The 57,671-nt window shown below is 47.2% G+C and carries 53 protein-coding genes and 1 rRNA gene (1 of these 54 running past the window's edge); 38 read left to right on the forward strand and 16 right to left on the reverse strand.

What is annotated here, in order from left to right; all coding sequences use genetic code 11:
- Window positions 1–88: ribosomal RNA gene (rrf, locus tag J2W69_RS20695) — 5S ribosomal RNA — on the forward strand; the annotation flags it as partial.
- Between the two features lie 322 nt (window positions 89–410).
- Window positions 411–2,438, forward strand: coding sequence for a S9 family peptidase (locus J2W69_RS12360; protein WP_310278862.1), 2,028 nt, complete (start codon window positions 411–413; stop codon window positions 2,436–2,438).
- 69 nt (window positions 2,439–2,507) lie between these two features.
- On the opposite strand, the gene fre is transcribed toward J2W69_RS12360, so the two are convergent.
- From fre to ubiD, 3 genes are read right to left on the reverse strand one after another with little or no spacing between them, the layout of a single operon-like run.
- Complete coding sequence (gene fre / locus J2W69_RS12365; protein WP_310278865.1) at window positions 2,508–3,203, reverse strand: NAD(P)H-flavin reductase; 696 nt, start codon at window positions 3,201–3,203, stop codon at window positions 2,508–2,510.
- 15 nt (window positions 3,204–3,218) lie between these two features.
- Complete coding sequence (locus tag J2W69_RS12370; protein ID WP_310278868.1) at window positions 3,219–3,497, reverse strand: 2Fe-2S iron-sulfur cluster-binding protein; 279 nt, start codon at window positions 3,495–3,497, stop codon at window positions 3,219–3,221.
- Window positions 3,494–5,005, reverse strand: coding sequence for a 4-hydroxy-3-polyprenylbenzoate decarboxylase (gene ubiD, locus J2W69_RS12375; protein ID WP_310278871.1), 1,512 nt, complete (start codon window positions 5,003–5,005; stop codon window positions 3,494–3,496). Before ubiD ends, J2W69_RS12370 begins: the two co-directional genes overlap by 4 nt.
- Before the next feature lie 215 nt (window positions 5,006–5,220).
- Between ubiD and J2W69_RS12380 the strand changes: the two genes are divergently transcribed.
- Both J2W69_RS12380 and J2W69_RS12385 read left to right on the forward strand, forming a co-directional pair.
- Complete coding sequence (locus tag J2W69_RS12380; protein WP_310278874.1) at window positions 5,221–5,991, forward strand: EAL domain-containing protein; 771 nt, start codon at window positions 5,221–5,223, stop codon at window positions 5,989–5,991.
- 51 nt (window positions 5,992–6,042) lie between these two features.
- Entirely contained in the window at window positions 6,043–7,215 is a 1,173-nt protein-coding gene (locus J2W69_RS12385) for a cystathionine beta-lyase (RefSeq protein WP_310278876.1), read from the forward strand.
- 32 nt (window positions 7,216–7,247) lie between these two features.
- Here the strand turns inward: J2W69_RS12385 and J2W69_RS12390 are convergent, their stop codons facing one another.
- Window positions 7,248–7,943, reverse strand: coding sequence for a VC0807 family protein (locus J2W69_RS12390; protein WP_310278878.1), 696 nt, complete (start codon window positions 7,941–7,943; stop codon window positions 7,248–7,250).
- A gap of 310 nt (window positions 7,944–8,253) precedes the next feature.
- On the opposite strand from J2W69_RS12390, the gene bfr (J2W69_RS12395) reads away from it, so the two are divergent.
- The 4 genes from bfr (J2W69_RS12395) (at window position 8,254) to J2W69_RS12410 (ending at window position 12,161) form a co-directional block, all read left to right on the forward strand.
- Window positions 8,254–8,730: a bacterioferritin gene (gene bfr, locus J2W69_RS12395; RefSeq protein ID WP_300930782.1), complete on the forward strand. Its 477-nt coding sequence runs from the start codon at window positions 8,254–8,256 to the stop codon at window positions 8,728–8,730.
- 2 nt (window positions 8,731–8,732) lie between these two features.
- On the forward strand, window positions 8,733–9,200 hold the full coding sequence (gene bfr / locus J2W69_RS12400; RefSeq protein ID WP_310278889.1) for a bacterioferritin: 468 nt from the start codon (window positions 8,733–8,735) through the stop codon (window positions 9,198–9,200).
- A 186-nt stretch (window positions 9,201–9,386) separates the two neighbouring features.
- Window positions 9,387–10,127, forward strand: coding sequence for a fumarylacetoacetate hydrolase family protein (locus J2W69_RS12405; protein WP_310278905.1), 741 nt, complete (start codon window positions 9,387–9,389; stop codon window positions 10,125–10,127).
- A 33-nt stretch (window positions 10,128–10,160) separates the two neighbouring features.
- Complete coding sequence (locus J2W69_RS12410; protein WP_310278911.1) at window positions 10,161–12,161, forward strand: cation:proton antiporter domain-containing protein; 2,001 nt, start codon at window positions 10,161–10,163, stop codon at window positions 12,159–12,161.
- 20 nt (window positions 12,162–12,181) lie between these two features.
- Here the strand turns inward: J2W69_RS12410 and J2W69_RS12415 are convergent, their stop codons facing one another.
- A complete protein-coding gene (locus tag J2W69_RS12415) occupies window positions 12,182–13,318 on the reverse strand; it encodes an RNA polymerase sigma factor (protein WP_310278914.1) in 1,137 nt (378 codons plus the stop codon).
- Between the two features lie 6 nt (window positions 13,319–13,324).
- Window positions 13,325–14,212, reverse strand: a complete 888-nt coding sequence (locus J2W69_RS12420) for an alpha/beta fold hydrolase (protein WP_310278917.1) — start codon at window positions 14,210–14,212, stop codon at window positions 13,325–13,327.
- A 254-nt stretch (window positions 14,213–14,466) separates the two neighbouring features.
- Between J2W69_RS12420 and ppc the strand changes: the two genes are divergently transcribed.
- Window positions 14,467–17,097 carry a phosphoenolpyruvate carboxylase gene (gene ppc, locus J2W69_RS12425; RefSeq protein ID WP_405047884.1) on the forward strand — a complete coding sequence of 877 codons (2,631 nt, stop codon included), beginning with the start codon at window positions 14,467–14,469 and terminating at the stop codon, window positions 17,095–17,097.
- Window positions 17,098–17,167: 70 nt separating this feature from the next.
- Here the strand turns inward: ppc and J2W69_RS12430 are convergent, their stop codons facing one another.
- Together J2W69_RS12430 and J2W69_RS12435 are read right to left on the reverse strand one after the other, a co-directional pair.
- Window positions 17,168–19,441, reverse strand: coding sequence for a TonB-dependent receptor (locus tag J2W69_RS12430; protein WP_310278922.1), 2,274 nt, complete (start codon window positions 19,439–19,441; stop codon window positions 17,168–17,170).
- Between the two features lie 167 nt (window positions 19,442–19,608).
- Complete coding sequence (locus J2W69_RS12435) at window positions 19,609–20,634, reverse strand: exo-alpha-sialidase (RefSeq protein WP_310278925.1); 1,026 nt, start codon at window positions 20,632–20,634, stop codon at window positions 19,609–19,611.
- A 167-nt stretch (window positions 20,635–20,801) separates the two neighbouring features.
- Between J2W69_RS12435 and J2W69_RS12440 the strand changes: the two genes are divergently transcribed.
- From J2W69_RS12440 to J2W69_RS12450, 3 genes are all read left to right on the forward strand, one after another.
- Window positions 20,802–22,061, forward strand: a complete 1,260-nt coding sequence (locus J2W69_RS12440) for an HlyD family secretion protein (protein WP_310278927.1) — start codon at window positions 20,802–20,804, stop codon at window positions 22,059–22,061.
- Window positions 22,062–22,201: 140 nt separating this feature from the next.
- Complete coding sequence (locus J2W69_RS12445; protein ID WP_310278930.1) at window positions 22,202–22,492, forward strand: hypothetical protein; 291 nt, start codon at window positions 22,202–22,204, stop codon at window positions 22,490–22,492.
- Window positions 22,493–22,506: 14 nt separating this feature from the next.
- Entirely contained in the window at window positions 22,507–24,621 is a 2,115-nt protein-coding gene (locus J2W69_RS12450; protein WP_310278933.1) for a peptidase domain-containing ABC transporter, read from the forward strand.
- 24 nt (window positions 24,622–24,645) lie between these two features.
- Here the strand turns inward: J2W69_RS12450 and mtnK are convergent, their stop codons facing one another.
- Both mtnK and J2W69_RS12460 read right to left on the reverse strand, forming a co-directional pair.
- A complete protein-coding gene (mtnK, locus tag J2W69_RS12455; protein WP_310278936.1) occupies window positions 24,646–25,818 on the reverse strand; it encodes an S-methyl-5-thioribose kinase in 1,173 nt (390 codons plus the stop codon).
- 101 nt (window positions 25,819–25,919) lie between these two features.
- Window positions 25,920–26,732: a copper resistance protein NlpE N-terminal domain-containing protein gene (locus J2W69_RS12460; RefSeq protein ID WP_310278939.1), complete on the reverse strand. Its 813-nt coding sequence runs from the start codon at window positions 26,730–26,732 to the stop codon at window positions 25,920–25,922.
- Window positions 26,733–26,938: 206 nt separating this feature from the next.
- On the opposite strand from J2W69_RS12460, the gene J2W69_RS12465 reads away from it, so the two are divergent.
- Together J2W69_RS12465 and J2W69_RS12470 are read left to right on the forward strand one after the other, a co-directional pair.
- Complete coding sequence (locus J2W69_RS12465; RefSeq protein ID WP_310278942.1) at window positions 26,939–30,022, forward strand: efflux RND transporter permease subunit; 3,084 nt, start codon at window positions 26,939–26,941, stop codon at window positions 30,020–30,022.
- Complete coding sequence (locus J2W69_RS12470) at window positions 30,012–31,079, forward strand: efflux RND transporter periplasmic adaptor subunit (protein WP_310278945.1); 1,068 nt, start codon at window positions 30,012–30,014, stop codon at window positions 31,077–31,079. The genes J2W69_RS12465 and J2W69_RS12470 overlap by 11 nt, the downstream gene beginning before the upstream one ends.
- Here the strand turns inward: J2W69_RS12470 and J2W69_RS12475 are convergent.
- The 3 genes from J2W69_RS12475 to ygfZ all read right to left on the reverse strand — a co-directional run bounded on the left by J2W69_RS12475 (window position 31,076) and on the right by ygfZ (window position 33,081).
- Window positions 31,076–31,543: a CreA family protein gene (locus J2W69_RS12475; RefSeq protein ID WP_310278947.1), complete on the reverse strand. Its 468-nt coding sequence runs from the start codon at window positions 31,541–31,543 to the stop codon at window positions 31,076–31,078. The two genes, J2W69_RS12470 and J2W69_RS12475, sit on opposite strands and share 4 nt — an antisense overlap.
- 66 nt (window positions 31,544–31,609) lie before the next feature.
- A complete protein-coding gene (locus J2W69_RS12480) occupies window positions 31,610–32,095 on the reverse strand; it encodes an FKBP-type peptidyl-prolyl cis-trans isomerase (protein ID WP_310278949.1) in 486 nt (161 codons plus the stop codon).
- An 11-nt stretch (window positions 32,096–32,106) separates the two neighbouring features.
- Window positions 32,107–33,081, reverse strand: a complete 975-nt coding sequence (gene ygfZ / locus J2W69_RS12485) for a tRNA-modifying protein YgfZ (RefSeq protein ID WP_310278952.1) — start codon at window positions 33,079–33,081, stop codon at window positions 32,107–32,109.
- A gap of 115 nt (window positions 33,082–33,196) precedes the next feature.
- Between ygfZ and J2W69_RS12490 the strand changes: the two genes are divergently transcribed.
- A complete protein-coding gene (locus J2W69_RS12490; protein ID WP_310278955.1) occupies window positions 33,197–33,448 on the forward strand; it encodes an FAD assembly factor SdhE in 252 nt (83 codons plus the stop codon).
- Window positions 33,426–33,872: a protein YgfX gene (locus tag J2W69_RS12495; protein ID WP_310278958.1), complete on the forward strand. Its 447-nt coding sequence runs from the start codon at window positions 33,426–33,428 to the stop codon at window positions 33,870–33,872. Before J2W69_RS12490 ends, J2W69_RS12495 begins: the two co-directional genes overlap by 23 nt.
- Here the strand turns inward: J2W69_RS12495 and nadB are convergent.
- Window positions 33,869–35,467, reverse strand: coding sequence for an L-aspartate oxidase (gene nadB, locus J2W69_RS12500; RefSeq protein WP_310278961.1), 1,599 nt, complete (start codon window positions 35,465–35,467; stop codon window positions 33,869–33,871). The two genes, J2W69_RS12495 and nadB, sit on opposite strands and share 4 nt — an antisense overlap.
- 212 nt (window positions 35,468–35,679) lie before the next feature.
- Here nadB and rpoE point away from each other — a divergent pair, with 212 nt between their 5' ends.
- From rpoE to J2W69_RS12575, 15 genes are all read left to right on the forward strand, one after another.
- Window positions 35,680–36,255, forward strand: coding sequence for an RNA polymerase sigma factor RpoE (gene rpoE / locus J2W69_RS12505; RefSeq protein WP_008898022.1), 576 nt, complete (start codon window positions 35,680–35,682; stop codon window positions 36,253–36,255).
- A gap of 23 nt (window positions 36,256–36,278) precedes the next feature.
- Window positions 36,279–36,914, forward strand: coding sequence for a sigma-E factor negative regulatory protein (locus J2W69_RS12510; protein ID WP_310278963.1), 636 nt, complete (start codon window positions 36,279–36,281; stop codon window positions 36,912–36,914).
- 2 nt (window positions 36,915–36,916) lie between these two features.
- A complete protein-coding gene (locus J2W69_RS12515) occupies window positions 36,917–37,840 on the forward strand; it encodes a MucB/RseB C-terminal domain-containing protein (RefSeq protein WP_310278966.1) in 924 nt (307 codons plus the stop codon).
- Entirely contained in the window at window positions 37,841–38,299 is a 459-nt protein-coding gene (locus J2W69_RS12520) for a SoxR reducing system RseC family protein (protein WP_310278970.1), read from the forward strand.
- 160 nt (window positions 38,300–38,459) lie between these two features.
- Window positions 38,460–40,259, forward strand: coding sequence for a translation elongation factor 4 (gene lepA / locus J2W69_RS12525; RefSeq protein WP_405047885.1), 1,800 nt, complete (start codon window positions 38,460–38,462; stop codon window positions 40,257–40,259).
- A gap of 14 nt (window positions 40,260–40,273) precedes the next feature.
- Entirely contained in the window at window positions 40,274–41,197 is a 924-nt protein-coding gene (gene lepB / locus J2W69_RS12530) for a signal peptidase I (protein WP_310278972.1), read from the forward strand.
- On the forward strand, window positions 41,197–41,871 hold the full coding sequence (gene rnc, locus J2W69_RS12535) for a ribonuclease III (RefSeq protein ID WP_310278975.1): 675 nt from the start codon (window positions 41,197–41,199) through the stop codon (window positions 41,869–41,871). Before lepB ends, rnc begins: the two co-directional genes overlap by 1 nt.
- On the forward strand, window positions 41,861–42,757 hold the full coding sequence (gene era, locus J2W69_RS12540) for a GTPase Era (RefSeq protein WP_008898015.1): 897 nt from the start codon (window positions 41,861–41,863) through the stop codon (window positions 42,755–42,757). The genes rnc and era overlap by 11 nt, the downstream gene beginning before the upstream one ends.
- 1 nt (window position 42,758) lies before the next feature.
- Entirely contained in the window at window positions 42,759–43,439 is a 681-nt protein-coding gene (recO, locus tag J2W69_RS12545) for a DNA repair protein RecO (protein WP_310278977.1), read from the forward strand.
- Window positions 43,440–43,441: 2 nt separating this feature from the next.
- A complete protein-coding gene (pdxJ, locus tag J2W69_RS12550) occupies window positions 43,442–44,173 on the forward strand; it encodes a pyridoxine 5'-phosphate synthase (RefSeq protein WP_310278981.1) in 732 nt (243 codons plus the stop codon).
- Window positions 44,173–44,550 carry a holo-ACP synthase gene (gene acpS, locus J2W69_RS12555; RefSeq protein ID WP_310278985.1) on the forward strand — a complete coding sequence of 126 codons (378 nt, stop codon included), beginning with the start codon at window positions 44,173–44,175 and terminating at the stop codon, window positions 44,548–44,550. Before pdxJ ends, acpS begins: the two co-directional genes overlap by 1 nt.
- 185 nt (window positions 44,551–44,735) lie before the next feature.
- A complete protein-coding gene (locus J2W69_RS12560; RefSeq protein WP_310278988.1) occupies window positions 44,736–44,972 on the forward strand; it encodes a hypothetical protein in 237 nt (78 codons plus the stop codon).
- Between the two features lie 61 nt (window positions 44,973–45,033).
- The gene (locus tag J2W69_RS12565) at window positions 45,034–45,828 is read left to right on the forward strand and encodes an SAM-dependent methyltransferase (protein ID WP_310278991.1); all 795 of its coding nucleotides are present in this window, start codon (window positions 45,034–45,036) and stop codon (window positions 45,826–45,828) included.
- The gene (locus J2W69_RS12570) at window positions 45,825–46,343 is read left to right on the forward strand and encodes a GNAT family N-acetyltransferase (RefSeq protein WP_310278995.1); all 519 of its coding nucleotides are present in this window, start codon (window positions 45,825–45,827) and stop codon (window positions 46,341–46,343) included. The genes J2W69_RS12565 and J2W69_RS12570 overlap by 4 nt, the downstream gene beginning before the upstream one ends.
- A gap of 142 nt (window positions 46,344–46,485) precedes the next feature.
- On the forward strand, window positions 46,486–46,749 hold the full coding sequence (locus tag J2W69_RS12575; protein WP_310279000.1) for a hypothetical protein: 264 nt from the start codon (window positions 46,486–46,488) through the stop codon (window positions 46,747–46,749).
- 38 nt (window positions 46,750–46,787) lie between these two features.
- Here J2W69_RS12575 and J2W69_RS12580 read toward each other — a convergent pair whose 3' ends face one another.
- On the reverse strand, window positions 46,788–47,030 hold the full coding sequence (locus tag J2W69_RS12580) for a hypothetical protein (protein ID WP_310279003.1): 243 nt from the start codon (window positions 47,028–47,030) through the stop codon (window positions 46,788–46,790).
- Window positions 47,031–47,191: 161 nt separating this feature from the next.
- Between J2W69_RS12580 and J2W69_RS12585 the strand changes: the two genes are divergently transcribed.
- Window positions 47,192–48,532, forward strand: coding sequence for a GGDEF domain-containing protein (locus J2W69_RS12585; RefSeq protein WP_310279006.1), 1,341 nt, complete (start codon window positions 47,192–47,194; stop codon window positions 48,530–48,532).
- A gap of 89 nt (window positions 48,533–48,621) precedes the next feature.
- The gene (locus J2W69_RS12590) at window positions 48,622–49,743 is read left to right on the forward strand and encodes a hypothetical protein (RefSeq protein WP_310279010.1); all 1,122 of its coding nucleotides are present in this window, start codon (window positions 48,622–48,624) and stop codon (window positions 49,741–49,743) included.
- Between the two features lie 7 nt (window positions 49,744–49,750).
- Here J2W69_RS12590 and barA read toward each other — a convergent pair whose 3' ends face one another.
- A complete protein-coding gene (gene barA, locus J2W69_RS12595) occupies window positions 49,751–52,525 on the reverse strand; it encodes a two-component sensor histidine kinase BarA (protein ID WP_310279013.1) in 2,775 nt (924 codons plus the stop codon).
- Between the two features lie 86 nt (window positions 52,526–52,611).
- On the opposite strand from barA, the gene rlmD reads away from it, so the two are divergent.
- The 5 genes from rlmD to J2W69_RS12620 all read left to right on the forward strand — a co-directional run.
- Window positions 52,612–53,952: a 23S rRNA (uracil(1939)-C(5))-methyltransferase RlmD gene (gene rlmD, locus J2W69_RS12600; RefSeq protein WP_310279015.1), complete on the forward strand. Its 1,341-nt coding sequence runs from the start codon at window positions 52,612–52,614 to the stop codon at window positions 53,950–53,952.
- Window positions 53,953–53,955: 3 nt separating this feature from the next.
- The gene (gene relA, locus J2W69_RS12605) at window positions 53,956–56,148 is read left to right on the forward strand and encodes a GTP diphosphokinase (protein ID WP_310279018.1); all 2,193 of its coding nucleotides are present in this window, start codon (window positions 53,956–53,958) and stop codon (window positions 56,146–56,148) included.
- Between the two features lie 66 nt (window positions 56,149–56,214).
- On the forward strand, window positions 56,215–57,009 hold the full coding sequence (gene mazG, locus J2W69_RS12610) for a nucleoside triphosphate pyrophosphohydrolase (protein ID WP_310279021.1): 795 nt from the start codon (window positions 56,215–56,217) through the stop codon (window positions 57,007–57,009).
- 84 nt (window positions 57,010–57,093) lie between these two features.
- Window positions 57,094–57,426, forward strand: coding sequence for a hypothetical protein (locus J2W69_RS12615; RefSeq protein ID WP_310279024.1), 333 nt, complete (start codon window positions 57,094–57,096; stop codon window positions 57,424–57,426).
- A gap of 44 nt (window positions 57,427–57,470) precedes the next feature.
- Window positions 57,471–57,671: the 5' portion of a hypothetical protein gene (locus tag J2W69_RS12620; protein ID WP_310279027.1), read on the forward strand. The gene runs 705 nt beyond the window's last position; only the first 201 of its 906 coding nucleotides appear in the window; its start codon is at window positions 57,471–57,473; the stop codon falls past the right edge of the window.

Consider the following 57,671-nt stretch of genomic DNA (forward strand, 5'->3'; position numbering starts at 1 on the left):
CCTGACTCCATTCCGAACTCAGAAGTGAAACGCAGCCGCGACGATGGTAGTGTGGCAGATGCCATGCGAGAGTAGTTCACCGCCAGGCTCCCAATAAATGGAAAAGCCCTTCGCGCAAGCGAGGGGCTTTTTTATTTACTTCGAATTTAGTGGTGGACCATTCGAGCAAGGCATCCCCCATGCGACAAATTGGCCGGGAGCCAATTTGGACCGCTTCAGCGGGTCCCGCAGGGACGAACCCCAGGGATGGGGTGAGCAAAGTAGTTCACCGCCCATGAGTTCAGAACCTATCCGCTTTTAAAATCCCCAAAACACCCCAGCAATACCCCCATTAGCCGCATCACACTGGTAATAATCCTGCAACCCAACCTAGTATCTGCTCAACCCATAATCAGAAGAACGAGGTTCAGGTGCGTTTATTTATTAAAACTGCGATTTTTGCGGCGATTTCAGGTATGTGTATGACCGCAATAGCCACACAGCAACCGCTGCAGTACGAAGATGTATTCCAGTTAGAGTTTGTGTCAGACCCTCAGATAAGCAGTGATGGTGATCAGGTCGTTTTTGTACGTAACCGTTTTGATCAGGTGCTGGACAAGCGCATTGGATCTTTATGGCTGAGTGATACTAAAACAGGCCAGTTGCGGCCTTTAGTGTCAGATCAAGCCGATATCAGCTCGCCTTTATGGTCAGAAGATGGCAAAAAACTGGCTTTTATTTCATCGGCTTCGGGTAAACCGCAGATCCATATTCGCTGGATGGATAATGGTCAGAGTGGTCAAATCAGCCATCTGCCAGCGACACCATCAGGTTTAAGCTGGTCACCTGACGGAAAATGGCTGGCTTTTTCGATGTTTACGCCGAAAAAAGCAGTTAATCCTGTGACTTTACCGGGCAAGCCTGAGAAAAACGATTGGGCCAAAGCTCCTGTTTATATAGACACTATGCAATACAGAGCTGATGGCCGGGGTTATTTACCTGCAGGCTATCGGCATATTTATCTGATGGCTGCTGATGGCGGCACCCCTATTCAACTGACCAGCGGTGATTTTGACCACGGCGGTGATATCAGTTGGCAAAAAGACAGTAAAGCTTTTTACTTTTCGGCCAATCGTCAATCGGACAAAAGAGCTCAGGCTCAGAATAGTGAAGTGTATAAGTTAACTATTGCTGATAAAAGCCTGACTCAGGTCACAGACCGTTTTGGACCAGACCACTCGCCGGCTTTATCGTCTGACGGCAAATGGTTAGCTTATCTGGGCTATGATGATAAAAAGCTGGCTCATCAGGCCAATCAGCTTTATGTCAAAAACCTGCAGTCTGGCGAGATCAAAGCTCTGACTGCAGATTTAGATCGCGCTATTGATAGCTTCAGTTGGGATGGCGACGGCGATGCGCTTTATATTCAATACGACGATCAGGCACAGGGGAAAATTGCTTTACAACTCCTGAACGGCAAACGCAAAGTACTGGTGGAGCAAGTCGGTGGTGGCTCCTACAGTCGTCCTTACACAGGCGGTAGTTTTAGCGTTTCTGATGATGGTGATATTGCCTTTACCCAAATGTCGACTCAGGCTCCGGCTGAACTGGGCTTCTGGCAGAGTGGTAAAAAGAAACAGCTGACCGAACTGAATAAAGATTTGCAGCTCTCCCGTGATATAGGTGAAGTTGAAGAGTTTTGGGTGACCTCTTCTGTTGATCAGCGCAAGTTACACAGCTGGCTGATATTGCCACCAAACTTCGATAAAACCAAAAAGTACCCGTTAATACTGGAAATCCACGGTGGCCCTCACACCGCTTATGGTCCTGTATTTGCGATGGAATTACAGCTGATGGCTGCTCAGGGTTATGTGGTGCTGTATACCAACCCTCGTGGCAGCACCAGTTATGGTATGGAGTTCGCCAATCTAATCCATCATAAATTCCCAAGTGAAGACTACAATGATTTGATGGATGTTGTAGATGCTACAGTGGCTAAAGGGTTTATCGACCCGGATCAGCTGTTTGTGACTGGTGGCAGTGGCGGCGGTTTGTTAACTAGCTGGATCGTCGGTCATACCGACAGATTTAAAGCTGCGGTGGCAGTAAACCCTGTGATTAACTGGTTTAGTTTTGTGCTGAATGCCGATATGTATAACTACTTCAGCCAGTACTGGTTCCCTGGCATGCCATGGGAAAAACCAGAGCATTACCTGAAACATTCACCGATAAGCTACGTGGGTAATGTCAAAACTCCAACCATGCTGATGACGGGCGAAGCAGATCACCGAACCCCTATTTCTGAAACCGAGCAGTTTTATCAGGCGCTGCAATTAAGGGGCATAGAAACCGCTATGGTACGGATCCCAGGCGCTTCGCATGGTATTCATATCAGACCCAGCAATATGATGGCTAAGCCTGCTTACATCACCTACTGGTTTAATAAATACAAAAAGTAGAATTCTGAACAGTGAATAAAAAAAGGGCCGTCTTAGATAAAGCGGCCCTTGGTTTTTTAGAGGGGTTACTCAGATATAAGCAAAAGCGTCTGCAAACATTTGTTCGCGTTTGGCACCTTGTTCAAGGAAAGCATCCCGCACAACACCCACCATAGGGAAAGGGCCTGCAATATAAATATCGTAAGCATTCAGAGATACAAAATCGTCCAGCACCGCCTGGTGCACTAAACCAGAACGGCCTTGCCAGTTCTCTGTTGGGCTTTGGACTACTGGCATCAAGCTGTAATCATGATGAGTGGCTGCCCACTGTTGTAATTCTGGCATATGGTACAAAGCTTCTTCGTGGCGCACTCCCCAATATAAAAACACTGGTCTTTTCACACCTGCTGCCGCTATTGCCTGCGCAATGCTGTAGATATAAGAAAAGCCTGTGCCACCAGCCAGCAATAAAATAGGGTTATGGCTATCTTCACGCCAGAATGCCTGACCTAAACCAACTTCTACCGTCACTTCATCATTACTTTGCAAATGGGCTAGCGCCTGACCTGAATATTGATCAGCTACTGCGCCACCAATATGCAGTTCAAGCTGATCCTGTACCGGAATGGAAGCGACAGAAAAAGGCCTTTTGTCTTGCTCTGTTAAGCACAGCTGCAAATATTGGCCTGGTTTAAACTCAACCTTCTGTTGGGGGGTCAGCAGTATCTGATGTACTCCTGAAGTTAAAGGTTGAATTTTATCGACGGTGCAAATCACTTTGGTCATGAATAATCCTGCGGCTTAGCCACGAATAAAAGGGTGGTGTAAGGTCAGATCTGACTCGGCATAAGCCAGACAACAATAGGTAAAGTTCTGCGCTTTATCCAGATCAGATAAAGGTTCAGGTGGCAGATAGGACACAGAGCCAGAACGCAGGCGGCAGACGCAGGAGGTACAAACCCCCTGTTTGCAACGAAACGGAAAGTCGATGCCATGGCGTAAAGCCGCTTCGAGAATAGTCTCGTTGCTTTCCACCTGAAAACTCAGGCCACTGGGTTGTATCGTCACCTGATGGCTCATTTTTGGCCCGGCACTTTTAGCGTAGGAACTGTTTGTTCTGCAGGCATTATGCCCAGTTCAGCCCAGATATCATCTACTTTGGCTTTCACTGCCGGGTCCATCACTATAGGTTCACCCCATTCACGGGTTGTTTCGCCAGGCCATTTATTGGTGGCGTCTAAGCCCATTTTTGAGCCCAGGCCCGACACTGGCGAGGCAAAATCCAGATAATCGATGGGGGTGTTTTCTATCAAAGTGGTATCCCGTGCCGGATCCATACGGGTGGTGATGGCCCAAATCACATCCTGCCAGTCACGGGCGTTGATATCATCATCACAGACAATGACAAACTTGGTGTACATAAACTGACGAAGGAAAGACCAGACGCCCATCATCACGCGTTTGGCATGACCAGGGTACTGTTTCTTCATCGTCACTACGGCCATACGGTATGAACAACCTTCAGGCGGCAGATAAAAATCGACAATTTCCGGGAATTGCTTTTGCAAAATAGGCACAAAGACTTCGTTCAGCGCCACACCTAAAATGGCAGGTTCATCTGGTGGACGGCCCGTGTAAGTGCTGTGGTAAATCGGATTTTCTCTGTGCGTGATATGAGTCACTGTAAACACAGGAAAGGAATCCACTTCGTTGTAATAGCCAGTGTGATCGCCATAAGGACCTTCAGGCGCCATTTCGCCTGGTTCTATATAACCTTCCAGTACATATTCAGCAGTGGCTGGCACTTGTAAATCGTTGCTGATACAGCGGGTGACTTCAGTATTATCACCCCGTAGTAATCCGGCAAAGGCGTATTCAGACAAGGTATCAGGCACTGGAGTGACAGCACCTAAAATAGTGGCAGGGTCTGCGCCTAAAGCAACAGCGACTGGAAAACGCTGGCCCGGATTAGCTTTTTGCCATTCCAGGAAGTCCAGAGCACCACCGCGGTGTGATAACCAACGCATAATGACTTTGTTTTTACCCAGCACTTGCTGACGGTAAATACCTAAATTCTGCCGTTCTTTATGCGGGCCTTTAGTCACTGTTAGACCCCAGGTGATCAAAGGCGCTGCATCTCCGGGCCAGCAGGTCATGACCGGGATTTTTGTTAAATCAACCTGTTCACCAGAAAGCACCACTTGCTGACAAGGCGCACGTTTGACTTCTTTGGCAGGCATATTCAGTACTTGTTTGAAGATAGAAAACTTGCTGAAGGCGTCTTTTAAACCCTTTGGTGGTTCAGGTTCTTTTAAAAACGCCAGGAGCTTGCCAACTTCACGTAAAGCGGCCACATCAGTTTGGCCCATACCTAAAGCGACACGTTCTGGTGTGCCAAATAAGTTGGCCAGCACCGGAACATCAAAACCTTTAGGGTTTTCAAATAACAAAGCAGGGCCACCGGCACGTAAAGTTCGGTCCGCGATTTCGGTCATTTCCAGATAAGGGTCGATTTCCATCGAAATTCGTTTGAGCAATCCACGTTGCTCCAGCTGACTGATAAAGTCACGCAGGTCTTTGTATTTCATAAGGCTCTGGCTCTGCTAGATATGGGGCTATTATACATGGCTGATTTAGGCAAACCAGCCTGCGCTTCCTGAGTGGCCTGGTCAATACGAAGCAAAACACGGAAAAGACCAATTTAATATCGTCAGGTGTTCTGTTCATCTGGCCGCAGCTGACTTGCGTTTTATGCACTTCGTCATCTAATGTGGTACATAACAGCGATAACGGAGAGAGGTTTATGGAGTTTCCGGAACAAATTAAACAACAAAGTTGTATGGACTGTTTAAGCGGTCAGTCACTTGGTTTTAATATTCGTATGGCATTCCAACCCATTATCGACTGGTCTGTTCAGGACATTATCGGCTATGAAGCATTGGTGCGGGGGCCTGAAGGCCAGGGCGCTGCCTGGGTGTTTGAGCAAATTAATGACAACAACAAGTACTATTTTGATCAGGCTTGCAGGGTCAAAGCCATTGAAACCGCCTCTAAATTGGGTTTGAAAAAGCTATTAAGTATCAATTTCTTACCTAATGCTGTTTATAACCCTGAAACCTGCATCCGCGCCACTATTGAAGCGGGCGATCTGTTTGGTTTTGATATCACTCAAATTATGTTTGAAGTGACTGAAGGTGAGCAGATTATCGATCAGGGCAAGCTGAAACGTATTTTCGAAAGTTATGCCAAGCGCGGTTTTATTACGGCAATAGATGACTTCGGCTCAGGTTATGCCGGCTTAGCCTGGTTAACCTCGCTACGGCCTGCGGTATTAAAGCTGGATATGAGTTTGATACGGGATATAGATCAGGACAGCGTTAAACAAGCTGTGCTGAAAGGCATTTTAACCGTCTGCTGCGAACTCGGCACTAAAGTGCTGGCCGAAGGTGTTGAGAGTAAAACCGAATTGGATTATCTGGTCGACGCTGGTATTCAATGGTATCAAGGCTACTACTTCGCCAAACCTCAATTGGAGAAACTGCTGACTCACGCAGAAATCAACGGCTGGCGCTAAGCTGAAAAAAACTGTAGATTGTCAGACATCTGGATGTCTAAGGTGTTCCTTATGAAAAAAGCGACTCAATTGATCCACGCTGGTCGTGGCAAAGAATGGACAGGCTCTGCAGTAAACCCGCCTGTGGTGCGAGCCTCCACTATAGTCTTTGATACTATGGCCGAATTAAAACATGCCACAGTGCATAGAGGCGACAGAGTGCCTTATTATGGCCGTCGTGGTACCGCCACTCATTTCGCCCTACAGGATGCCATTTGTGATTTAGAAGGCTCGGCAGGCTGCGCTTTATACCCTTGTGGCGCAGCAGCCATTAACGCTGCCTTACTGAGCTTTTTAAAGCAGGGCGATCATCTTTTGATGGTGGATACTGTCTATGAGCCAACCCGCGCTATTTGCGACAAGTTACTGGCAGGTTTAGGTATTGAAACTACTTACTACAATCCATTGATTGGGGCTGGTATCAGCGCTTTAGTCAAAACCAATACCAAAGTGATTTTTTTAGAATCTCCAGGCTCGCTGACCATGGAACTGCAGGATATTCCTGCCATAAGCACAGTAGCGAAAGCGCATAACATAGTGTTGATGCTGGATAATACCTGGGGCACCCCTTTGTTATTGGATGCCTATGGCCTCGGAGTAGACGTCTGCATTCAATCCGCAACTAAATACATAGTGGGGCACTCAGACGCCATGCTGGGCATTGCCACAGCTAACGAGCAACACTGGCCGCAGCTGCGGGAGCATAGTTATCTGATGGGCTATTGTGCTTCGGCTGACGATGCCTATTTAGCCAGCCGTGGTTTGCGGACTTTAAAAGTGCGTTTAGCCCAGCATGAAGCCAATGCGTTAAAAGTTGCCCGATGGTTACAACAACGGCCTGAAGTAGAAACCGTGCGTCATCCGGCTTTGCCTGAAAGTCCAGGGCATGACATTTTTCAGCGTGATTTTAGCGGCAGTAATGGTTTGTTTTCATTTGTGCTGAAGCAAGGGGATGCTAAAGCTGTGGCTGCTTTTATTGAAGGCATGGCGCACTTTAAAATGGGCTTTTCCTGGGGCGGTTATGAAAGCCTGATTATTCCAAACTTAAGTATTCAGAAACTCAGAACGGCCAGCAGTTGGTCGTACAGCGGGCCTTTAATTCGTTTGCATATAGGCCTGGAAGATACAGAAGATTTAATAGCGGATTTAGCTGCAGCCTTTGAGCGTTTTCATCAGGCGCTGTAACTACAGCACCTGATGTTACTTGGGTATATCCGTTATTGCCGTAAAAAAGATTCAATGCTTTCGCCTGTCACTTTGCCAATTTGGCTGAACAGATACCAAATGGCGACCATCAGCATGATGGTGCAAGGCAAGGCGATCACCGGAAAACTAAGAGCTGTCATTTTTGCCAGTTCTTCGTTAAAAGCCGCTGTGCCGGGAGCACTAACCAGTAAGTATTTGGCCAAACCATAGTTCAGAATTGACGACACCACAAAAGAGCTTGCTACCAGATAAGCACAGTTTTGCAATTTAGCGGCGAAAACTTTTTCCGCATTATTCGCCTTTAAACTGGCTTCCAGCTTGGTTAAATCCATCAGCTCGTCATTTAACAGAATCTTTTTCACCAGCGGGTATTTACTGCGTTGACTGATTAAAACGGCCAAAGCAATAAGGCCTGGAACAGCAGCTTCTTTTATCGCTATGTAGGCCGGATCCAACTGCAATAAGCTGATGCCACCCGTTAACAACACACTGACTACACCCAGTACAGATAAAAAATTAACCTTTTTGCTTTGCTGCAATTCCCACAAACCAAAACCCAAGGGGAAAGCCAAAGCGACCACTAAAGCCCAAACAGGCCCGAGCTGATGTTCTTCACTGAGTTTACTTAAAATCAGCGTAGGGATAACGATGTTAAAAAGCAGGTTTACTAAAAACCCTGATGACTTTTTCTTTTCTGTCTGACTCATAAATGCTACCGATGCTGCCTGTTTTATTGTAACCGCTGCTTACTGTTGCCCGAGTATATCTGATTTAACCGCTGTTACGCAGTATCACGCTGAACAGCGCTGCAGGCTCGATGGAAAGGCTGGCGCAGCAGACTGCATTAGCAAAAGATCTAAACTACTGATTTGCTGAACATTGTAAAAGCTTAGCAAGAACTCTGGCACTAAAACGAACCATTCTCAATGTCATCTTATTGATTTTATTGGTTTTTTATTGAGTTTGTCCGTTTTTAGACTACAATAAGCACAGTTTTTGAATTTCCAGGTACCAGCTATGAAAGGCCAACCTTTAGTGCTCGCTAAACTTAATGAGGTGCTGACCTCTGAGTTAACGTCCATTAACCAGTATTTTTTACATGCCCGCATTTATAAAAACTGGGGTTTGGCTCAGTTAAATTCGGTTTGTTATAAAAAATCGATCAAAGATATGAAACAGGCTGACGAGCTGATTGAGCGTATTTTATTCCTGGAAGGTCTGCCAAACCTGCAAGCTTTAGGCAAATTACGTATTGGTGAAGACACCGAAGAAATGCTGCAGTGTGATCTGGATTTCCAGTACGACCAACTGCCTTTATTACGTGACGCTATCAAACTATGCGAACAGCATCAGGATTACGTCAGCCGTGAATTGCTGCAGGAAATTCTGGAGCACGAAGAAGAACATGTGGACTGGATAGACACTCAACAGCAACAAATTACGCTTGTGGGTCTGGAAAATTACCTGCAAAGCCAAATGGGTTCGGGAGACTAAGAATGAAAGGTAATACACAGGTTATTGCAGCCTTAAACGAGCTGCTGTCGAATGAACTCAGCGCCATGGATCAGTATTTTATTCATTCCCGTATGTATCACGACTGGGGCTTACATAAACTGTTTGAGCGTATTGATCACGAAGTAACGGACGAAAAAGCTCATGCTGCTGCGCTGATTGAACGTATTTTATTTTTAGAAGGTACACCGGATTTATCCAAACGTGATCCATTGCAGGTTGGTACTGATGTACCTTCTATGTTGCAGAATGACTTAAATGTTGAGTATGCGGTAGGTGCTTTGCTGAAGAAAACCATAGCCCTGTGTGAATCTGTGCAGGACTACGTGACCCGCGATTTACTGATGACCTTGCTGGATGACACAGAAAATGATCATGCCCATTGGCTGGAGCAGCAGCTGCGCCTGATCAAACTGGTTGGTTTACCTAACTATATTCAGTCGCAAATCTAAGGCTGTTGTTTGTCAGCAAAAAAGCACCTTTGGGTGCTTTTTCTGTTTTAAGAAGAGAGTGTTGGAGCGGGTGGCGGGAATCGAACCCCTGGGAAGCTTTCATTCTGCCATTGAACTACAGCCGCAAGCATCTTAAAGTACAAAGCCCTGTGGATGCTTTGTATCAAAGCTTAAAGGACTTATCGCGTGACTCCAGAACAAATTCAGCAGGCTGCGGCCTGGCTGGCGGATTATCGCCGCCGTGGTGAGGCAGCGCCTTTATTACCGGCAGAGCTGCGTCCTGTGTCATTGGCTGAAGCTTTTGCTATCCAGCAATGGCTGTTTATTGAGTTGAACTTGCCTGTTGTAGGGTGGAAAGCCGGTCTGCCCGGACCGGATAAATGGGTACTGGCACCGATCGCTAACCTGCAGCAGGGCGAGTTATGTCAGTTTGAACAACAATCCGATCAGTATAGTATTGAGCCTGAACTGGCATTTTTGCTGGCGACTGATTTACCTGCCCGTAATGAAGCTTATAGTGAAGCTGAGATCAAAGCAGCCATTGCTGCCACTCATCTCGCGTTGGAGCTGATTATCCGGCCTTATAAAGCTGATGCTGGCGCAGAATTTCTAGATCAGTTAGCGGCCGGTTTATTTAATCAGGGTTTGTATATAGGCTCTGCTTTAGCTGACAAAGGTGTCCCGGAAAAAGTTGAGCTGGTGCTGGAATATTCAGGTCAGCAACAGAAGTTTGAAGCTCAGCATCCAAATCTGGACCCGTTATTGCCTTTGTATTGGCTGGTGAACCATTTAAGTCAGCAGGGTATTGGTTTGCAACAAGGCCAGTGGGTGATCACTGGCTCTTATGCAGGTGTACTGACAATTCCTGCAGAGCAACCTATTACTTTAACCTTTATGGGTTATCCTGCTTTATCCTTCAGAACCTGATTGCAGGTTTGTTAGCACAAAGAGAATGTATTGATGTTTCCTATTAAAGATCCTGTGCTGGTTTTTGCTTTGGTAGCGGCGCTGATGTTGCTGGCGCCTATTGTGATGGCGCGTTACCGTTTACCCGGCATGATTGGTTTATTGTTTGCTGGTGCTGTGCTTGGCCCTAATGCACTGAATGTGCTGGCCCGCGATCAGTCTTTTGTACTGTTTGGCACTGTGGGTTTGTTGTACATCATGTTTACCGCCGCTCTTGAAATTGATATGGCGAAGTTAAAGAAGTACAAAACCCATAGCATAGTGTTTGGCTTGCTAACTTTTGTGATACCACAAAGCGTCGGAACCGGCGTAGGTTTACTTTTTGGTTTTGATTGGCCTGCCGCTATATTGCTTGGCAGCATGTTTGCTTCTCATACATTGTTGGCTTATCCCATTGCCAGCCGGCTTGGCGTATCAAGAAATCAGGCGGTCACAGCTGCAGTCGGCGGTACTATTTTAACCGACACCTTAGCTTTACTGGTGCTGGCCGTGATAGCCGGCATGACCAGAGGCGAAATGAACGACATTTTTTGGTACAAACTTGGGGTGTCGCTGTCTTTGTATGTCGCGCTGATACTCTTTGGTTTGCCCTGGCTGGCTCGCTGGTTTTTCCGCAATGTAGGCGGCGATGGGGTTGCTGAATTTGTCTTTGTATTGGCGATGGTGTTCTTGTGTGCCAGCTTGTCTCATCTTGCCGGAGCTGAGCCTATAGTAGGTGCTTTTTTAGCTGGTCTGGCCTTAAACCGCTTAATTCCCCACAACGGCACCCTGATGAACCGTATTCAGTTTACTGGTGAGGCCATTTTTATTCCCTTTTTCCTATTGTCTGTTGGCATGCTTTTAGATTTAAGCGTGTTTCTCGGTGGTGTACGGGCCTGGCTTATTGCTTTTGCCATGGTGGTTACTGTTATTTCCACTAAATGGCTGGCGGCACAAGCCACCCGATTATTTTTAGGCTACAGCAACGATCAGGCAAAAGTCGTGTTTGGTTTAAGTGTCGCCCAGGCTGCTGCTACTTTGGCTGCCACTATAGTGGGCCATGAAATTGGTTTGTTTGATGAGACGGTAGTCAATGGCGCTATTCTGATGATTCTGGTGACTTGTTTCCTGGCACCACTGATGGTGGACCGTTACGGCAGGAAAATGGCGATAGCCAATCAGCAGGATGATGGAGATACCGATATACGGCAACAACGTATCATAGTGGCTTTAGCGGATCAGGCTCAGAGCGGGGAGTTGTTGGAACTGGCGCGTCTGTTGCGTGATCCACAGCATGCACAACCTGTTTACCCTCTGACCGTAGTACCTGATACGGACAGTTCCAAAGAGCGGGTGAAGCTGGCAACTGCGCTAGTCGAGCAGGCCGTCAAATCTCTGGCTGAATCCGCAGTGCCAGCTGTGCCTGTGACTCGTCTGGATTTAAATATCACCGACGGTATTATGCGTTCTCTCAAGGAACTGAATGGTTCAGAGTTGATTGTGGGCTGGAGTGAACACACTACAGCTCCAGAGTATTTGTTCGGTTCTATGCTGGAAAAATTGCTGGCTGATCGTCACTACACTTTATTAGTCAGCCGTACCCGACATCCATGGCAAACCTGCAACCGTTTATTCTGGTGTTTACCCAATCATGCCGAATCTGAGCATGGATTTATTGAGGCTGTAGCTTTGGTGCGTCGTCTTTGTCAGCAATTAGGCGTTAGCCTTAGTCTGGTGATACAAGATGTACAACAGGACAAAATAGCGAAAAAACTGAAACAGCTCAAAGTGACAGATGACGTTAGTTATCTGGTTGTGCCTGCAGAACAAAGCTTGCTTTCAGTACTGCAGGAGCATGGCGCATCTGATCAACTGATTGTCGGCTATGGCGTCCGGCAAGGTGGGTTGGCATGGCATTCGTCATTGCAGGAGCTGCCTGCCAACATAGCGGCTGAGTTCCCTAACGCAAATTTACTGGTCATTTATCCGGCTGAACCAGAAGAGGCGCACGAATAAAAAAGTGCTGGCGCTGGTGATCACCAGTGCCAGCGGCCACTTTGCATCAGGCCATAAATCAAGCCAAATAAACCTGCGCTAAAACCTGCAGTCATGCCCAGTACACACCAAAGTACATTTTTTCGCTTCACTCTGGCAAGTTCTGCTGCATCCGGGTATTGCCGCTGCAGGCGTGGGCCGATGATTTGCTGTAATTGCAACTGGCTATAGCTCAGTCCGGTTATCAACAGCACAAAGGCGGAGACCGGAGCCCAGGCGCCGCTGGTCAGCTCGTAAGCTGCTGTTAATAGCACCCCTGATAACAACACCCAAACAATGGTTTTGTTCCGCAACGCTTTTAATGCTGTTTTTTCATCTTCGTTGTCCGCTTTTTTCAGTACAGCTCTCATACCAAATATCACGCCAGCCACTGCAGCCAAAGCCCCTATCATGGCGCCACCCAGCAGCACTGCAACTTTCGCCAGCCAGCCACTTTGTTGTGCAGCAACAGAAACTGAAGTCGCTGCTGCTACAGGAGGTGCTACGCTTGTCAATGCTGCGGCTACCACAGTACTGAAACCTAAACCCGGTGCTGTGCTTAGTACCAGTTGACCGTACCGTTCCAGCAAACTGTCTTTTAATTGCTCCCGTACTCTGGAGAGTTTTTTCCGTACATTCGCATCACTTAACCCCAATAAATCAGCCACTTGCTGACTGGATTGTTCTTCACGGTAATAGAGTAAAACGATTTCGCGGCTGTCTTCCGGTAACTGACTGATAAAGTCCTGCATAATAATTTGCTGCTGCTCACGCTCCAGCAGCTCTTGCATAGACGCGGCCGGGTCGGCGAAATTTTCCAACAGGCTTTCAGCTTCGTCACCCAAGACTTTTTGTTTTATTTTGTTATCCCGCAAGTAGTTGTAACTGCGGTGTCTGGTCATTTGGCGTACCCAAGGTAAAAAGCTGGCAGGTTCACGTAGCGTGCCTAATTGTTGCCAGATATAAATAAACACCTCTTGTGCCACTTCTTCGCTGGCATCTAAATCTTTCACTATCGCCAAAGCTATGCCGGTGACCGTATGGCGGCACTGGCTGATCAGGCGTTCAAAGGCGTAGCGATCGCCCGCCGTGGCTGCCATCACGTCAGGTAATAATTTCTGTTCCACTGTAGTTAACATTTTTTATTATTCCTTTATAAAATCAGTAATTTGCGCCAACAGCCACTCCGGCTGATCCCACATGATAAAATGCCGCGCCTGCCAGTTAAAGTCCAGCTTCGCCTGAGGAATAGTGTTAATTTGTTGTTGATATAAAGCCTGAACCGCAGGACGCATAGCGTCCGAAGGCAAAGCACCACCAGCCCCTAACAGCAACACGGGTTGTTGAATTTTATGCACTTCGTCGCGTAAATCTGTGGTGAGTAGTTCTGCTATGACCGCACCTACTGTGGTTGGATCGGACTGCCCCGCCATTTCTGTGATTAGTGTGGCGTGTTCTGTACTGCTGACCTGAACTGCTATGCCTTGTTTGGTGCTTTCAGCCAGTTGGGCCGCCGTCATTTGCTGATAATACTGCTGCATCATCTTAGCCTGCGGCAGCATTTGCGCCACGCTGGTGTTGCTATCGCGGCTAAAAACCGGCGCCAGATAAGGCAAGCCATCTACTGCAATTACCTTACCGGTAAGTTGGGGGTAAGAGCTGGCGAGTTGAAAGGCCAAAAAAGCACCCATGCTATGGCCAATCAATACAGGTTTCTGTAACTGATGCTGCTGAATATAAGCGGCCAGTTGCTGAGTAACTTGTGTTAGTTTCAGTGGGCTGGCCAAAGCCTTAGTTCCGGCAAAACCTGCGAGGTTGATTTGATGTAACTGGTGATCCGCTTTTAGCTCTGTAACCAGTTGCTGCCATACCCGCTGATCAGACATCAGGCCCGGGATCAGAATAATAGCCTTGCCCTGGCCTTCTACCTGAACCTGAAAGCCTGGCTCAGGCCTTTCATCAGCCTTAAGGCTTTGACTTGTGACTATAAATGCTGTGGAGCACAGCAGAATAAACAGGTACTTCTTAAACATAAAGGTCACTCCTGAGGTGTAGTCAAGCTGCACATCTATGCAGCACTTCTACTAAGTACCTTGAGCTTTGCTGTATGTGACAGATTTCTGTATTAATATTTTTAGCCTTCTACACTTCTGGCTTTCTATTTTGTTGGTCGTTTTGTAATCTGTCAGGCTTGAGCACCAAACAAATACCCGTTAGGGTGGATCAGAAGACTACATAGAGAAGCAGTAGAATTAAACTGCAGGCAGTGCAACGAGGAGAGTGGGTGATGTCGCAATATGCTGCCTTGAGGGCAAATGTCGGATTGTTGGGCACCCAGCTGGGTGACACCATACGCAATCAGTTAGGTGATGCAGTTTTAGAACGTATTGAACAAATTCGAGCTTTAGCCAAAGAAGCAAGGCAGGGCACAGAGCTGCAGGATCAACAATTAAAACAGGTGCTGGCCAGTTTAACCGATCAGGAAATTCTGCCGGTAGCCCGTGCTTTTGCCCAGTTTTTAAATCTGGCCAACTTAGCTGAGCAGCACCATACCATCAGTAAAGCAGGCCGGGCTTCTATTGAAAAACCAGAACCAGTGGCCGAGTTGCTGCAACTCTTGCAGGATAAAGAGGTCAGCCAGGCGAAGATTGAACAGGCCGTTGCTGATTTATCGATTGAGCTGGTGCTGACTGCACACCCAACTGAAGTTACCCGACGTACCCTTATTCATAAACTAACGGAAATCGCCGCCTGTTTAGCGGAGCTGGAGCAGGATTTATTACCTTTACAGCAGCAAAAAACAGAAAACCGTTTGTATCAGCTGATCACTCAGGCCTGGCATACCAACGAAATTCGTGAGCAGCGGCCTACACCAGTGGATGAAGCTAAATCAGGTTTTGCGGTGATTGAAACTTCACTTTGGGACGCTGTGCCAGAATTTATCCGTGAACTTGATACGGCACTGCATCCAGTGTTGGGCCATGGTCTGGCTTTAGATGCCACACCTATTCGTTTTTCATCCTGGATGGGAGGAGACAGAGACGGTAATCCTTTTGTTACCGCTAAAGTCACTCGTCAGGTTTTGCTGTTAAGTCGTTGGAAAGCGGCAGATTTATTCAGTCGTGATTTAGATGTTTTGGCCAACGAACTGTCGATGGATCAGGTCAATGATGCTTTGCGTGCTGTGGTTGGCGACGCATCAGAGCCTTACCGTAAGTTACTGAAAGACTTCCGCCATAAGTTGTTGCACACCAGAGACTGGCTGACCGAAGCCCTAAAGCACGACAGATTGCAACGCCCTGACGATCTGATTTGGCATAATGAGCAACTGCTGGAGCCTTTGCTGCTGTGTTATCAGTCTTTACTCGATTGCAAAATGCAGGTAGTGGCAGAAGGTTTACTGAAAGACACCATCCGTCGTGCTTATGCTTTTGGCTTAACTTTGCTGAAGCTGGATGTGCGGCAGGAATCGGGTCGCCACACCGCAGTGTTCAGCGAATTTACCCGTTATCTGGGTATAGGTGACTATGCAGATTGGGATGAACCCGCCCGCCAGGCCTTTTTACTGAACGAGCTGAGTAGCAAAAGGCCCTTGTTCCCGCGTAACTGGCAACCCAGCCCACAAGTCAAAGAAGTGCTGGATACCTGCGACATCGTGGCTCGTCATGGCGCTGAAGCTTTATCCACTTATGTGATCTCAATGGCAGGCAAACCCTCAGATGTGTTGGCCGTGCAGTTGCTGCTTAAAGACGCTGGCATTAGCTTCCCTATGCCAGTGGCGCCTTTGTTTGAAACCCTGGCCGATTTAACCAACGCCCCAGAATGTATCAGCAAGCTGCTGGCGATTGACTGGTACAGAGGTTATATCAATGGCCGCCAGGAAGTAATGATCGGTTATTCGGATTCTGCCAAAGATGCCGGTGCTTTTGCTGCTGCCTGGGCTCAGTACAGTGCGCAGGAAGCTTTAGTGGCTATTTGTCAGCAAGCTAAAGTGCAGTTGACCTTATTCCACGGTCGTGGCGGTACTATAGGCCGTGGCGGCGGCCCTGCTCATGCCGCTATTTTATCTCAGCCGCCAGGGTCGCTTGCTGGTGGTTTGCGGGTGACAGAACAAGGCGAGATGATCCGCTTTAAGTTTGGTTTAACTGGCTTGGCAAAACGTAGTCTGGCCTTGTATGCCAGTGCTGTATTAGAAGGCGTGTTATTGCCACCGCCTGTGCCGGAACAAAGCTGGCGTGAACTAATGCAGCAACTGGCAACAGTTTCCTGCGAAGCTTACCGGGCTGTTGTTCGGCATCACCCTGATTTTGTGCCGTATTTCCGGGCTGCTACTCCTGAGCTTGAACTGGGACAGTTACCACTGGGCAGTCGTCCGCCAAAACGTAATCCAAAGGGTGGTGTGGAGAGCTTACGTGCCATTCCGTGGATTTTTGCCTGGTCACAAAACCGGCTGATGTTACCGGCCTGGTTAGGCGCTGGCAGCGCTTTGGCCGTCGTAGTGGAACAGGGCAAAACAGAACTGCTGGCGCAAATGCGGGCGAAGTGGCCGTTTTTCGCGACCCGCTTGTCGATGCTGGAAATGGTGTATTTAAAAGCCGATGCTGAAATTGCAGCCTACTACGATGAAAAGCTGGTGCCAGAAGCTTTATTGCCTTTAGGTCAGCAATTGCGTGATCAGCTCGCCGCAGATACAGCCTTACTGTTAAAGCTGATTCAAAGTGATACGCTGATGGCAAAAGAAGCCTGGATCCGTGAATCCATTATGCTGCGTAATACCTATGTTGATCCGCTGCATATATTGCAGGTGGAATTGTTAAATCGGGTCAGGCATGAGCCTGAAACGGTCAATGACAGCATTAAACGTGCTTTGATGGTGACTATTGCCGGTATTGCAGCCGGGATGCGTAACTCGGGTTAAGCTGGTTATCTTGCGTTCATAAAAAAGGGCTCAACCTAATGAGCCCTTTTTTTGCTTCAAAGGTTAAAACTTAGAAAAAGCTTTTCTTAAACTCAATACCAATAATACGAGGTTCGTTAACAAAACCTGTCAGGTTGTTGAAGTCTATAGCGCCTTTTAAGTTGTCTTCGTCCGTGATATTGCGGCCAAACAAAGCCACTTCGTAATCGTTCTCAAAGTTCAGATAACCAATACGTAAACCAGCTTCGAAATTACCGTTCGTGTGGTATTCCTTAGATTCGTACAGGAACAGGTTTGTTTTACCCTGACGTGCTACATCACCATAAAAATAAATCTCACCTGTGCTAACCGGAATATCATAACGGGCATTCACAGTTAAAATTGTTTCAGGAGCTTGTGGGAATGGGTTGCCATCAATAAAAACTAAGCCAGAGCCATTCGAAGGATTTGTGGGTGTGCACATGCCTGAACCACAAGGAGCAACTAATAAGTTCCGGTCTTTCAGTTCAGTATTGTTGTAGCTGAAACCACCACCCAGCACCAGACTCTTGGTGGCACGCCATTCAGTGTCTACTTCGAAACCATAACCCACACCTTTGTCGGCATTGATCAACTGGTTGCCCTGAGTTTGTCCACCAATGGCTGACAACTGAATATCGTCAATGGTGTAATAAAACAAAGCACCGTTCAGACGTAACGAATCATCCAATAAATCTGCTTTAGCACCTACTTCAAATGACGTAATAGTTTCTGAGTCAGCCACTGAAGGTGCTTTTTCGAACGCAACATCACGACCCTGAATAGACTGGGCACGGAAACCGCTGGCGATACGACCAAAGAGGCTGGTTGAATCGGTCAGACGGTAATTGCTGCTTAATTCCCAGCTGACTTTACCGTCGTCTACTTTGATAGGGTCATAAATCTGGATGCTGGCATCACCTGTCACTAAGGCAAAACCATTCACGTTTTGCTGACCTACCCAGAAGGTTTTTTCATCGTAGGTGTAACGAATACCACCAGTGATATCCCAACGATCACTCAGGTTGTAAGTGGTTTGGCCGAATACAGCCCAACTTTTGTTACCGTGATACACAGTAGTAGCGCCAAAGTAACCATCAACACTGGTCACACCAAAAGACGAATCAAAATAAAAAGCGCCTACCTGCCATTCTAAGGCTTCATTGGTATCGCTGGCTAAACGGATTTCCTGAGTCACCTGTTTCAGGTCATTGAGCTGATCTTCAGTCACTGCGCCAAAAGGAATAAAGCCAGGCCCCATCTGCTCCGGCACGTTATCGAAGTCAACATCGATACGGTAACCACCGTCTATATCCCCTTTACCTTTACCGTCAGCTTTCTCTAATGCTGAAATCATGGTCAGAGTCATGTCTTTTAAATCAAACTCAAAAGTCAAAGAGGTGCCGAAGTTATCGTACTTCTGGTAGTTGCCATCACCGTCATCATAATAGACGGTATCACGGTCATAATTTTCGTTCAGCTTGTTGCTGCCCGCAGTTAATACGTTGGCTCTGAATAAAGAGGAGGTGCCATCCAGTTTGCGGCCATGCACATTGAACAAAGCTGAGAAACTGTCAGTGTCATATAAAAACTGCAGACGACCTGCTTTTTCGTCATGACCACCGGTAAAATCTTTTTCGCCGGTAAAACCGTTGTCGACAAAGTCGTCACGATTTTGGTTCATTAATGAAATACGGGCTGATAATTCATCAGTTAAACCACCACCAGCTGCACCTTCCACATTAATAGTACCGAAACTACCTACTGTTGCTTTGGTATAAGCTTCAAAGTCCTGAGTTGGCTTTACAGAGGTAAATTTAACTATACCTGCTGTGGTGTTACGACCAAACAAGGTACCTTGTGGGCCACGGATCACTTCTGCTTGCGCTACGTCAAATAACGGGAAGCTTTTGAGGATCACGTTTTCCATCACTACGTCATCCATAATCACAGAAACTGGCTGAGATGCGGCCAGGTCAAAGTCTGTGTTGCCTAAACCACGAATATAAAAACGTGGTGCAGCGCGGCCGTTTGATGATTCAGCGTATAAACCTGGAATTTTGCCAGATAAAGCCTGGATATCCTCGCCACCTGCAAATAAAGCGTCGAATTTTTCACCGCTTAAGGTTGCAATAGAGATAGGAACTTCCTGGGTACTTTGCACACGTTTTTGCGCAGTCACCATAATGCGTTCCAATTTTGTCTCTTCAGCAGCCTGATCTTTGTCACTTTCCTGCGCTAATAAAGCAGGAGAAAGACCCATGGCTGCAGCGAGCAGACTGGCCTGAATGCTCAATGCCAGAACAGACTTTTTGCATGTTTTCATCAATTTTTTACCTTATTTTTTAGGCTGTTATATATTCTGGTGCGTCCTGCGGATCTATTATCAGAGCGAACCCTACAAACTCTGGAGTGACCACAGTGTTTGCTCTGATAACTTGTGGCTACTATAGCATTTTGCAGCTACTTTTGCCGATCTGGTGGATAAAAGAGCTAAAAATCACCATCTTGCTGAATGTTATATGAGCAATCTCTACTGAAGTGAAACTTATTCTCTCTGTCGCAGATTACTGGATCTGGGGTACCAATGCTCACCAGTGCTGTATAAATGGAGCTGCGGCCCTGGTGAGACGAGTAGTAGCTGATCAACAATTTGTTTTGCTGCATTACCATACCGGCGTAACTGCAATCTCCGCCTGAGGGCAGAACCAGTATCTCTGTCAGCTTGCCTGTGGACTGATCTATTGAAACCAGACTGGTGCGTACTTTTTGATCATAAAGCCGTACCACGGCCAGCATTTGCCCTGATGGTGTAAATAGGGCCTGTGGGCCTCCTATGCGACAGCCAATATCCAGCCAGTTCCAGTGATGGTAAGGTGCAAAGGCGTAACCTAATTGGCCATGGTCTGGATCTTTGCGCAATAAACACCATGCGGTATCTTTATGATCAAACAACAAGGCGGCTTCATTGGCATAACCTTCTGAATATATTCTGGGAGCCGCAACGTCAAACTGGCCAGCGCAGTTTTGTCGATACAAACGAATATGCCGATCGGCACCACATTTATAGGCCACAGCATAAGCCTGATCGCCTAGCCAGCTTAAACGCCATAACCAATAATCAGCTTCCCCCACAGCCCGAGGTTCAGACCAGTTTTTACCATCAGTGGAAGTCCAAAGATAAGATTGATAGGCCTGCTTTGTTTTGTCGTGAAAAGCCGCAGCAGCCAGTAGCTGTAGTTTTCCGCATGGCGTTACACTGAGCTTACCATCTCTTAAATCAGCAACAGGGTTGTGTAGTACAGCCACAGTGCGCCATTTTTTACCCTGCACTGAACTCATGATCCTCAGCAAACCATCTTTGGAGTGGTGCGTGGATGCCTGACGGAACACCAGATAATAACGTTGGCGGAAGTGACATAAGTCTGTAAAAGCATTATGTTTTCCTGCTTTCCATGCCCGCTGAACCCAAAGCAGTTCTATGGCTGTTGTGCTTTGTTCTGTCGTTAGATTGGACATAGATCTGTGCCAATTTGTGTTTTTGTTGTTAATTATTTGTGTGTTTTTATGCTTGCGCTACACTTGTTTTTACTTCAGCAACAATTTTTTAAGTGTGTCGGGTGTATGCCTGTCGGCACAAAGTGGAAAATCTTTTTGCAGTGTACAAAACTGCATGGAGTTTCACTATGACGACAGAGCAGAGTTTATTCAGACCTAAAGCACTGCAGGCACAACAACAACGCCTGGAAGGGCAGGTTAGTATTGTTCAGCCCGTCAGCAGCTCGGTGTTGTGCTTTTGTTTAGTCTTCATCCTCTTCAGTTTACTGCTGCTTTTGCATCAGGCCAGTTTTTCCCGTAAAGAAACAGTGTTGGGTTATCTGAAGCCGTCCAGCGGCGTAGTTCGTATCCATAGCCAGCGCCCGGCTGTGCTTAAACAACTTTATATTCAGGATGGCACTTTGGTTCAGGCAGGTCAAAAGCTGGCTTTACTGAGCAGTGACGAATATCTTGCTGCAGGTGAAAGTCTGACCGATCACCTGCAAAACAGCCTTGCACTGCAATTGGCATTAAATACTCAGAAACAGCATGAACTTTTACAGAGTTTTGCTCAGCAGCGTGAACAATTGTCAGCGCAAATTACTAATGTCAAACGGCAACTGGCAGAGAATCAACGCCAGCAACAGCTATTGTCTCAGCGTATTGATATACAGAATCAACGCCTGTTGTCTCAGCAAGAATTGGCACTAAAAGGCCATCTGCCAAAACTACAACTGGAGCAGCAGCAAGATCAGCACCTGATGTTGCTGCAACAGTTAGCAGAGGTGCAAACTTTGGCTCAATCCATCCTTCAGCAACAGATCCAGTGGGAAAATCAACTTCAGGCGTTACCCCTTGAACAGCAACGTCAGCTTCAGCAATTACAGGCCGAGCGGTTTAGTTTTGAGCAACAAAAAACTGAACTGCTGGCTCGTAAAGAGATTGTGCTGACAGCTCCTGTTGCGGGCAGAGTCACCAATTTAGTGGTGAGCGCAGGCCAGCATCTGCAGGGCAGCCAGGTCTTGATGCAATTGCTGCCCGAATCAGGATTTTTATACGCCCAATTATTAGTTCCGACCCGGGCTTTTGGTTTTATTCAGCCAGGTCAGACCACCTGGCTGCGTTTTGATGCTTTTCCTTACCAGCGCTTTGGCTTGTATCAGGGCGAAATCAGCCAGCTTTCAAAAGCTGTATTGATGGCGCAAGACCCCGACAGTCCAGTGCAAATTCAGGAGCCTGTGTATCAGGTGCAAGTACGGCTAAATCAGCAATTTATCGAAGCTTATGGCGAACAAATGCCGCTGCAGGCCGGCATGTTGTTAAGTGCAGACATAGTGCTGGAACAGCGTTCGGTGCTGAGCTGGTTACTGGAACCTTTAGTTAGTCTAAGAGGGCGTTTTCAGATTTGAATCAGGCTGTGTAGCAACAGAGACATTACTTTGGATGACTGCCGGGCGAGAATCGCAGCTTAGTAGTTATCACCGATGTAACTAAGATCGTTGACCATCAGGGCTTAAATTAGATAGCTATAGCTGATGAAGGAGGGCCAATGAAAAGGATTAGCGGACGGCAGGGGCTGAGCGTTTTTGTGTTTGTCGCCATGCTTGGATTTGTTCATTCAATCTTTGTTGATGATCTGTGGGGCTTACTGTCGTGGAGCGGGATGCTGCTGTTTTTTACCACCAGCTATTTTTACAGTGATTTGATGAACGCTCCGGTTTCGTCACTTAAGCAGCTGTTGCAACTCAGGTTTGAACTGGAAGTTATTCCGGCATTGTTGCTGTGGATCGGTCAACTGCTTTGGATTACCGGGCTGCTGGGTCCGGTTTATTTTGTATAAGCGGGAATGCTGTGATGCAAACTATCTACCAATCCGAAGCTGCTGAATGCGGATTAGCCTGTCTGGCTATGGTGGCTGGTGCTTATGGTTATAAAACCGATATGGCCAGTTTGCGTCAACGTTATCCTTTGTCGCTTAAAGGCTTAACTTTGCAACATCTGATGCAGCTGGCTGACAATCTGGGGCTGGCGGGCCGGGCTTTACGACTGGAGCCAGAAGAGCTGGCGCAGTTGAAATTACCCTGTATTTTGCATTGGCAAATGAGCCACTTTGTTGTGCTGGTTAAAGTGAAAGGGCAAAAAATTCAGATCCATGATCCTGCTTTTGGTAAACGAGAGCTGAGCTTTGCCGACGTTGATCAGTGTTTTACCGGTATTGCCCTTGAGCTGAGTCCTACCACTGAGTTTAAAAAACAAGATCAAAGGCAAAAGTTAAGTGTGCGGCAGTTTTGGTCTTCGGCTTCCGGTTTATGGTCGGCATTATTCAGAATACTGTTGATGTCGCTGGTGCTGCAGTTTTTCTTACTGGTGGCACCTTATTACATGCAATTAGTAGTCGATGAAGTGCTGGTGAGCAGAGACCTGGATTTATTGCATGTGCTGGCCATGGGTTTTGCCTTATTGCTGTTGTTGCAAATTCTGACCAATATTCTGCGCAGCTGGCTGGTGCTGCATTTGGGGTCGGTATTAAATCTGCAGTTGGCTACTAATCTGTTCCGGCATTTATTGCATTTGCCTATGAGTTTTTTTGAGAAACGCCATATGGGCGATATTGTGTCGCGTTTTGGTTCTTTGCAGCAATTGCGGGACTTGTTGACCAATAGCCTGATTGAAGCGCTGATCGATGGTCTTATGGCTTGTACTGTTCTGGTACTGTTATTTGTTTATCATCCGGTGTTAGCCGCCGTTGTGCTGGCGGCTGTACTGCTTTACGCGCTACTACGATATATTTTTTACTCACCATTAAAGCAATGTACTGAGCAAGGCATAGTGGCTCAGGCTAAAGAGCAATCCGGTTTTATGGAAAGTGTTCGTGCCATCCAATGTTTGCAGCTGTTCTCAAAACAAAGCCAAAGGTTAAGCCTGTGGCAAAATCAGTATTCAGATGCTGTGGATCAGCAATTCAGACTGGGGCGCTGGCACTTATCATTGCAGGCTGTGCATCAACTGTTATTTGGTATTGAGCATATAGTGGTGATTTATCTGGCGGCTTTGGCCGTAATAGATAATGCCTTTAGTGTCGGAATGTTATTTGCTTTTGCCAGTTACAAAAGCCAGTTTACCCAAAGAGCTGCTGCTTTTATTGATCACTGGATCGAATTCCGCATGCTGGAATTACACTTGCAACGTCTGGCGGATATTGCTCTGACCGATACAGAGAACTTAGGAGAGAGTCAGACTTATTTACAGCTGCAAGGTCATATTGAATTGCGAGATCTGCACTTTCGGCAGACAGCACAGGACCCCTGGCTGTTTCATCAACTGAGTTTCAGATTATCTCCCGGCGAAAGTGTGGCTATTGTAGGGCCATCAGGTTGTGGCAAAACCAGCTTGTTAAAAATTATGCTTGGACTGGCAACTGCACAACAAGGCAAAGTACTGATAGATGGTATGGAGCTGAGCAGCTTTGGTCTGCAGCATTACCGCAGTCAGATTGCCGCAGTGATGCAAAATGATCAGTTGTTATCCGGTTCTGTGATGGACAATATCAGCTTTTTTAGTCCTAAACCTGATGTGCAACATCTGATGCATTGTGCAGAGCTTGCAGCCATTCATCAGGATATTATTGCCATGCCTATGGGCTACAATACCTTAATTGGAGATATGGGATCGGCCTTGTCCGGCGGGCAAAAACAACGTTTACTGATTGCCAGGGCTTTATACCACAAGCCCAGGGTATTGCTGCTGGACGAAGCGACCAGCCATCTGGATCTGGCGCTGGAAGTCAGGGTAAATCAGGCTATCCGGCAGCTACAGATAGCGCGCATTATCGTGGCGCACAGGCCTGACAGTATTTTAACTGCAGATCGGATCCTGTTGCTGCAGCAAGGTCAACTGACTGATATCACCTGCGAGTTCCGTCAGTTGCATAGGTCAGCGAAGCCGCTCTGCCAAGGACAGGAACTTTAGGTTTTGGGTGGCCAGAGTTCCAGCTTATTTCGCAATTTTTGATAATAAATCTTGCAAAGTCATATGCTTACGTTCTGTGATTAAAGATTGACCTAGTGCCAGCATTTGCTGCTGAGCCTGTTGTTTAAAGGGGCCGTCTTTTAGCTGTGTTAATTCTTCTGCTGCTGCCCAGCCGATAGTGCGGCGGATCAGCTCACAACCTGCGTAGCCTAAGGTATCCTGCCACAATTGCTGCAGGTACCAGTGCTGGTAAGATTCATTCTGAAAGCTCTGATCTGTGGTTTGCTTTTGCATCAGGTTGCTGAAAACAGTGGAGAATTCATGCCAGAACAGCTCAATTTGGCCTAACAAGTAGTGGCGCCGGGAGCTTACTTCGGTTTGTTCCTGAGTCAGCAGGTTTAAAATAACACTGGCCAGAAAAGTTCCGGTATCAAAACCTATGGGACCATAGCAGCCGAATTCGGCGCCTATTATTTTATGCTGCTGATGATTCACTAACACATTGCCACACTGCAAATCTCCATGCAGCAAGGCCTGAGGTTTTGCCAGAAAACCAGCTTTCAGCTGGGCCACTTCGGCTTGCAGGGCTTCATTGCGCCATAAATCCCGAACTTGTGGCTGTTGCGCTAAACTCAGGCTGTTACGCTCATGGTTGCAGTAGGGGTCGGTAAATACCAAATCCTCAATCACTAAACAGAGTTCCGGATTATTAAATTGCAGCTGCCTGGATTTTTTCACTGGGCCTGTTAAGACAAAGTCACTACTGTAAAAGCTGGCATTGGCCAGATAACGGCCCAGATGCAGTCCGGTATCTTGTGGTAATAATCCTGTCCTGATAGCGCTTCGCAAACTCATGCAATCAGATAAATCTTCCAGTAATAATGCACACAACTCTGCATCATAAAATAACACTTCCACCAGATAATCAGGGCAAATTTTGGCATGGTGTTTTAATACATCAGCTTCAATCTTTGCCCTGTTTAAGCTGACAAGCCAGTGTTGGGTCAAATCTGAAGGTTCAGGTAAAGCCTGTTTAACAATAAGGCTGGTGCCTCTGTTATTTTTTACTCTGAACACCTGATTCAGGCCATCGTTTTTCAGTAGCTCAGTGCTTAATTGGCTATGATCGCCAAACAAATCGCTGTATTTGTCAGCGAATAATGCCGCTTCTTTTGGGGTTAACACTTGGTAAGGCATCAGATAAAAGATCCATAAAAAGCAAAAGGCCATCATCGCAAACCCCTTTGGGTAGCACAATGGCCTTTTGTACTGCTGAACTTCAGTTGACGGCTATGGGGTTAAGGCTGCACTTGTACTGCAGTAAAACGTGCCAAGGCTGCTGTACGGGCTTTATAAAACGCCAAACCTGAGTCACTCAGACTGTAATTGTCTATGCCCTGAATGGTGCTGAGAAATTGATCTTCTACAGAGCCATTCAGGCAGGCTTTTTGTGTGGTGGCCATGGGTTTAAACTGCAAACGTAAACCTTCAGTCTCGTAAGCACCAGTAAACTGGTTGCAGCCTGCAAAACCGCTGACTCTGTTATCTGCAGCAAACTCCAGATAAGGCGTCATATCGGGTTCTGTTGCCGGGACCGCTTGCCCCATTAATTCGGTGAGTTTCCAGCGTACTCCTGTCAGTTTGACTTGCGTTTGCTGAGCTTGCTTGTTCAGTTTGTAATTTTCCGCTAAATCACCAGTGATGACCTGGCCAGCCATATCCAGTTGAAACAGCTGATTTTCTCCCACTTTATACAAAGCCGGACCCTCCTTCTGGTTCAGCAGCTGAATCACTGAACCCTTAGCATCCCATTCAAAGGTACCTTGTTGCTGTATAGCATCGCCTTCTTTACCCAGATAAGTAGTACTGAGCAGATAGCTGTTATCCATATTCAGTGTGAGCAGGGTGTCTATACCTTCGCAATCGGCGCAAGGCACTACGCCTCTGTACGTTCCTGCCCAGTCCAGAGAATTCTGGCTGTTATGGTGATCGACCTGAGTTTCTGCTTTTGCTGGTTCAGCAGCTGTTGTTGCTGACGGTTCTGTGGGTGCAGGTCCGCACGCTGCTAATACTAACCAGGCGGTCAGACACAAGATCAGGGGTTTAGACATAAAAAATTTCCTTGTTTCTGCTCATACAGAGCATTTAATTTCACATCAGTTTATAGGTGTCAGGCTTTACCAAAACTGAATTAACCGGAAAAAAACAGCCTCAACCTATATTCACAACCACTGGTCACAGCAGGCTGGAGTGCATTTATGACACTGTTAGACTTTTAGTGAATTGTTATCTTATCCAAGAAAAGTAGAACAGCTGAATGAACTTAACCCGAGCCAGTATAAAAAATCCTGCAGCCGTTGTAGTGGTCAGCCTGATTATGGTGTTATTTGGCTTGCTTGCAGTGGCTAAATTGCCAGTTCAGCTTTTGCCCTCCATAGAGCAACCACAAATTTTTATCCAGAATGGCTGGCGTGCGGCAGCACCTGAAGAAATGGAGTCCACTATTATTGAACCGCAGGAAGCGGCGCTTCGCACTGTGCCTGGTGTTACAGAAAGCAGCAGCTTTATTGGTGCTGGTTTTGGTTTTATTACCCTGACCTTTGATGTAGGTCAGGATATGCAGCAAGCTATGCTGAACGTGATTAATGCGTTAAATCAGGCATCGCCTCGTCCGAGGGAAGCCGCCGAACCTGTAGTTTCACTCAATAGTGGTGCCGGTCCTGTTGCCAGTTTATTGATCCGCAAGTTAGATGAAAACGCGGACGCTGACTTTACTGCCTTGCAGCCAGTGATTGATGATGTGGTGTACCCCAGGTTAAAAGCCATAGCAGGTATGTCTCAGGTTGATTTATCCAGCCGTCGCGCGAAAGAACTCCATATCGTATTTGACCCCTATCGTTTGGCCGCCCTTGGTTTGTCTGTTGATCAGCTAAGTTCACGTATTGGTCGTGCCACCAATGTATCAGGGGGGTTTGCAGAGGTTGGACGACGGGAATACACAGTACGTTTTGTCGGACAGTACGACCCGGCGCAGTATGAGCAAATGGTGGTGGCTTATCAGAATGACAGACCTGTGTATCTGCATGAAGTAGCAAAAGTAGAAATTGATTACGCTGAGCGGGCAGGCTTTACCAAACGTAACGGTTACCCGGCGTTTTACATCAGTTTGCAGCGTGCAGCCGGCTCAAATACCGTAGATATTCTTGATGCACTGAACAAAGAAATTGCCGATTTAAATCAACATGAGCTGAAGAATAAAGGTATTGAAATAGTGTTGAGTTATGACGCTTCGGTACATATCAAAAGAGCAATTGAGCTGGTAAAGGGAAACCTGGTCGTAGGCATAGCTTTGGCACTTGGCATTTTGTATCTGTTTTTACGCGGCTGGCAGGCAACCTTGCTGATTGGTTTAACTATTCCGCTATCTTTAATGATGTCCGTTATGGTGCTGGATCTATTTGGCCGTTCACTGAATGTAGTGTCTTTGGCAGGTTTAGCTTTTGCTGTAGGCATGGTGCTTGATGCCGCTATCATAGTGCAGGAAAACATGGTGCGGTTGTTACAGCAGGGACAGGCGCTGCAGCAAGCTGTAAAAAAAGGCACAGCTCAGGTCAGCAGCGCACTTTGGGCTTCCACTGCAACTACAGTGGCTATTTTTGTACCAGTGCTGTTTATGCAAGGCGTCGAAGGTCAGCTGTTTTACGATTTGGCGCTTACGCTGGCGGTGGCTGTGATGGCCTCTTTGCTGGTGGCCTTAGCTGTATTGCCTGTTGCCTCATTATTCTGGCTAAAACCGCAAGCCAGCGCTGTGACTTCTGCTTTTTTCTGGCAAAAACTAGCCAGACGTTTTTGCCGTTTCACTCAGAATCGCAGGTTGGCATTAGGCTGGGTGATCTTTTTTGTGCCTGGAGCTGTGTTACTGACAGCCTTATTGCTACCTAAAGCCGACTTTTTACCCCAGGCCTCTATTGATACCGTCTTTTCAGGTTTTTCACTACCCCCTGGAGCCAATATACAGGTACTGGAACAGGAGATTGGTGATCTGCTGGTGACCCGTTTACGACCTTATTACCAACAGAAAAAATACCCGGCAATCAAAGGTTATAACCTGTCGATCAACAGGGGGTTTAACTCACTCTTTGTTTACGCTGACGACCCGGACAGCATAGAAGATATGATTAAATTACTACGCGAAGAGATTCTGGTGGGCTTACCTGACACCAGGGCCTTTAGTGTGCAAGGCTCGTTATTTAACTTTGGTTTTGGCAGTGGTCGAGAATTAAATTTAGATTTTCAGGGCCCAGATGTGCCACAACTCATGCAGCAGGCGGCTGACGCCATGCCAAAAATAGAAAAATTATTGCCAGGTGCTACAGTGCGGCCCGTGCCTGATTTAGCCTTGGCTCAGCCTGAATTACGTTTAACTCCGGATGAAAACCGTATAGCTCAAAGTGGCGTGGATCGTTTTACTGTTGCGAATATGGTGCGTGCAGTCACAGATGGTATTTACATAGGTGAATACTTTGATGGCAACGAACGGATGGACATTATTCTTAAAGGCCTGGGCTGGCAGACGCCTGAGCAATTAACTGCAACTCCGCTCTATACGCCGGGAGCTGGTGGTCAGACTCTGGGCCAGCTCAGTGAGCTGACTTACACCACAGGCCCTACCTCTTTGCAGCGGATCAATGGCCTGCGCACCATCAGTTTGCAAGTGACACCTCCTGCGACTATGGCATTGGATGAAGCAATGCAGATTCTGCAGCGCGACTTGATGACTACATTACGTGAATCAATGCCTGCTCGGAGTTCAGTACAATTCCGGGGGAATGCCGATCGCCTGTCTCATGCCATGACGGAAATGGGCAAAAACTTTGCGGTGGCAGTGTTTATTCTGTTCCTGCTGATGGCCGCTCTGTTTCGCTCGGCCAAAGACAGTTTGCTGGTGGTTCTGGCTATGCCTATGGCCATTCTGGGGGGGGTAGTAGCACTACGTTTATTAAATCTGGTGACTTTTCAGTCGCTGGATCTGCTGACCATGATTGGTTTTGTCATTTTGCTTGGACTGGTGGTGAACAACGCTATTTTACTAGTGGACCAGTGCCGGCAAAGCCAAAGGGAAGGAAGCCCTGTGGATCAAGCCTTGTATCTGGCTATTTTAACCCGGGCCAGGCCCATTTTTATGAGCACCTTAACCAGTATATTTGGCATGTTGCCGCTGGTACTGGTTCCAGGTGTTGGCTCCGAAATTTACCGGGGTTTAGCTGCGGTTATAGTGGGCGGTATGACTTTTAGTATGTTGTTTAGTCTGGTGTTGATCCCGGCGTTGTTACGTTTGACCTCGACAGTTCAGCACACTGAACGGACGGCCCCTTCTTTGGAGATCTTTGATGCAGCTTAATACAATGGCTTTAACCGCAGTTTTGTTTTACTCCACTGCTCTTGTGGCGCAAACGCCAGCAGAAAAAGTGGTCAGTGTAGCGCAAGTGCAACAACAAGTGATGTTGCCTCATACTATGGTGACAGCTCAGGTGCAAAGCCGCTATCAGGCCGATGTAACTGCAGGGGTTGAGGGGCGTCTATTGTGGTTGGCTGAACCCGGCTCTCAAATTAAACAGGATGAAGTCATAGCCAGGCTGGATATCACCCCTTTGCAATTGCGGGTTGATGAAATGAATGCCCGTATCAGCAGGGCTGATATTCAGTGGCGGCGTTTGCAAAAAGACACAGCCCGGTTGTTGGAGCTGAGTAAAAACAATAGTGTGGCTTTAACTCAGTTGGATCAAATCAGTGCTGATCGCGATAGCGCTGAAGCTGAACTGAAATTACTGCGGGCTCAACTGGCGCAACTGCAGGATCAAATCAACCGCAGCTCAGTCAAAGCGCCTTTTGCCGGAGTGGTGGCGCAACGTTTTCATCAGCACGGAGAAGATATCAGCAGAACGGATGCTTTAGTGCGGCTGGTGAATTTAAGTGATCTGGAAGTTGTTGTGTTTGCTCCGCTGAAATACGCCGCATTTTTACAGCAAAATCAGTTGCTGCAGGTATTTCATAGCGGTGGCGAAAGTCAGTTGCCAGTACGTAATCTGATCCCTGTGTCCGATATGCGTTCGCAAACCTTTGAAGCCCGGATTAAAGTGCCGGAACAATTACTGGCGAACTTTCAGGTTGGACAACTTGTTTCTGTCGCAGTACCCACGGCTTTGGCCCGTCAGCAGTTGTTAGTGCCACGGGACGCTGTGGTGGTGAAAAGTGAAGGTCAGTTTGTGTTTGTGGTAGATAACGAACAAAAAGCTCAGCAAAAGGCGGTGTTGTTAGGACAGGGCATCGGCAAACTGATAGCTGTAGATGCAGAGCTGTCGGCCGGTGAACAAATCGTGATACGAGGTGGCGACACCTTAACTCAGGGTGACAAAGTTAAGGTGCTGACCGATCAGGAGTTCCCGGTAAAAACCTAAGGTGTTTTTACTGCAGGAGCTTGCCAGGCTGCTGTGCCCCACAGTGGCACGCTGGTCAGCGAATGTTTGTAGCTGCCCGTGCTTTCTTTGGTGGAGTAAGACAAATACAACAAGGTTTGACTGCTGCTGTCCAGAATACGGCGAATTTTTAAGTTCTTAAATAAAATGCTTTTGGATGTGCTGAAAATCACTTCGCCGTTTTTAGAACGATCGATGTCTTTCAGCATAGCGGCTGTGATTTCACCGGTTTGACGACAGGCAATAGACATATCAGAAGGGTCGGCAAAATCCAGATTGGCTTCAACATGGCTGATATGGCAAGTGACACCAGGGATTTTCGGGTCGTCAAAGGTCTGGACTTTAATGTCTTTGGTGGTAAACAGACCTAAACTGACATCTGCCACTTCTTTATCAGAACAGGCCACCAGGCCCAAAGCGGTAAAAACCAAAAGCCATTTTTTCATAGTCATATCATCCTTTTTAGCCTTGATAACAAAACGGAGCTATTTAGCTCCGTTCGTTTTTCTGCACTAGTGTCCGGCGTGGCCGTCTAAACCATGCACATGGCCATGGGCCAGTTCTTCGTCTGTCGCATCGCGGACTAAAATCACTTCCACATCAAACGTCAGATCAATACCTGACAGTGGGTGATTACCATCTACAACCACTTCGTCTTCTGTGACGTCTAAAACAATCACAGATTGCTCACGGCCGTCCGGGCCTGCAGCGCGAAAACGCATGCCAACCTGCACATCCATGCCTTCGAATAAATTACGTGGCACCGCCTGAGTTAACTCATCATGACGCTCGCCGTACGCTTCTGCCGCTGGTACTTCAGCTTTGAATTTGTCGCCGACAGTTTTACCTAATAAAGCCTGCTCTAAACCGTGAATTAAAGCGCCAGTACCAAAAATAAATACCAGCGGTTCTCCGCCAGCTGAACTATCGAGTTCGTTACCTGCTTTGTCGGCCACAGTGTAATGAATGGCGACTACTTTTTCTGCTTGTATGCTCATGCAAACCTCAGTTACGCGAGTGAATAGGGCAAAGGTGATATGACAACAACCGATGCATCCGGAGTTGCTAATCGCAGTGGATCAGCTGGGTTAATATCGTTTGGTAACACCGCCAACACCCAAAGTTGCCCCTGAATATTCACCGCATTAATGACCTGGCCAACCCGACGCCAGTTTTCCGACCATTGTACTTCAATATCTGTGCCGCTGGCCGGAGTTTCCTCAGTTTGACTTTTGAGGATGTACGCAGCTCTTTTATTTTTACCCAGATATTTCATTCGGGCCACAGTTTCCTGCCCTATATAACAACCTTTAGTAAAACTAATGGCGTCCAGAGCCTGCAAATTCAGCATTTGTGGCACATATTCGCCAATCACAGCCTGCTCTAAATAAGAAAAGCCCTGCTGAATATGTCGGGCTAACCACAAGGTTGGAGCTGCCAGATAAGCGGATTGTTCCGCTAAAAGTTGTCGGGCCTGGCCAAAATCCAGCACTAACAGGTAATGTTCGTCGGCTAAACGCATCAGTTTACCGCCGGGCACTGAACTTAACTGACCCACAGAGGCTGGCTGCGCATAGCCCAATTTATTCAGTAAAGCTGCAGTATCAGGACCACTGATACCCAAAATAGCCAGACTGTCATGACCTGCTTCAAAACTGACTTTGGAAAAGACGCCAAACTTTTTCAGCTGAGTGGACGAGGCTTGTAATTCGTCACGAAAGCCGATGTACCACAAGTTTTCGCCATCGGCACATAAATGAAACTGAGCCCACATTTTACCCTTGGCATCACAATGTGCGCCACGCAGAAAATTTTCCGCTGTCAGCGTATTCAGATCTGCGGTCACCTGACCCTGCAGGTATTTACGGCTGTCCAGCCCCGCAATAATCAGGCTTTCAAAGCCGGGTAAGGGGCTGATAAAGGCGCCTTGGACTGAAGTTGATAAAGCGGCGAGTTGATCGGCACTGATCCAGGATGCTTGCATATAGGTAAGTCTCTTAGAATACTAAGATGATCATTGGGGGATTTGGCCAAAAGCTCAACCCCTGTAAGGTTTTTTTGTTAGAATCCGGCCAGTATCATCAAAAGGAAAGCAGTATATGACTGAGTTAATGGGTAAACCCCGCCTGCGTTGGGCCTGCCGTCGTGGCATGCTGGAGCTGGATGTTTTGTTGGCGCCTTTTGTTGAAGAAGGGTATGACGCTTTAACTGAAACACAAAAATATACTTTTGAAGCTTTATTGGCCTGCGACGACCCGGATTTGTTCGCCTGGTTTATGGGGCATGGTAAGTCAACTGATCCAGAGCTGCAGGCAATGGTGAATATCATTGTTAACAGAGTACGGGTATAACCTTAGTTTTATGCCATCCCGCATGCGCCGGATTGTTTATCTGGCGCAAAGCTTATTGATCCTGCTTATTTTCCTGCTGCAACCATTTTATGCCTTATGGTGGCTGCTGCTTTGGCTCTGGTTATTTTTTTGTTTTTATCAGCTGTTACGGCAGTGGCAACAACCCGTCAAAGCGCGTTTATTGTTTTTAACTGAAAAAGGTCAGCTGAAATGGTGGCAGGATGAACTGCCAGCGGGGCAGTTGTCGGCAGGCTCTTTAGTGTCGCAACTGGGGATTTGGTTGCGCTGGCAGGATACAACACAACAACCCAGGCAATTATGGGTCTATCGGGATAATTTATCTGAAGAGCATTTTCGCAGTCTGGCACGGGTGTGTCAGACCGTAAAATGGCAGCAACAAGCCGGTTCTGCGAACCGGCGTTAGGGTTTCAATATGGTTGGCGTAGGCTCCGCCAGTTGATCCGGATAATCCAGATTATAATGCAGACCACGGCTTTCTTTGCGCTCCATAGCACTGCGGATAATCAGTTCAGCCACCATGGTTAAATTGCGCAGTTCCAGCAAATTATTGCTGACGCGGAAGTTGCGGTAATAATCCTGAATTTCACGTTGCAACAGTTCTACTCTGTGTAAAGCCCGTTCTAAGCGTTTTTCAGTACGAACTATACCGACATAATCCCACATAAAAAGCCGTAATTCGTGCCAGTTGTGAGTAATCACTACCTCTTCATCTGAATCAATGACACGACTTTCATCCCAGCAAGGCAGTTCAGTCACTAAGCGGGCTGACTCGAGCTGCTGTTTAATATGCCGGGCTGCCGATTGAGCAAAAACCACACACTCCAATAAGGAGTTGCTGGCCATACGGTTAGCGCCATGCAGCCCTGTGTAGGCCACTTCACCAATAGCATAAAGATTAGAAATATCGGTTTGGCCATTTAAATTGGTCACCACGCCACCACAAGTGTAATGCGCTGCTGGCACCACTGGAATGGGTTGTTTGGTGATGTCGATACCCACACTTAGGCATTTTGCATAAATGGTGGGGAAGTGTTCAATAATAAAGTCTTTTGGTTTGTGGCTGATGTCCAAATACACACAATGAGCACCGAGCTTTTTCATTTCATAGTCGATAGCACGGGCCACTATGTCGCGTGGTGCTAATTCGGCGCGCTCGTCAAAATCCGGCATAAAACGGCTGCCGTCCGGCCGTTTTAAATAAGCACCTTCACCCCGCATGGCCTCAGTGATCAGGTAATTCTGCGCTTCAGGGTGATACAAGCTGGTCGGGTGGAACTGATTAAATTCCATATTAGCCACGCTGCAACCTGCGCGCCACGCCATAGCTATACCGTCACCGCTGGCTACATCAGGATTACTGGTATAGAGATAAACTTTACTGGCTCCGCCTGTGGCAAGTGCAATACATTTAGCACCTATCACTTCCACATGTTCTTCTTCACGGTTCCAGACATAAGCGCCATGGCATTTTTGTTCAGCTAAGCCCAACTTACTGGAAGTGATTAAATCAATAGCGTTGTAGTTTTCCAACAATTGAATATTCGGGTGGCCTTTGACTTGCTCTACCAGCGTGATTTGCACAGCCTTGCCTGTCGCATCTGCTGCGTGCAAAATACGTCTGTGGCTATGACCGCCTTCCCGGGTCAGGTGATATTTCAATACACCGTCTTCGTCTTTGTACTGATCAAAAGGTACACCCTGCGCAATTAACCATTCCATCGCGTCTTTGGCATGTTCAGCGGTAAACTGCACTGCTGCGGCTTCACATAAGCCAGCACCTGCAATTAGAGTGTCGTCGACATGAGAGGCAATACTGTCGTTTTCATCAAATACGGCAGCTATGCCACCCTGAGCATATAAGGTAGAGCCTTCACGCAGAGGACCTTTGCTCAGCACTATGACTTTAGCCTGGTCCGCCAGATGCAAAGCCAGCGATAAACCTGCAGCGCCACTGCCTATAATTAATACGTCACAAAGATGTTTTTTTTGTTGTTGCATGGGATACACTTATTCAGTCAAAAACACATAAATGTCTGTAATTTGGGTCTTTATACGCTACTTTCCGGCAACTGGCCGCATCAGAAACGGCAAATTGTAACTTTTTTTACTTATTCACAGAACTATTCATATAGCTTCCAGTCATAAGGGTACGCTTGACGAGCGCCAGTTGCAAAAAGAAAGTAGTATTTAGCATTAGGGGAAAGGCTCGGATGAGCGAGCAAGAATTGGATTGGCAGATTGTCCAGCGGGTACAACAAGGGGATAAAGCAGCCTTTAATGTGTTGGTAAAAAAATACCAGCATCGTATTGCGAACTTAATCTCACGTTATGTCTCTAACCATGGCGATGTGGCGGATGTAGCTCAGGAAGCCTTTATTAAAGCTTACCGTGCTATTCCCGGCTTTCGTGGCGAGAGTGCATTTTACACCTGGTTGTACCGGATAGCCGTGAACAGCGCTAAAAATTACCTGGTAGCGACAGGACGCAAGCCGCCATCTACAGACGTAGATGCGGACGATGCCGAGTTTTATGACGGTAGCGATGCGTTAAAAGAGCAGGATTCTCCGGAAAAGCTTTTGTTATCCGATGAAATCCGTAACGTAGTGTTCGATACCATTGAAAAGTTGCCGGACGAATTACGCACTGCTATTACTTTGCGTGAATTGGATGGCTTAAGTTACGAAGAGATTGCGGAAGTGATGGGCTGCCCTATAGGAACAGTCAGAAGTCGGATTTTCCGTGCACGTGAAGCTATTGATGCGCAGTTAAAACCGCTCATTAGCTGAACCTCTACTAAACAGGAATCGGTATGTCGTCAGAAAAATCAGATTGGATCTCGGCCGCTAGTGATAATCAAGCAATCAGCCCGGAACAATTAGACAGATTACTGCAAGATGCTGAAGTACAGCAACGCTTTGCGCGTTATCATTTGATTGGCGCAGCCATTCGCAATGAGTTACCGGCGCAGCTTGATATGCAGTTTGCAGATAACTTTGCCAGCCTGTTGGATCAGGAACCTGCTTACCAGTTAGAAAGCAGCCCTGTAGTGCACCAAAATGCGCCAGTGTCGTTCTGGAAAAAACTGGGCGAAGCAGCCAATACTGGCTGGTTTAAAACAGGTTTTCAGGGCACAGTCGCAGCCAGCGTGGCATTAGTTGCTGTGTTGGGTGTGCAACAGTTTCAGGGCTCTGGTCAGGACGCAGATCTGAATTCACCTTTACCTGTGTTACAGACTCAGCCAGTGGCTGGTTTTGCCACTCCGGTCAGCTTAAGCCAGACTTCGGTAAGTTCCCGTTTTGAACAGGAACAACGTCAGGCTATGTTGGAACAGCAACAACGTTTGCAGCAATTGCTGCAGGCACATCGTCAGCAAATCCGGGTCATGGACACTGCACAGCAGAAAACTCCGGAAACCCCAGCTGAGAAACCAAGACAAGAGCAATAAATATGGGTTGGAAAGGCTTAAGCAGTGCCTTGATCATCTTGTGTTACTCCAGCCTGAGCTTCGCCGAAGTCTCGGGGTGGGAGTGGTTTGAGCGAAGTCAGAGTTCAGTTCGTCAATATAATTTCGAAGCCTCTTTTGTTGTCATTAAACCCAATCAGGTTGATAGCTACCGCTGGATCCATGGTGTACAGGATAATTCAGAAATAGAGCAACTGATGCCGCTGGAACAAAGTGGCGTCGAAATTTTGCGTCGTGATCAGATGGTGTATTACATTGCTCCTGAAAAAGCACCCCTGGCGACCAGCAGCAGCACGATCAAAGAATTACCTGCTTTGTTGTACCGTGATATTGAGTCGATCAAAACTTTGTACGATGCAGTGCCAGGTGGCGCGACGCAACTATCGGGTCGTTCTGCCCAATTATTGCGTTTGACACCGCTGCAAAATGGCAGACCAGGCTATTGGTTGTGGTTAGACAGCCAGACAGGTTTTCCGCTGAAAATAGATACCCTGACGGTTCAGAATGAAGTGCTGGAGCGTTGGGTCATCACCCATATTTTGCCCCACGCCACTTTACCTGAAGCATTAAGTATTGCAGCGAGCGCTGAATTGCCAGCTGCCGCAGAAACAATGCCGACTGTAGCTTTGCCTGAAACTCCGCTGCAGTTGTCCTGGTTACCCGAAGGCTATCAGGAGGTTTCTGTGACCTCTGCTATGGTGCCACAGCAGGTGTTGGAACAATGGTTGTTGTCCGATGGTTTGCATCAGGTGTCGGTTTTTGTGCAGCACAGCGCCAGTTTGCCGGCTCAGGCCTTCCGCGACGGCGCCACCACAATTTTTGTCATGCCAAACAAACAGTTTGATGTCACTGTAATAGGCCCTGTGTCTATTGAGACGGCCAGACAAATAGCTGAATCGGTGCGTTAAATGCTGGAAGAAATAGCCACTGTGATGAAAAGCCAAAGCGATGGTGTCTGGCTGAAAACTCAAAGTGTCAGCAGCTGCAATGCCTGCCAGTCGAATAACGACTGTGGTACTGGAGTAGTGGCTAAAGCTTTAACCCCACGTGAAAATCTGTTTTTTGTCAAAAGCCAGTTGCAATTGCTGGAAGGGCAAAACGTTAAAATTGCCGTGAGCGAACAACATCTGTTATCTGCTGCGGCTTTATTGTATTTATTCCCCTTGTTTTGTCTTATTGCAGTGGCTGCTTTATTAAGCCGGCTGCAGCTGGCTGAGACGGCCATAGTGTTGGGTTCTTTCACTGCTTTAGCTGCTGGTTTTGCCGTGGCGCGACTGATCAGTGGCCCATCAGCACAGCAGGAACAGATTGAGATCCTTGCGGTATTGCCTGAACTGACGGTACAACATATCCGCATTACCGATTAATCCTCTGCTGAAATCCGCTGTAACATCTGAACACATAGCAACCAATGCCGAGATCGAGTACAATTCGCGGCAAATTTATCTGAATCAACTTTGGTGTTCGCCCGGTTTGTGACCATAAGGGTCTAAGTGGGGCCACCTGATAGCAGCTTTAGCGGAAAAAATGCCAAAAATTACTCATATTCGTAACTTTTCAGTCATAGCCCACATAGACCACGGCAAATCTACACTGTCTGATCGTCTGATCCAGTTTTGTGGTGGTTTAGCCGATCGTGAAATGCAGGCGCAGGTTTTAGATTCCATGGATCTGGAACGTGAGCGTGGTATCACCATTAAAGCGCAAAGTGTCACGCTGAACTACAAAGCCAAAGATGGCGAAACTTACCAGCTGAACTTTATCGACACACCGGGCCACGTTGACTTTACCTATGAAGTCAGTCGTTCTTTAGCGGCCTGTGAAGGTGCTTTATTAGTAGTTGATGCTGGCCAGGGCGTTGAAGCTCAAACCGTAGCCAACTGCTACACAGCCTTGGAAATGAACCTCGAAGTCTTACCAATTCTGAATAAAATCGACTTACCTCAAGCCGATCCGGACCGTGTTGCCGAAGAAATTGAAGACATTATTGGTATCGAAGCCATAGGTGCAGTGCAGTGTTCTGCCAAAACAGGTTTAGGTATTGAAGATGTACTGGAGACTATAGTCGCCAATATTCCATGCCCTGAAGGTAATCCGGATGGCCCAACTCAGGCGCTGATTATCGATTCCTGGTTTGACCCTTACCAGGGCGTAGTGTCACTGGTTCGTGTAAAACACGGCAAAATTCAGTTAAAAGACAAAATCAAAGTCATGTCGACCGGCATGGTCTACGAAGTGGACAAAGTGGGTGTATTTACCCCTAAAGCCAACAACACAGGTATTTTAAATACAGGTGAAGTAGGTTTTGTGATCTGTGGTATTAAAGAAATTAAAGGCGCGCCTGTTGGCGATACTTTAACTTTATCGAAAAACTCAGCCATTGAGCCTTTACCTGGTTTTAAACGTATTAAGCCTCAGGTGTATGCCGGTGTATTCCCTGTTTCTTCAGACGACTACGAAGACTTCCGCGATGCGTTGGAAAAGCTCAGCTTAAACGACTCTTCACTGTTTTATGAACCAGAAAGCTCAGGCGCTTTAGGTTTTGGTTTCCGTATTGGTTTCCTGGGTATGTTACATATGGAAATCATTCAGGAACGTTTAGAGCGTGAATACGATCTGGACTTAATCACCACAGCACCTACCGTAGTGTATGAAGTGATCACTAAAGCTGGCGAAACAGTGATGGTGGATAACCCAAGCGCATTACCTCCAGTGGGTAATATTGATGAAATTCGTGAGCCTATAGTTGAAGCTCATATTCTGGTCCCACAAGAATACTTAGGTAACGTGATTAACCTTTGTATTGAAAAACGTGGTGTGCAGATGAATATGACCTACCACGGTCGTCAGGTGGCAGTGGTCTATGAACTGCCTATGGCTGAAGTGGTGATGGACTTCTTCGACCGCTTAAAGTCGACCAGCCGTGGTTATGCGTCGCTGGATTATGCTTTTAAACGTTTCCAGACCTCTGAAATGTCACGGGTTGATATTCTGATCAACGGTGAGCGGGTGGATGCTTTGGCTATTATCAGCCATAAAGACTTTGCTCAGGGCCGTGGTCGTGAGCTGGCTGAAAAGCTGAAAGAGCTGATCCCTCGTCAGATGTTTGATATCGCTATTCAGGCCGCTATAGGCGCACACGTGATTGCCCGTACTACGGTCAAGCAGCTACGTAAAAACGTATTAGCTAAATGTTATGGCGGCGATATCAGCCGGAAGAAAAAGCTGTTGCAGAAACAGAAAGACGGTAAAAAACGTATGAAGCAGGTAGGTAATGTGGAAGTTCCACAGGAAGCCTTCCTTGCCATTCTGAAAGTCGGTAAATAACAACAAGGGTAGTTATGGCAGGTTATTTTGCAATTTTCCTCGTAGTATTGACCTTAGTCAGTGGTTTGATCTGGCTGATTGATATACTGGTATTTGCTCCAAAACGTAAAGTTAAAGTTGCGACCGCTCAGGCGGCTGCAGCGGGTGGCCTGCCATTAAGTGCTATTGAAGAGCTGGAAAAACCTTCTTATCTGGCAGAAACCGCCAAAGAAATTTTCCCGCTGATTTTGGCCATTACCATTATCCGTTCGTTTTTATACGAGCCGTTTCAGATCCCATCAGGTTCTATGATGCCGACCTTATTGGTCGGCGACTTTATTCTGGTGGAAAAGTACTCCTACGACGTGAAGGATCCAGTCTGGCGTAAGCCGCTGATCACCACAGGCCGGCCAGAACGCGGTGATGTGATTGTATTTAAATACCCGGAACAACCTACTATTGATTTCATCAAGCGTACTGTGGGTTTACCTGGTGATCGCATTATCTACAAAAACAAGCAGCTGTTTATTCAGCCTGCCTGTACTGCAGCCGACAAAAGTACCTGCCCTGGTTTAGAGGCCGTGCCTTTAACCTTGCAGGCCGAAGGTGAGTTCATGGATGGCGAACTGCCAACCAAACGTTACTCCGAGCAATTTGGCGAGCATAAACACCACATACTGCAGCATCCGTTTAAAGCCGAAGATTTAATGCAGTATTACAAACAGCCAGGCACCGCCATCGAAGAATTTATTGTGCCTGAAGGCCACTATTTTGCGATGGGCGATAACCGCGATAACAGCCGTGACAGCCGTGCCTGGGGTTTTGTGCCTGAAGAAAATCTGGTGGGTAAAGCTGTATTTATCTGGATGAGTTTTGAATTTAGTGAAAACCCGGACAACTGGTTGCCTGCATGGGTGCCGGTCGGCGTGCGTTTTGAACGTTTAGGCAAAATTAATTAATGCAAAAACCTGTCAGCGGCCTGATGAAAAAGCTGGGTTACCAGTTTCAGCAGGTCGCGTTACTAGAACAAGCCCTGACCCACCGCAGTTGCAAAGGTGAGCACAACGAGCGGCTGGAATTTTTAGGCGACGCCATTTTAAGTATGGTGATTGCTGAAGCCCTGTATATCCATTTCCCGAAAGCCCGCGAAGGCGATTTAACCCGCATGCGTTCGTCTTTAGTGAAAGGCGTGACTCTGGCTGAAATTGCCAAAGAACTGGAGCTGGCCGAATACCTGCGCTTAGGCCCTGGTGAAATGAAAAGCGGTGGCTTACGCCGTGAATCCATTCAGGCCGACGCAGTGGAAGCCATTTTAGGTGCTATCTTTTTAGATGCTGGCATTGAAGCCTGTAAAGAGCGGATATTAAGCTGGTATGGCAGCCGTTTAACTGTGATCCAGCCAGGCGTGCATAAAGACAGTAAAACCCAGCTGCAGGAATACCTGCAGGGGCGTCGTTTGCCTTTGCCTTTGTATGAAGTGATAGATACGCAGGGCGACGATCACGATCAAATATTTACCGTGCGTTGTACTGTGCAGGGCAGAGCGCCTGTTACCGCGTCTGGTAATTCCAGACGTAAAGCTGAACAGGATTCAGCGCGGATTTTGTTGGAACAAGTAAAAAATGACCTCTGAGACTTTTGCCGGACTGGTTGCCATAGTTGGCCGTCCGAACGTGGGTAAATCCACATTATTAAACCAGCTGGTGGGTCAGAAGGTCAGTATTACTTCGCGTAAACCACAGACCACCCGCCATCGTATTGTAGGTATAGACACACAGGATAATTACCAGACTGTGTATGTCGACACGCCAGGTTTGCATATCGAAGAAAAGCGTGCCATTAACCGCCTGATGAACAAAGCGGCAGCCAGCACCATTCTGGACGTAGAGCTGATTATTTTTGTGGTGGAAGGGACGCGCTGGACGGACGACGACCAGATGGTATTAAACCGTTTGATTGCAGCAAAAAAACCAGTGCTGCTGGTGGTGAATAAAGTCGATTTATACAAAGACAAAGAAGACTTGCTGCCGCATTTACAGTGGCTTGGCAGCCAGCTTGAGTTTCAGCAAATCATACCTTTGTCAGCGGAAAAAGGCACTAATGTGCAAACCTTGCGCGAGTTGGTGCAAAAACAATTGCCGCCTTGTGAATTCTTTTTCCCTGAAGAATATGTGACTGACCGCAGCAGCCGTTTTATGGCGTCTGAAATAGTGCGTGAAAAGCTGATGCGTTTCCTTGGTGACGAATTGCCTTATGCAGTGACAGTTGAAATTGAACGCTTTAAATGGGAAGAAAAACATTACCATATCGCCGCTTTAGTATTAGTCGAGCGCGACACACAAAAGCAGATGGTGATAGGTAAAAAAGGCGAACGGATAAAAACCATAGCCACTGAAGCCCGTAAAGATATGGAAACCTTATTTGAACAGCCGGTATTTTTACAGGTCTGGGTGAAAGTGAAATCAGGTTGGGCTGATGACGAGCGTGCTTTACGCAGCTTAGGTTACGGCGAAGACTAAAATGGAACATCGCAGCTGGCCAGCTTTTATTCTGCACAGCCGCGCTTTTAAGGAACAGCAGTTGTTATTGCAGCTGCTGGTGCCTGAACTGGGCCGGGTCAGCGCTGTGATCCGTAAATCCAGCAGTAAAAAACAACAACGTTTGTCATTGCAGCCTTTTCAGTTATTACAGCTGGAACTTTTAGGTCGTTCTGAATTAAAAACTGTCAGTAAAGCTGAAGAAGCAGGCCCCGCCTTTTTGCTGCAAGGTGAAAAGCTGTTTGGTGCCATGTACTTAAACGAGCTGATTTGCCGCTTGTGGCCGGAAAACGTTGGCTCAGATGCCTTGTTTGAGTTGTATCAACACAGCTTGCAGCAACTGCTGACACAAGAGCTGGAGCCCTGTTTACGTCAGTTTGAGTTTTCTTTACTGACCGAGTTAGGGCAGCCAGTGGATTGGGATTACGATTCACAAGGTGAGTCTTTGTTGGACGGCGCTTTGTATCAGTGGTGGCCGGAGCAAGGCTGGCAGATTGCCGGTAAAGGCTGGAAAGGCGAAGTGCTCAAAGCTATAGGCCAACAGCACTGGCAGCAGCACGACGTATTAAAAACAGCCAAGCAGTTAAGCCGTTTATTATTAGCCCCTTTGCTTGGCAGCAAACCTTTAACCAGCAGAGCATTATTTCAACCGATCAGGAATTAGCTATGAGCGCCATTTATTTAGGTATCAATATCGATCACGTCGCCACTTTACGTCAGGCCCGTGGCACTTATTACCCTGAACCTGTGCATGCTGCCTTATTGGCTGAGCAATTTGGCGCTGATGGTATCACTGTGCATTTACGCGAAGACCGCCGCCATATTCAGGACCGCGATTTATTTGTATTGCGCGAAACTATTGCTACCCGCTTAAATTTTGAAATGGCTGTGACTGAAGAAATGTTAGGCATTGCTGCTCAGTTAAAACCTGAATTCTGCTGTTTAGTGCCGGAAAAACGCCAGGAACTGACCACAGAAGGTGGTTTAGAAGTGGCAGGCCAGTTCGATAAAATTCAGGATGCTGTTTTGCGTCTGCAACAAGATAATATTTTAGTCTCGTTGTTTATCGATGCCGATGAAAAACAAATTGCAGCGGCGGCTAAAGCTGGTGCTCCTTATATTGAAATTCACACAGGTCAGTACGCTGAAGCGACTGATCAGAAAAAACAACAAGCAGAACTTGAACGTATTACTGAAGCCGCTGCTTATGCCGCTTCTTTGGGGTTAACAGTCAATGCTGGTCATGGCCTGCATTACCATAATGTACAGCCTGTAGCCGCTATTCCTCAGATGTACGAGCTGAATATTGGTCATGCTATTGTGGCCCGCGCCATTTTCTCTGGTTTAGGCCCTGCTGTGGCTGAAATGAAACGCCTGATGGTGGAGGCGCGCCGTTAATGGCTATTGTTGGTTTAGGTACCGACATCATCGAAATTGCGCGCATAGAGCAAAGCCTTGCGCGTTCGCCCCGTTTAGTACAACGAGTACTGACTGAATCTGAGCAGCACATCTTAGCTGCTCATGGCCAGCCAGCCCGTTATTTCGCCAAACGTTTTGCCGCCAAAGAAGCGGCAGCTAAAGCCCTTGGCACCGGCATAGGCCGTGGTATCTCCTTCCAACATTTTATTGTCAGCAACGACCCTTCAGGGCGCCCTCAACTTGAACTCACAGGCCCGGCCAAAGAGCTGGCCGACTCAATGCAAGTGCGTTCGGTCTGGCTTTCCATCAGCGACGAACAAGCCTATGCCTGTGCTACCGTTATTCTCGAATCCTGATTAACCCCCTTAGTACCTGAAGCTGCAGCTTTGCGGGCGGGGATAAAGCTGCGCTCCTGCCAGACATAATAATACTGGTCAAAAGTACAGACTCAGCGTTAGTATCGAAACGGGCACATTAGAGTTGCCTGAACGGGCTATGTTATTTATGCCCCGTAATGAGCTTATTTATTAAGGAAATTCAAATGTCTACAGTGATCAGCTTATTGGAAAAAATGGGCCAGGACGCCAATTTACGTTATGCCGATAAAACCACAGTGACAGCGCAGTTAGACCCGGCTTTAGCCGCTGCTATTCTGGCTGGCTCTCAGGAGCAACTGGCTGCAGTTTTAGGCGCCCGTACTAATGTGGTCTGTGGTATTTACGCTGCTGAAGAAACTGACGAGCAGGAAGAAATTACATCATTGGCCAAAGTTGGCTAATTTCGTATCAAAAAGCTGCCTGCGGGCAGCTTTTTCGCAACTGTGGCAGCAGGAGAAATCAATGCAAAAAGGTAGTTTGGTTTGTGTAGGTACTGGTATGACTTTGGGTTCTCATATCAGCCCTTTATCCCGCAGTTATATTGAACAAGCCGATGTGGTGTTTGTATTAGTGGCAGATGGCACTACTGAGCTCTGGATCCAGGGTATGAATGCCGATGTCCGTAGCCTGCAGCCTTATTATTCTGAAGGCCAGTCCCGTATGATCACCTATAAACAAATGGTGGCGGCACTGCTTGCTGAAGTGCGTGCAGGCAAAAAAGTTTGTGGTGCTTTTTATGGTCATCCTGGCGTGTTTGCCTGGGTGCCGCATCAGGCTATTAAAGAAGCTGTAGCTGAAGGTTATATGGCGCATATGGAACCAGGCATTTCAGCTGAAGACTGTTTATATGCCGATTTAGCATTAGACCCCGGCACTTATGGTTGCCAGCATTATGAAGCCAGCAACCTGATGTTTTATCAGCGCACTATAGACACTGCGGCTTATCTGATTTTATGGCAGATTGGCGTAGCCGGTGATAAGTCGCTGGCTAAATTCACCACAGGCAGCGCCTATCGCGACGTCCTGGTAGAGCTGCTTAGCCAATGGTATCCGCTGGATCATCAGGTGATTTTATACGAAGCCGTGACTTTACCTATTCAGCAACCCCGTATAGAACGGATAGCCTTATCCGACTTACCTAAAGCACAAATGGATTTAAAAACTACCTTAGTGATACCTCCGGCCACTGTAGCTAAAGCCAATCAGCTGGTTTTGGATAAACTAAAAGCTGTGGTGGCGCAAGAAGGTTCATTATGACAGCAAGCTGGGCTAAAGCTGCTGTTGCAGATCACTTTGTGATCCAGACCAGCCGTTTATTGATCCGGCCTTTAGTCCCACAAGACGAACAGCTGTATCTGGATTTATACACCAGCACAGCTGTGATGGCTTTTATTGGCCCGCCACTGGATATGGAAAAAGCCAGAAACAGCTTTCAGATTGCGTTGCGGCTCAATGCTAAAGTACCTTTTAAGCGCTTATTTTTGGCGATATGCCTTGATAACCAGCCTATAGGTTTATGTGCGGTGAACCAATGGAGTGCTTTGTTGGCCACTGCTGAAGTGGGGTTGATGTTATTGCCCGCCTGGCAAGGTAAGGGCTACGGTACAGAAGCCAAGCTGGCATTAAGTCAAAAAGTACAACAGGTCTTTACCGGAGGGCAAGTCTGGACTCAAACCAACCCGAATAACAAAGCCGCAGTTCAGTCGAATATCACAGCAGGCTATCAGGCTGATCCCATTCAATCCGGTATATTCTGGTTTAAGCCAGACTAAATTAGCTTTGAATGTAGCGATAAATGAACCAGGATAATCTTCCGCTCTTGTACTTTTAATTTTATCGTTTTACAGTGGTTTCAGTTGTTGAGCCTGTCTGCGGTAACACGCAGATGTTTTGCTTAAATTCAGGGGAGTACCTATGTCTGTTATTATTCAGTTATTAGAAAAAATGGGCCAGAGTTCAGAATTACGTTATGCCGATGCAGAGCAATTAGCAAAGCTAATGGCAGATACAGATCCTGCATTAATTGCAGCTGTTAGTGCAGGCGATCAGCAGGCTATTGAAACGCTGTTAGGAGCCAGAACTAATGTGGTTTGCGGTGTTCATCCTGCACAGGAGCCACAAGAGGATGAACCGGAACAGCAACCAGAAGAAGCGCCTGATAAGGATAAAGTAGCCTAGTCTGTAAACTTTAATGAAAGTATTCAGTCAGCTTTCGTCTATAAAGAAACATAAACCTGTGCATATGCATGCGTTTTTGTTTCTTTTTCTGCTTTTTTCAATTGCTCATCAAGATGTGATGGCTCAAGTCTTTTTGCCTGATTTATCTTATTTGGATTCAATAAAAAGCAAAAATTTTGAAAAATTTGAATCTGAACTGAGCCTCCTTGAGGAGAACAAGCACAAGTTTCAAAAAGATGAGGCTGATTACTTCTTATTTTTGAAAGCTTACGCTTTGACATTTAAGGGGATCAATCATGAGTCACTCGCATTACTAGGCCCGCTTTTAGAAGTCGATGACAATCCGGCTCTCAGTTTCAGGGCAAAGGCACTTGCAGTAAATACTTTATTATTATCCCGAAGATATTTGGATGCGTTTACCTATCTGGAACAGTTGATTGTTATGCTTCCGAATATTGAACAACCAATGGCGCGTGAGCAAGGTATACGGGTTATTTCAATGATGTATAACTTGATTGGTCGTCATGATTTGGCTATGAGTTATGTGGAACAGCTTATCAACGAAAAGCCTAGTGTAAGTGCAGTCTGTGCCGCTCATCAATTAAGGTCGACAGCTCTTTATTCTTCAGGTCGAAGTGAGGAGTTTAATTCGAAGTCAGCGGAAGGGCTAAACTACTGTAGTGAGCAAAATGAGCTGTTATGGGCAAACTTAATCGTTGCTTTACAAGCACGAAGTCTAATAGATCAAAAAAAATATGAAGAAGCAGTGGCCTTGCTAACTTCACGTTATCAGTATGCCGCAGAGTCGCGTTACGAACGCTTATTGCATGAATTTAATGGTCCCTTAGCTCAAGCCTACTATGGTATGGGCCAAATAACAGAGGCTAAAAAGCATGCGTTAATAGTTCACGGAGCTATTAAACAAGAAACATTGGACCTGCCAAAAGTTGAAGCGTTGGCTTTGCTATATCAAATCGCCAAAACCGAAAAAAACTACCAACAAGCTCTGGAGTACCACGAGCAATATATGGCCGCTTTTACCGCTTATATGGATGATAAATCGGCGCAACAGATGGCTTACCATACGGCTCACTCGGAAATTCTGGCGCAAAATCAAAAAATATCTTTGCTGGATAAAGACAATCGACTGTTGCAACTGGAGCAGGAAGCGCTTAAACATCAGGCTGCTTTTAATAGGCTGATGATCGCAGCTTTAGTGGCGCTGGTGCTGGGGCTGGCCTTTTTGGCTTATCGCAGTTTTATTGCCCGTCAGCGTTTTAAAGCTTTGGCTGAGTACGATGATTTAACCGCTATCAGCAACAGATATCACTTTTCAGCTTCGGCCAAAGAAGCGCTGGCTTTATGCGAAAAGGGCCAATTACCTGCCGCCCTTATAGTGTTTGATTTGGACCATTTTAAGCAAATTAACGACCAGTATGGTCATGCGGCTGGCGACTGGGCTTTGCGCCAGACTGTGGATACCTGCCGCAATTTTATGCGGAATAACGACGTATTTGGCCGTATTGGTGGTGAAGAGTTTTCCATTTTGTTGCCTGGTTGCCAAAGCGATAAAGCCCACTTACTGGCCGATATTTGTCGGGATGCTATTTGCAGTATTGATACTGCAGCTTCGGGTTATGAGTTTAAGTTAAGCGCCAGTTTTGGTGTCACTTCGGCAGAGATCTCCGGTTACCATTTAACCAAACTGATTGAGGATGCCGATACCGCCATGTATCAGGCTAAGCAGCTGGGTCGCAACAGAGTGCATTTTTTCCAGGGCTAAGTTTGTCCGTTTATGGGGGGCTTTTGTGCAGTTTGGGGGCTGGCCACTTTGAACCGACAAAAATCGTGCTGAATGAATAGGGAGATGTGTTGAAAGCATTTTTGTGGTCATTGTGTTTGCACATCCTGTTGTTAGGTTTGCTGACCTATCATCATTTTGCGCCGGATGATGCCGCAAAAGTACCAGTAGAACCTCCTATTCTGGCTTACGCTTATCAGCCAGTGAAAGCCAAACCTGCTCCTGTAGTAGCTACGCCTGTAGCTGTTCCTGCCAAAGTAACTGCAGCAAAACCCGCTGTGAAAGCCGTGCAAAAAACACCAGCAAAAGCAGCCGTTAAAAAGGCAGTAGTCAAGAAAGCTGCAGCGAAAAAAACACCAGAGAAAAAGCCAGCTGTAAAGGCTGAACCTCAAGCCAAAACAAAACCTGCCCCAGCCAAAACCGCAGTCGTGCAGCAGCCTCCACGCAAACCTTTTGTGCCTGTGCGTAAACCCGCTGAAGTAGTAGCAGCTAAGCCTTTGCCTGCACCTGTGGCTAAACCCGCTGAAGTGTTAGCGGCTAAGCCTTTGCCTGCACCTGTGGCTAAACCCGCTGAAGTGTTAGCGGCTAAGCCTTTGCCTGCACCTGTGGCTAAACCCGCTGAAGTAATAGCGGCTAAGCCTTTGCCTGCACCTGTGCCCAAACCAGCTGAAGTAATGGCGGCTAAAGCTTTGCCTGCACCTGTGGCTAAACCCGTTGAAGTAGTAGCGGCTAAGCCTGTACCTGCTCCAAAACCGTCAGCTGTGATCCCTGAACCCAGGTCAGCCGGGGTAGCCAGCACTGCTGCTGATATCAATAAGCGGGAGCAGAAAGCGGCGTCAAATGCAGTTTCTGCCAGTCTGGATCAACGAAAAAGCATGGCAAACAGCGCGCTACAAGCGGCCAGACAAGGAGATGCTTCAGGTGCTGCCAGCTGGAAAGAAAAACAAAAACAGCTGGCGTTGGAAATTACTGCAACAAAAAGCGAACAAAAACCAGAGGTGGGCAGAAAAGTGAAAACCTTCGCCGACGGCAGCGCACTCATTGATACCAATCCAGGTTGCTGGAAAGTACCTCCGCCTGAATCGCGTAAAGACGCTATCTGGTTACATACAGGCATACCTTGTAAACCAGATACCACAGTGGAACAAATAGAGGCTATTTTGCAAAAACGCCGCAGTTACAGCAGGGATTAAGCAGGAATTAGCCTGGCACTTTGCTGTCTGCCTGCTCTGTCACAAGCACTGGCCAGCTTTTTGCGTCCTGCAGTAAAGACTGAACCCTGTCTTGTAACTCAAATAACTCAGGCTCCAGCTGCAACGGTTGTTTGCCTTTTTTCAGTTCAGTTTCAATGAGTTCTGTCAGTTGTTTGAGTACGGGCAAGCCGGTGTAGCAGCTGGCACCATGTAATTTATGAATATGTTGCAGCAGCTGTTCTGCATCCTGTTGTTGCATCGCCTGCTGAATTAAGGCCAGGCTTTCAGGTAAAGACTGCACCAGCATCCATAACATTTCTTTGGCTAAATCCAGTTTACCGCCTGCTCTTTGCAAGGCCAAAGTCCAGTCCAGTTGTTTGCTTTGGGGCAGTTGGTTTTCGCCAACAGAAGCAGCTAAAGCCTGTTGAAAATCAGGGCAGCATTCACGCAAGGTGTAATGCAGCAGTTTTTCATCCAGAGGTTTGGTTAAAAATTCACAAAAACCTAAAGCTAAAAGCCGGTCTCTTTCGCCTTCTAAGGCATGAGCAGTCACCGCAATAATAGGGGTCGCTTCATTCAGCGAACTTTGCTGAATACGCTGACAAGCCTGAATGCCGTCCATCACCGGCATATTAATATCCATAAAAATCAGATCGTAATGTTGCTGATTGGCTTTTTGCCATGCTTCAGCACCATTACGGGCTGAATCGACCTGCTCGACCATTTCAGACAGCAGCGTATTAATCAGTTTTAAGTTGGCTTCGTTATCGTCCACCGACAACACCCGCAGGCGGGCTTTGGGTTTGTCCTGTAACGGGTTTTGTTCAGGGAAATCTACATAAGGCTGAGCCAGTGTCATCGCCAGTTTGCGGTAATGTGCAGGTTTGGATAACACAGCTTTGGCGCCTGAGGCTTGTAATACTTCACGTAAATTCGGCGACAGGGTATTGACCAGTAAATACAGTTGCTCGCTGTGCAGCTGTAACTGCTGCAGCAACTCAATCACCTGATTCACCTGGTTTAGTGAAATAGAGCGGCCAATCAAGGCCATATCAATTTGTGGCTGCAAAGCCAGGGTTTGGCTGAGCTGGCTCATATTGCTGCAACTGATGATATTGAGTCCCCAATGATCCAGCTGGGCCAGCATGGCCTCGCGGGAATACTGCTGAGGTTCAAAATACAACACAGTTTTTTGTTTTAGCTCGGCCAGAGGTAAAGGCTCAGCTATGGATAAATGGTGGCGTTTGCACATCAGGGTAAACCAGAAGGTCGAACCTTCACCTGCTTTACTGTCAAAGCCAATTTTGCCGCCCATAGCCGAAACTAAACGCTGTGAAATCACTAAACCTAAGCCTGTGCCCCCATAACGGCGGCCTATGCTGTTGTCGGCCTGAGCAAAACCGCCAAATAAACTTTTTTGCTGATCTTCATGAATACCAATGCCGGTATCCTGCACTGAAAAACGCAGTTGCCATTGCTCATCCGGCATAGGGCGACAACTAACACGGATCACTACACTGCCTTGTTCGGTAAATTTAATGGCATTACCGGCAATATTGGTCAGAATTTGATTAATCCGCATAGGGTCTGCTATTAAATCGTCCGGACAGCTGTTTTCAATCAGCAACACCAATTCCAGCTGTTTATCAAAGGCATTGGACGCCAGCAATTCCACCGAATCGTTTAATAAATCGCGTAATGAAAAAGGCTCTGGGTTAATTGGCATCCGGCCTTCTTCCAGTTTGGCGTAATCCAGCACGTCATTGACCAGGCTGAGTAAACTGTTGGCTGATTTTTGAATAGTGGCCAGATAATCCTGCTGGTTATGGGTCAGATTGGTTTTCAGCAACTGGCGGGCAAAACCAATAACGGCATTCAGCGGTGTGCGTAATTCGTGGCTCATTTTGGCGAGGAAGTCAGATTTGCTGCGGTTATCTTCCATGGCTTTTTTACGGGACAGGTCCAGCTCGATATTTTGCATCTCCAGCTGTTCCATACTTTGCTGCAAGTCGCTGGTGGCCTGTTCAATGCTTTGCTGCATTTCTTCGTCATGGGTTTTCAGTGCAGTCGCCAGCGCATTAATACCAGAACGTAATTGTTCCAGCTCACCTAAAAAAGGTTGCTGCAATTGGCTTTGATACTGACCTTCGCGCAGTTGATCAATCACATCCCCCATTTGTCGTAAAGGACGACTGACTCTTTTGATCAGGCGCAGGCTGAAATACACACAAGCGCCAAGCCCTGCCAAAATAATCAGCAGGCTGCTCAGCAAAGAGGTTTGTTGCGCCAGCATCACTTTGTCTTTGGCTACCTGCACTGAGATATAACCCAAAGGCTGGTCGGCCGGATCTGTGCTGAAATCCGCCTGTTCCGGCAAAATAGGAGTGCGGATCACCAGCCAGTCGCCAAGGTCGGTAATGGTACTTTGCTGTGGTATAGCGCTGTCTGGCGCATATTTCAGCATGGCAAAATCTTTATGATAATTGGTGGTGACAAAGAGCTCGTGGTCGGCGTTAAAAATGGCGATACTTTTTACCAGCGCTGAGTTTTTTCTGTGGCTGACATCCAGCAAACGTTTGACGTCTTGTCTGCTGTTGTGTAATAAGGCATGTTCACTGGCAATAGCTAAAGGGACAGCAATGTTTTCAGCCTGATCTTCCAGATACTGGGCCAAATCATGATGGCGGGCATAGCTAAAATAACCCCCAAGGAATAAACTGACCAGCAAGGTCGGTACCAGGGTGGTCAATAAGACCCAATCTCTTAAACCAATTTTCGTCATCTGTAGCGCTGCTTGATAGAATAGTCCGGAGCGAATTTATAATGACACAAGGCTTACCAAAAGCCCACCACAGGTACTAAGTCCAGATGGTCAAAATTTATCAGGCTGCCAAAGGCACCAGAGATAAACCTCAACAGTTAAAACAAATCGAAATACAGATCGAACGTCTGGATCACGAAGCTCAGGGCATTGGTTTTGAGCAAAAGCGTATTGTGTTTGTCAGTGGCGCTTTACCCGGTGAGCGGGTGAAAGTGCAGCTCACTGAACAAAAAGACAAGTCGGCCAAAGCCAAAGTGGTCAAAGTGCTGCAAGCCTCGCCATTGCGTCAGGCTCCGCCATGCAAACATTTTGCCGACTGCGGTGGTTGTCAGCTGCAGTATCTGTCGGTTGAACACCAACTGGAATTAAAACAGCAGGGTGTGGATCAACTGATCCGTCACCAGACGGGCTTAACCAGTTTACCCTGGCAGGCACCGCTGAAAAGCCAAGGCCAGGGTTATCGCCGTAAAGCCCGTATTGGCGTCTGGTTTGACAAAAAAACGCAGCAATTTACTGTAGGTTTTCGTAAAGCCAACGACAAAGTCATTACCTCTATTGAACACTGTTTAGTGCTTAGCCCGGCTTTAGCGCCAGTCTTTAGTGTATTGCAACAACAGCTGCCAAGACTGCAACAAGGCTCTGCTATTACTCATGTCGAAGCGCTGGATGCCGATGGTCAGGTGTATTTGATAGTGCGGCATATCCGGCCTTTAGCAGAATCTGATCAACAAGCACTGATCCAGGCCTGGCCTGAAGCCATATGGATAGGCGAAGCAGAGCCTGAACTTTATCAATATTGGCAAGTCGGAACAGCAGAACCTTGTTATGAGTTGCCTGCATTGGGTTTAAAGCTGAATTTTTCTGCCGCTGATTTTATTCAGGTGAATCAGGGGATCAATCAGCAAATGGTGCAGCAGGCACTGGATTGGCTCAATCCGCAACCTCAGGATCAGGTGCTGGAGCTTTATTCCGGTATAGGCAATTTCAGTCTGGCTTTAGCGCAGCGCGCCAAATGGGTGCATGCGCTGGAAGGTGTCACCACTATGGTGCAAAGGGCCGAAAGCAATGCGGTATTGAATGGCCTGACCAACCTGAGTTTTAGTCAGGCAGATTTGCATTTACCCTGGCCCAAAGCCGACTGGAATAAGCCGCAGTACCAAAAAGTATTGCTCGATCCAGCCCGCGCTGGTGCTGTGGGGGCAGTAGAGCAAATAGCGGCTTTAAGTCCGGCACAGATATTGTACGTGTCCTGCAATCCGGTCACTTTTGCCCGTGATGCAAAAGTTTTACTGGCTTGTGGTTATCAGCTGGATAAAATCAGTGTGATGGATATGTTTCCACAAACCAGCCATCTGGAGTTGATGGCGTTGTTTCAAAGGAGAAAGTAGCGAATGGTAACGGTAAGGCAATCACATAGCGCCGAATACCACCCAGGCGGCACTCAAAGCTGGTTAAGTGCATTAGGTTTGCCAGAAGCAAAAATTAATGCGCTGCTGGATGCTGAGCTCTGGTTACATCAACAGAATTTAACTGATCAAGAGCCCGAAGTTCAGACGGGCTGGGAAATGGTCGAAATTCTGGCTGATTTGCGTATGGACAAAGATGCCTTAACTGCTGCCTTGTTATTCCCTTTGGTAGAAGCAAAGTTGCTGGATTTAGAGCAGGTGGAAGCACAATTTTGCCCTGCAGTGCTGACGATGTTAAATGCAGTGCGCCAGATGGAAGCCATTCGTTCTATTCCTGTAGGGCCAAATCAAAGCAGTAACCCACAACAAGCCGATAACCTGCGCCGTATGTTATTGGCCATGGTGGAAGATGTGCGCGCTGTAGTGCTCAAGCTGGCGGCACAAATTTGTTACCTGCGGGGCGTAAAAAACGCCGACGAAGAAACCCGGGTTTTGGCCGCCAAAGAAACCAACGCTATTTTTGGCCCGCTCGCCAACCGTTTAGGCATAGGCCAGATCAAATGGGAGCTGGAAGATTTAGCTTTTCGTTACCTGCACCCACAAACCTATAAACAAATTGCCAGTTTGCTGGAAGAAAAACGTTTAGACCGTGAACAATATATGCAGGATTTTGTCGCTTCAGTGCGGCAAAAAATGCAGGATGCTGCTATTTCGGTGGAAGTGTACGGCAGGCCTAAACATATTTTCAGTATCTGGAAAAAGATGCAGAAAAAGCAGCTGGCTTTTGATCAGCTGTACGACATTCGTGCCGTGCGTATTGTCACCACCAAAGTGCAGGACTGCTACGCCGCTTTGGGCATAGTGCATACCTCCTGGCGCCATTTGCCCAAAGAATTCGACGACTATATAGCCACGCCAAAACAAAACGGCTATCAGTCTATTCATACAGTTGTGCTTGGCCCTGCCGGACGCCCTGTTGAAATTCAAATTCGTACTCATCAGATGCACGACGATGCCGAACTGGGGGTTGCTGCACACTGGCGTTATAAAGAAGGGGCAGGCCATGCGGCTAAAGAAGGCCAGCTGGATGAAAAAATCAGTTGGTTACGTAAACTGCTGGCCTGGCAGGAAGAGCTGGTGGATGGCTCTGATTTAGCTGAAGAATTAAAAAATCAGGTCACCGAAGACAGGGTTTATGTGTTCACCCCTAAAGGCGATATTGTTGACTTGCCAGTCGGCTCCACGCCGCTGGATTTTGCTTATTATGTGCATTCCAATGTGGGCCACCGCTGCATAGGCGCCAAAATTTCCGGCCGTATAGTGCCTTTTACCTATCAGCTGAAAACCGGCGATCAAATTGAAATTTTAACAGGCCGCGAACCTAACCCAAGCCGCGACTGGTTAAACCCAAACTCAGGCTATTTAAAATCCAGCCGTGCCCGCTCCAAGGTGCAGTACTGGTTCCGCCTGCAGGACAGAGATAAAAACATAGCAGCGGGTAAAGATCTGCTGGATACCGAATTAAACCGCTTGAACCTTAACATCGACAGCATTCCAAAAGTGCTGGCGCGTTTTAACGTTAACAGCATGGAAGAGTTACTGGCCGGTATCGGTGGCGGTGAAATTAAAGTCACGCAAGTGGTGCATTACATACAAAGTCAGTCGGGCAAAATTCAACAGCCTGAAATTGACCCGCGCCTTATTAGCAAACCTATCTCTACTCAGCCGAAAAGCCATGTGGTGGTGCAGGGGGTAGGTAACTTATTAACCCATATGGCCGGTTGCTGTCAGCCTTTGCCTGGTGATGCCATAGTAGGTTATATCACTCAGGGCCGGGGTATAGCTGTGCACCGCGACGACTGCGACCAGTTTAAAACCTTGCAGGAGGCGCATCGCGAGCGTGTGGTTGAAGCCACCTGGGGCGATAAATACGCTTCTGGTTATGAAGTGACTATTCGTATTGTGGCGCACGACCGCAACGGCTTATTAAGGGATATCACCAGCATTCTGGCCAATGAAAAAGCCAACGTGTTGCGGATGAGCAGTAACTCGGATATTTCCCAGCAAACCGCCACTATCATTATGACGATGGAGCTGTATAACCTGGATTCACTGAACAAACTGCTGACCAAAGTCAGCCAGATTGATGATGTAATAGAAGCCAAACGTTTCCATTAACTGGTGAATTGTACAACCAACAGCACCGGAGTTTTGGCTCCGGTTGCTTCTTCTGCAGGATCTATTGTGTCACAACCACTTCAGCAATTATTAACCATCATGGCCAGACTTCGCGACCCGGAAAACGGTTGCCCATGGGACAAAGAACAAAGCTACCAGACCATAGTGCCTTATACCCTGGAAGAAGCTTATGAAGTGGCTGACGCTATAGCCCGTGAAGACTATGCTGAACTTAAAGATGAGCTGGGCGATTTATTATTTCAGGTGGTGTTTTACGCGCAGATCGCCAAAGAAGAAGGTCGTTTTGAGTTTGACGACTGCGCTCAGGCCATCAACGACAAGCTGATCCGCCGCCATCCTCATGTCTTTGCCGATATGAATTTAGACAGCAGCAAAGCTGTGCTGCAAAACTGGGAAGCCATCAAAACCACAGAACGCACCGCTTCTGGCAAAACCTCAGTACTGGATAATATCCCTTTGGCTATGCCTGCATTAAGCCGGGCTTACAAACTGCAAAAACGTTGTGCCCAGGTGGGTTTTGACTGGCCTGATGTACAAGGTGCATGGGATAAAGTGCAGGAAGAAATTCAGGAAGTGGCCGAATTACCTGCAGGTGCCACTGAACTGGAAGAAGAATTAGGTGATTTGATGTTTGCCCTGGTCAATGTAGTGCGTAAACAAGGGTTTGATCCGGAAAAAGTGATGCGGCAGGCCAACCAGAAATTTGAGCGGCGTTTTCGGCAGGTGGAGCAGGCATTAGTCGATCAAGGTTCTAGTCCGGCGCAGAGTGATTTGGATGAAATGGAACTGTTGTGGTTAGCGGTAAAAAAGCTGGAGAAACAAGGCAAAATTAAAATTTAACGGTTAAAAATCGATCAAAACTTGACGCTTTTTTAATTTGTTCAATACTCTGGTCTGGAATAATTAAAATACAAAGCCAGATCAATGACTAAGATATCTCCCATTCTTCTTTCGGGTTTCTGCCTGCTTTTTATAGCTTCTTGCGCAGAACCCTACAGCGCCCGAATTAAAGCCCCCGAACTGACAGTAATGAACTCCACTGGCGAAACCATAGACCGTATTGTCGAACGCTCCTGTGATGCCAATGACGACAGCAACGACAGAGTGCTGGCGCGTGATTTGAAAACAGGCCGCAGTCTGGTGATCCCTTTGGCGGTCAGTTGCAGCAATCTGGAAGCTTTTAATAAAGAAGGCAGGGTGGTTGGCCGCCAGGCCGAAGTGTCGACTCCGCCCGATCTGTATTGGCAAATCTACTGAGGCTATGTAGACCCACATCCATTAAAAGAAAAAGGAATAAAGGTATGAAGAATCTGTTGAAACTTATTTGCCTGACCGGCTTTGCGGTATTGATGACAGGTTGTAGTTCTTATGACTACTATCAGGTGGAATCAAATTTCAAAATGAGTGCGGCAGCCGACCGAGTGCCCGCCACTATTACCAAAGGCCAGGGGTTTGAAGCCAATTTCCCGCGTATTGCCACTATAGCTGTCAAAGCGCCGGAC

The organism is Rheinheimera soli (assembly GCF_031457405.1).
Lineage (GTDB): Bacteria > Pseudomonadota > Gammaproteobacteria > Enterobacterales > Alteromonadaceae > Pararheinheimera > Pararheinheimera soli_A.

Bases quoted from the DNA above. Each gene is read 5' to 3' on its own strand.
- J2W69_RS12445 (WP_310278930.1), top strand. From the start codon at position 22,202: ATGAAAAGGATTAGCGGACGGCAGGGGCTGAGCGTTTTTGTGTTTGTC.
- J2W69_RS12470 (WP_310278945.1), top strand. From the start codon at position 30,012: ATGCAGCTTAATACAATGGCTTTAACCGCAGTTTTGTTTTACTCCACT.
- J2W69_RS12435 (WP_310278925.1), bottom strand. From the start codon at position 20,634: ATGTCCAATCTAACGACAGAACAAAGCACAACAGCCATAGAACTGCTT.
- rlmD (WP_310279015.1), top strand. From the start codon at position 52,612: ATGGTCAAAATTTATCAGGCTGCCAAAGGCACCAGAGATAAACCTCAA.
- J2W69_RS12430 (WP_310278922.1), bottom strand. From the start codon at position 19,441: ATGAAAACATGCAAAAAGTCTGTTCTGGCATTGAGCATTCAGGCCAGT.
- ppc (WP_405047884.1), top strand. From the start codon at position 14,467: ATGTCGCAATATGCTGCCTTGAGGGCAAATGTCGGATTGTTGGGCACC.
- J2W69_RS12440 (WP_310278927.1), top strand. From the start codon at position 20,802: ATGACGACAGAGCAGAGTTTATTCAGACCTAAAGCACTGCAGGCACAA.
- era (WP_008898015.1), top strand. From the start codon at position 41,861: ATGACCTCTGAGACTTTTGCCGGACTGGTTGCCATAGTTGGCCGTCCG.
- J2W69_RS12410 (WP_310278911.1), top strand. From the start codon at position 10,161: ATGTTTCCTATTAAAGATCCTGTGCTGGTTTTTGCTTTGGTAGCGGCG.
- J2W69_RS12520 (WP_310278970.1), top strand. From the start codon at position 37,841: ATGCTGGAAGAAATAGCCACTGTGATGAAAAGCCAAAGCGATGGTGTC.
- fre (WP_310278865.1), bottom strand. From the start codon at position 3,203: ATGACCAAAGTGATTTGCACCGTCGATAAAATTCAACCTTTAACTTCA.
- J2W69_RS12390 (WP_310278878.1), bottom strand. From the start codon at position 7,943: ATGAGTCAGACAGAAAAGAAAAAGTCATCAGGGTTTTTAGTAAACCTG.
- J2W69_RS12420 (WP_310278917.1), bottom strand. From the start codon at position 14,212: ATGTTTAAGAAGTACCTGTTTATTCTGCTGTGCTCCACAGCATTTATA.
- J2W69_RS12385 (WP_310278876.1), top strand. From the start codon at position 6,043: ATGAAAAAAGCGACTCAATTGATCCACGCTGGTCGTGGCAAAGAATGG.
- J2W69_RS12585 (WP_310279006.1), top strand. From the start codon at position 47,192: ATGCTTCCGAATATTGAACAACCAATGGCGCGTGAGCAAGGTATACGG.
- J2W69_RS12565 (WP_310278991.1), top strand. From the start codon at position 45,034: ATGCAAAAAGGTAGTTTGGTTTGTGTAGGTACTGGTATGACTTTGGGT.
- recO (WP_310278977.1), top strand. From the start codon at position 42,759: ATGGAACATCGCAGCTGGCCAGCTTTTATTCTGCACAGCCGCGCTTTT.
- J2W69_RS12380 (WP_310278874.1), top strand. From the start codon at position 5,221: ATGGAGTTTCCGGAACAAATTAAACAACAAAGTTGTATGGACTGTTTA.
- J2W69_RS12370 (WP_310278868.1), bottom strand. From the start codon at position 3,497: ATGAGCCATCAGGTGACGATACAACCCAGTGGCCTGAGTTTTCAGGTG.
- rnc (WP_310278975.1), top strand. From the start codon at position 41,197: ATGCAAAAACCTGTCAGCGGCCTGATGAAAAAGCTGGGTTACCAGTTT.
- ubiD (WP_310278871.1), bottom strand. From the start codon at position 5,005: ATGAAATACAAAGACCTGCGTGACTTTATCAGTCAGCTGGAGCAACGT.
- bfr (WP_300930782.1), top strand. From the start codon at position 8,254: ATGAAAGGCCAACCTTTAGTGCTCGCTAAACTTAATGAGGTGCTGACC.
- nadB (WP_310278961.1), bottom strand. From the start codon at position 35,467: ATGCAACAACAAAAAAAACATCTTTGTGACGTATTAATTATAGGCAGT.
- bfr (WP_310278889.1), top strand. From the start codon at position 8,733: ATGAAAGGTAATACACAGGTTATTGCAGCCTTAAACGAGCTGCTGTCG.
- J2W69_RS12475 (WP_310278947.1), bottom strand. From the start codon at position 31,543: ATGAAAAAATGGCTTTTGGTTTTTACCGCTTTGGGCCTGGTGGCCTGT.
- lepB (WP_310278972.1), top strand. From the start codon at position 40,274: ATGGCAGGTTATTTTGCAATTTTCCTCGTAGTATTGACCTTAGTCAGT.
- mtnK (WP_310278936.1), bottom strand. From the start codon at position 25,818: ATGCCTTACCAAGTGTTAACCCCAAAAGAAGCGGCATTATTCGCTGAC.
- barA (WP_310279013.1), bottom strand. From the start codon at position 52,525: ATGACGAAAATTGGTTTAAGAGATTGGGTCTTATTGACCACCCTGGTA.
- J2W69_RS12460 (WP_310278939.1), bottom strand. From the start codon at position 26,732: ATGTCTAAACCCCTGATCTTGTGTCTGACCGCCTGGTTAGTATTAGCA.
- J2W69_RS12465 (WP_310278942.1), top strand. From the start codon at position 26,939: ATGAACTTAACCCGAGCCAGTATAAAAAATCCTGCAGCCGTTGTAGTG.
- J2W69_RS12560 (WP_310278988.1), top strand. From the start codon at position 44,736: ATGTCTACAGTGATCAGCTTATTGGAAAAAATGGGCCAGGACGCCAAT.
- J2W69_RS12580 (WP_310279003.1), bottom strand. From the start codon at position 47,030: ATGTCAAAGCGTAAGCTTTCAAAAATAAGAAGTAATCAGCCTCATCTT.
- pdxJ (WP_310278981.1), top strand. From the start codon at position 43,442: ATGAGCGCCATTTATTTAGGTATCAATATCGATCACGTCGCCACTTTA.
- J2W69_RS12480 (WP_310278949.1), bottom strand. From the start codon at position 32,095: ATGAGCATACAAGCAGAAAAAGTAGTCGCCATTCATTACACTGTGGCC.
- lepA (WP_405047885.1), top strand. From the start codon at position 38,460: ATGCCAAAAATTACTCATATTCGTAACTTTTCAGTCATAGCCCACATA.
- J2W69_RS12510 (WP_310278963.1), top strand. From the start codon at position 36,279: ATGTCGTCAGAAAAATCAGATTGGATCTCGGCCGCTAGTGATAATCAA.
- relA (WP_310279018.1), top strand. From the start codon at position 53,956: ATGGTAACGGTAAGGCAATCACATAGCGCCGAATACCACCCAGGCGGC.
- acpS (WP_310278985.1), top strand. From the start codon at position 44,173: ATGGCTATTGTTGGTTTAGGTACCGACATCATCGAAATTGCGCGCATA.
- J2W69_RS12570 (WP_310278995.1), top strand. From the start codon at position 45,825: ATGACAGCAAGCTGGGCTAAAGCTGCTGTTGCAGATCACTTTGTGATC.
- J2W69_RS12415 (WP_310278914.1), bottom strand. From the start codon at position 13,318: ATGTTAACTACAGTGGAACAGAAATTATTACCTGACGTGATGGCAGCC.
- J2W69_RS12490 (WP_310278955.1), top strand. From the start codon at position 33,197: ATGACTGAGTTAATGGGTAAACCCCGCCTGCGTTGGGCCTGCCGTCGT.
- rpoE (WP_008898022.1), top strand. From the start codon at position 35,680: ATGAGCGAGCAAGAATTGGATTGGCAGATTGTCCAGCGGGTACAACAA.
- J2W69_RS12575 (WP_310279000.1), top strand. From the start codon at position 46,486: ATGTCTGTTATTATTCAGTTATTAGAAAAAATGGGCCAGAGTTCAGAA.
- J2W69_RS12515 (WP_310278966.1), top strand. From the start codon at position 36,917: ATGGGTTGGAAAGGCTTAAGCAGTGCCTTGATCATCTTGTGTTACTCC.
- J2W69_RS12450 (WP_310278933.1), top strand. From the start codon at position 22,507: ATGCAAACTATCTACCAATCCGAAGCTGCTGAATGCGGATTAGCCTGT.
- J2W69_RS12615 (WP_310279024.1), top strand. From the start codon at position 57,094: ATGACTAAGATATCTCCCATTCTTCTTTCGGGTTTCTGCCTGCTTTTT.
- ygfZ (WP_310278952.1), bottom strand. From the start codon at position 33,081: ATGCAAGCATCCTGGATCAGTGCCGATCAACTCGCCGCTTTATCAACT.